This is a genomic window from Streptomyces sp. NPDC001714, assembly GCF_042892755.1.
In the GTDB taxonomy this organism is placed as follows: Bacteria; Actinomycetota; Actinomycetes; order Streptomycetales; family Streptomycetaceae; genus Streptomyces.
Map to the genome: position 1 here is coordinate 1 of NZ_JBIAUL010000043.1, position 48,351 is coordinate 48,351.

General features: G+C 69.6%; 43 protein-coding genes and 7 pseudogenes. 22 read left to right on the top strand and 28 right to left on the bottom strand.

All coding sequences use genetic code 11. The annotated features are described in order from the left end of the window. Positions 1-662: 662 nt before the first annotated feature. The 4 genes and pseudogenes from ACFY0P_RS50355 to ACFY0P_RS50370 form a co-directional block, all read right to left on the bottom strand. Positions 663-1,475, bottom strand: a complete 813-nt coding sequence (locus tag ACFY0P_RS50355; RefSeq protein WP_388929228.1) for a class I SAM-dependent methyltransferase — start codon at positions 1,473-1,475, stop codon at positions 663-665. 130 nt (positions 1,476-1,605) lie between these two features. Next, positions 1,606-1,884: pseudogene (locus tag ACFY0P_RS50360) on the bottom strand (FAD-dependent oxidoreductase); the annotation flags it as partial. A 131-nt stretch (positions 1,885-2,015) separates the two neighbouring features. Beyond that, positions 2,016-2,375, bottom strand: a pseudogene (locus ACFY0P_RS50365) (transposase); the annotation flags it as partial. A gap of 21 nt (positions 2,376-2,396) precedes the next feature. Beyond that, positions 2,397-3,014 carry a CGNR zinc finger domain-containing protein gene (locus tag ACFY0P_RS50370; RefSeq protein ID WP_388929229.1) on the bottom strand — a complete coding sequence of 206 codons (618 nt, stop codon included), beginning with the start codon at positions 3,012-3,014 and terminating at the stop codon, positions 2,397-2,399. Positions 3,015-3,100: 86 nt separating this feature from the next. On the opposite strand from ACFY0P_RS50370, the gene ACFY0P_RS50375 reads away from it, so the two are divergent. Next, positions 3,101-3,892, top strand: coding sequence for an MBL fold metallo-hydrolase (locus tag ACFY0P_RS50375; protein ID WP_388929230.1), 792 nt, complete (start codon positions 3,101-3,103; stop codon positions 3,890-3,892). A gap of 196 nt (positions 3,893-4,088) precedes the next feature. Further along, on the top strand, positions 4,089-4,256 hold the full coding sequence (locus ACFY0P_RS50380; protein ID WP_388929269.1) for an ester cyclase: 168 nt from the start codon (positions 4,089-4,091) through the stop codon (positions 4,254-4,256). Between the two features lie 363 nt (positions 4,257-4,619). Here ACFY0P_RS50380 and ACFY0P_RS50385 read toward each other — a convergent pair whose 3' ends face one another. After that, a complete protein-coding gene (locus ACFY0P_RS50385; protein ID WP_388929231.1) occupies positions 4,620-4,811 on the bottom strand; it encodes a hypothetical protein in 192 nt (63 codons plus the stop codon). A 356-nt stretch (positions 4,812-5,167) separates the two neighbouring features. On the opposite strand from ACFY0P_RS50385, the gene ACFY0P_RS50390 reads away from it, so the two are divergent. Both ACFY0P_RS50390 and ACFY0P_RS50395 read left to right on the top strand, forming a co-directional pair. Continuing rightward, on the top strand, positions 5,168-5,926 hold the full coding sequence (locus ACFY0P_RS50390; RefSeq protein ID WP_388929232.1) for a hypothetical protein: 759 nt from the start codon (positions 5,168-5,170) through the stop codon (positions 5,924-5,926). A gap of 1 nt (position 5,927) precedes the next feature. Further along, complete coding sequence (locus ACFY0P_RS50395; protein WP_388929233.1) at positions 5,928-6,170, top strand: helix-turn-helix domain-containing protein; 243 nt, start codon at positions 5,928-5,930, stop codon at positions 6,168-6,170. Here the strand turns inward: ACFY0P_RS50395 and ACFY0P_RS50400 are convergent. Further along, positions 6,148-6,981: pseudogene (locus tag ACFY0P_RS50400) on the bottom strand (hypothetical protein). The gene ACFY0P_RS50395 and the pseudogene ACFY0P_RS50400 sit on opposite strands and share 23 nt — an antisense overlap. Before the next feature lie 401 nt (positions 6,982-7,382). Beyond that, positions 7,383-8,432 (bottom strand): LuxR C-terminal-related transcriptional regulator, encoded by a 1,050-nt coding sequence (locus ACFY0P_RS50405; protein ID WP_388929234.1) that lies wholly within the window; start codon positions 8,430-8,432, stop codon positions 7,383-7,385. A gap of 275 nt (positions 8,433-8,707) precedes the next feature. Between ACFY0P_RS50405 and ACFY0P_RS50410 the strand changes: the two genes are divergently transcribed. Beyond that, on the top strand, positions 8,708-12,673 hold the full coding sequence (locus ACFY0P_RS50410; RefSeq protein WP_388929235.1) for a S8 family serine peptidase: 3,966 nt from the start codon (positions 8,708-8,710) through the stop codon (positions 12,671-12,673). Between the two features lie 653 nt (positions 12,674-13,326). Next, positions 13,327-16,944 (top strand): S8 family serine peptidase, encoded by a 3,618-nt coding sequence (locus ACFY0P_RS50415; protein ID WP_388929236.1) that lies wholly within the window; start codon positions 13,327-13,329, stop codon positions 16,942-16,944. A gap of 226 nt (positions 16,945-17,170) precedes the next feature. Here the strand turns inward: ACFY0P_RS50415 and ACFY0P_RS50420 are convergent, their stop codons facing one another. From ACFY0P_RS50420 to ACFY0P_RS50440, 5 genes are all read right to left on the bottom strand, one after another. After that, positions 17,171-17,668 (bottom strand): universal stress protein, encoded by a 498-nt coding sequence (locus ACFY0P_RS50420; protein ID WP_388929237.1) that lies wholly within the window; start codon positions 17,666-17,668, stop codon positions 17,171-17,173. Then, positions 17,665-18,603, bottom strand: a complete 939-nt coding sequence (locus ACFY0P_RS50425; RefSeq protein ID WP_388929238.1) for a hypothetical protein — start codon at positions 18,601-18,603, stop codon at positions 17,665-17,667. The genes ACFY0P_RS50420 and ACFY0P_RS50425 overlap by 4 nt, the downstream gene beginning before the upstream one ends. A gap of 96 nt (positions 18,604-18,699) precedes the next feature. Continuing rightward, complete coding sequence (locus tag ACFY0P_RS50430; protein ID WP_388929239.1) at positions 18,700-19,035, bottom strand: carboxymuconolactone decarboxylase family protein; 336 nt, start codon at positions 19,033-19,035, stop codon at positions 18,700-18,702. Continuing rightward, positions 19,032-19,589, bottom strand: coding sequence for a hypothetical protein (locus ACFY0P_RS50435; RefSeq protein ID WP_388929240.1), 558 nt, complete (start codon positions 19,587-19,589; stop codon positions 19,032-19,034). Before ACFY0P_RS50435 ends, ACFY0P_RS50430 begins: the two co-directional genes overlap by 4 nt. 323 nt (positions 19,590-19,912) lie before the next feature. Continuing rightward, positions 19,913-21,025 carry an MFS transporter gene (locus tag ACFY0P_RS50440; protein ID WP_388929241.1) on the bottom strand — a complete coding sequence of 371 codons (1,113 nt, stop codon included), beginning with the start codon at positions 21,023-21,025 and terminating at the stop codon, positions 19,913-19,915. A gap of 172 nt (positions 21,026-21,197) precedes the next feature. Between ACFY0P_RS50440 and ACFY0P_RS50445 the strand changes: the two genes are divergently transcribed. After that, entirely contained in the window at positions 21,198-22,082 is an 885-nt protein-coding gene (locus ACFY0P_RS50445) for a LysR family transcriptional regulator (protein WP_388929242.1), read from the top strand. Positions 22,083-22,153: 71 nt separating this feature from the next. Here the strand turns inward: ACFY0P_RS50445 and ACFY0P_RS50450 are convergent. Next, a pseudogene (locus ACFY0P_RS50450) lies at positions 22,154-22,309 on the bottom strand (IS5/IS1182 family transposase); the annotation flags it as partial. On the opposite strand from ACFY0P_RS50450, the pseudogene ACFY0P_RS50455 reads away from it, so the two are divergent. Together ACFY0P_RS50455 and ACFY0P_RS50460 are read left to right on the top strand one after the other, a co-directional pair. Continuing rightward, positions 22,308-22,442, top strand: a pseudogene (locus ACFY0P_RS50455) (IS5/IS1182 family transposase); the annotation flags it as partial. The pseudogenes ACFY0P_RS50450 and ACFY0P_RS50455 overlap by 2 nt on opposite strands. Further along, the gene (locus ACFY0P_RS50460; RefSeq protein WP_388929243.1) at positions 22,439-22,984 is read left to right on the top strand and encodes a hypothetical protein; all 546 of its coding nucleotides are present in this window, start codon (positions 22,439-22,441) and stop codon (positions 22,982-22,984) included. The pseudogene ACFY0P_RS50455 and the gene ACFY0P_RS50460, both read left to right, overlap by 4 nt. Here the strand turns inward: ACFY0P_RS50460 and ACFY0P_RS50465 are convergent. Continuing rightward, on the bottom strand, positions 22,944-23,366 hold the full coding sequence (locus tag ACFY0P_RS50465; protein WP_388929244.1) for a hypothetical protein: 423 nt from the start codon (positions 23,364-23,366) through the stop codon (positions 22,944-22,946). The genes ACFY0P_RS50460 and ACFY0P_RS50465 overlap by 41 nt on opposite strands. 164 nt (positions 23,367-23,530) lie before the next feature. Between ACFY0P_RS50465 and ACFY0P_RS50470 the strand changes: the two genes are divergently transcribed. Beyond that, positions 23,531-23,734 (top strand): transposase, encoded by a 204-nt coding sequence (locus ACFY0P_RS50470; RefSeq protein WP_388929245.1) that lies wholly within the window; start codon positions 23,531-23,533, stop codon positions 23,732-23,734. 6 nt (positions 23,735-23,740) lie between these two features. Beyond that, positions 23,741-24,385, top strand: a complete 645-nt coding sequence (locus tag ACFY0P_RS50475; protein WP_388929246.1) for a transposase — start codon at positions 23,741-23,743, stop codon at positions 24,383-24,385. Between the two features lie 16 nt (positions 24,386-24,401). Here ACFY0P_RS50475 and ACFY0P_RS50480 read toward each other — a convergent pair whose 3' ends face one another. Continuing rightward, positions 24,402-24,878 (bottom strand): hypothetical protein, encoded by a 477-nt coding sequence (locus tag ACFY0P_RS50480; protein WP_388929247.1) that lies wholly within the window; start codon positions 24,876-24,878, stop codon positions 24,402-24,404. 107 nt (positions 24,879-24,985) lie between these two features. Continuing rightward, positions 24,986-25,165, bottom strand: a complete 180-nt coding sequence (locus ACFY0P_RS50485; protein ID WP_388929248.1) for a TetR/AcrR family transcriptional regulator C-terminal domain-containing protein — start codon at positions 25,163-25,165, stop codon at positions 24,986-24,988. A gap of 23 nt (positions 25,166-25,188) precedes the next feature. Here ACFY0P_RS50485 and ACFY0P_RS50490 point away from each other — a divergent pair, with 23 nt between their 5' ends. Beyond that, entirely contained in the window at positions 25,189-25,392 is a 204-nt protein-coding gene (locus ACFY0P_RS50490; protein WP_388929249.1) for a hypothetical protein, read from the top strand. Positions 25,393-25,597: 205 nt separating this feature from the next. Here ACFY0P_RS50490 and ACFY0P_RS50495 read toward each other — a convergent pair whose 3' ends face one another. The 7 genes from ACFY0P_RS50495 to ACFY0P_RS50525 all read right to left on the bottom strand — a co-directional run bounded on the left by ACFY0P_RS50495 (position 25,598) and on the right by ACFY0P_RS50525 (position 32,138). Further along, a complete protein-coding gene (locus ACFY0P_RS50495) occupies positions 25,598-26,275 on the bottom strand; it encodes a 4-carboxy-4-hydroxy-2-oxoadipate aldolase/oxaloacetate decarboxylase (protein ID WP_388929250.1) in 678 nt (225 codons plus the stop codon). After that, positions 26,272-27,483 (bottom strand): aspartate transaminase, encoded by a 1,212-nt coding sequence (locus ACFY0P_RS50500; protein ID WP_388929251.1) that lies wholly within the window; start codon positions 27,481-27,483, stop codon positions 26,272-26,274. Before ACFY0P_RS50500 ends, ACFY0P_RS50495 begins: the two co-directional genes overlap by 4 nt. A 4-nt stretch (positions 27,484-27,487) precedes the next feature. Next, positions 27,488-28,228 (bottom strand): SDR family oxidoreductase, encoded by a 741-nt coding sequence (locus tag ACFY0P_RS50505; RefSeq protein WP_388929252.1) that lies wholly within the window; start codon positions 28,226-28,228, stop codon positions 27,488-27,490. A gap of 35 nt (positions 28,229-28,263) precedes the next feature. Continuing rightward, positions 28,264-29,577: an MFS transporter gene (locus tag ACFY0P_RS50510; protein ID WP_388929253.1), complete on the bottom strand. Its 1,314-nt coding sequence runs from the start codon at positions 29,575-29,577 to the stop codon at positions 28,264-28,266. A gap of 77 nt (positions 29,578-29,654) precedes the next feature. Next, complete coding sequence (locus ACFY0P_RS50515) at positions 29,655-30,647, bottom strand: biotin-dependent carboxyltransferase family protein (RefSeq protein ID WP_388929254.1); 993 nt, start codon at positions 30,645-30,647, stop codon at positions 29,655-29,657. Beyond that, positions 30,640-31,353: an allophanate hydrolase subunit 1 gene (locus tag ACFY0P_RS50520; protein ID WP_388929255.1), complete on the bottom strand. Its 714-nt coding sequence runs from the start codon at positions 31,351-31,353 to the stop codon at positions 30,640-30,642. Before ACFY0P_RS50520 ends, ACFY0P_RS50515 begins: the two co-directional genes overlap by 8 nt. Continuing rightward, positions 31,350-32,138, bottom strand: coding sequence for a LamB/YcsF family protein (locus tag ACFY0P_RS50525; RefSeq protein ID WP_388929256.1), 789 nt, complete (start codon positions 32,136-32,138; stop codon positions 31,350-31,352). The genes ACFY0P_RS50520 and ACFY0P_RS50525 overlap by 4 nt, the downstream gene beginning before the upstream one ends. A 257-nt stretch (positions 32,139-32,395) precedes the next feature. On the opposite strand from ACFY0P_RS50525, the gene nac reads away from it, so the two are divergent. The 4 genes from nac to ACFY0P_RS50545 are packed head-to-tail and all read left to right on the top strand — an operon-like array spanning position 32,396 to position 36,217. Beyond that, positions 32,396-33,334 carry a nitrogen assimilation transcriptional regulator NAC gene (gene nac / locus ACFY0P_RS50530; protein ID WP_388929257.1) on the top strand — a complete coding sequence of 313 codons (939 nt, stop codon included), beginning with the start codon at positions 32,396-32,398 and terminating at the stop codon, positions 33,332-33,334. 55 nt (positions 33,335-33,389) lie between these two features. Further along, on the top strand, positions 33,390-34,394 hold the full coding sequence (locus ACFY0P_RS50535; RefSeq protein WP_388929258.1) for a 2-hydroxyacid dehydrogenase: 1,005 nt from the start codon (positions 33,390-33,392) through the stop codon (positions 34,392-34,394). Beyond that, positions 34,391-35,161, top strand: coding sequence for an SDR family oxidoreductase (locus tag ACFY0P_RS50540; protein ID WP_388929259.1), 771 nt, complete (start codon positions 34,391-34,393; stop codon positions 35,159-35,161). Before ACFY0P_RS50535 ends, ACFY0P_RS50540 begins: the two co-directional genes overlap by 4 nt. A 27-nt stretch (positions 35,162-35,188) precedes the next feature. Continuing rightward, positions 35,189-36,217 (top strand): L-idonate 5-dehydrogenase, encoded by a 1,029-nt coding sequence (locus ACFY0P_RS50545; protein ID WP_388929260.1) that lies wholly within the window; start codon positions 35,189-35,191, stop codon positions 36,215-36,217. Positions 36,218-36,549: 332 nt separating this feature from the next. Here the strand turns inward: ACFY0P_RS50545 and ACFY0P_RS50550 are convergent, their stop codons facing one another. The 4 genes from ACFY0P_RS50550 to ACFY0P_RS50565 form a co-directional block, all read right to left on the bottom strand. After that, positions 36,550-36,762, bottom strand: coding sequence for a helix-turn-helix domain-containing protein (locus ACFY0P_RS50550; RefSeq protein ID WP_388929270.1), 213 nt, complete (start codon positions 36,760-36,762; stop codon positions 36,550-36,552). A 76-nt stretch (positions 36,763-36,838) separates the two neighbouring features. Beyond that, on the bottom strand, positions 36,839-38,251 hold the full coding sequence (locus ACFY0P_RS50555; RefSeq protein ID WP_388929261.1) for a DEAD/DEAH box helicase: 1,413 nt from the start codon (positions 38,249-38,251) through the stop codon (positions 36,839-36,841). 253 nt (positions 38,252-38,504) lie between these two features. Further along, on the bottom strand, positions 38,505-39,197 hold the full coding sequence (locus tag ACFY0P_RS50560) for a response regulator (RefSeq protein ID WP_388929262.1): 693 nt from the start codon (positions 39,195-39,197) through the stop codon (positions 38,505-38,507). Next, positions 39,194-40,843, bottom strand: a complete 1,650-nt coding sequence (locus ACFY0P_RS50565) for an ATP-binding protein (protein WP_388929263.1) — start codon at positions 40,841-40,843, stop codon at positions 39,194-39,196. Before ACFY0P_RS50565 ends, ACFY0P_RS50560 begins: the two co-directional genes overlap by 4 nt. Before the next feature lie 98 nt (positions 40,844-40,941). On the opposite strand from ACFY0P_RS50565, the gene ACFY0P_RS50570 reads away from it, so the two are divergent. The 3 genes and pseudogenes from ACFY0P_RS50570 (at position 40,942) to ACFY0P_RS50580 (ending at position 44,425) form a co-directional block, all read left to right on the top strand. Beyond that, positions 40,942-41,928, top strand: coding sequence for a Bug family tripartite tricarboxylate transporter substrate binding protein (locus ACFY0P_RS50570; RefSeq protein WP_388929264.1), 987 nt, complete (start codon positions 40,942-40,944; stop codon positions 41,926-41,928). 99 nt (positions 41,929-42,027) lie between these two features. After that, positions 42,028-43,473: a GntP family permease gene (locus ACFY0P_RS50575; protein ID WP_388929265.1), complete on the top strand. Its 1,446-nt coding sequence runs from the start codon at positions 42,028-42,030 to the stop codon at positions 43,471-43,473. 160 nt (positions 43,474-43,633) lie between these two features. Further along, a pseudogene (locus ACFY0P_RS50580) lies at positions 43,634-44,425 on the top strand (transposase family protein). 98 nt (positions 44,426-44,523) lie between these two features. On the opposite strand, the gene ACFY0P_RS50585 reads toward ACFY0P_RS50580, so the two are convergent. Continuing rightward, positions 44,524-45,486: a cupin domain-containing protein gene (locus ACFY0P_RS50585; RefSeq protein WP_388929266.1), complete on the bottom strand. Its 963-nt coding sequence runs from the start codon at positions 45,484-45,486 to the stop codon at positions 44,524-44,526. A 69-nt stretch (positions 45,487-45,555) separates the two neighbouring features. Between ACFY0P_RS50585 and ACFY0P_RS50590 the strand changes: the two genes are divergently transcribed. From ACFY0P_RS50590 to ACFY0P_RS50600, 3 genes and pseudogenes are all read left to right on the top strand, one after another. Continuing rightward, the gene (locus ACFY0P_RS50590; RefSeq protein ID WP_388929267.1) at positions 45,556-46,140 is read left to right on the top strand and encodes a type 1 glutamine amidotransferase domain-containing protein; all 585 of its coding nucleotides are present in this window, start codon (positions 45,556-45,558) and stop codon (positions 46,138-46,140) included. After that, positions 46,133-47,098 (top strand): SDR family NAD(P)-dependent oxidoreductase, encoded by a 966-nt coding sequence (locus ACFY0P_RS50595; protein ID WP_388929268.1) that lies wholly within the window; start codon positions 46,133-46,135, stop codon positions 47,096-47,098. The genes ACFY0P_RS50590 and ACFY0P_RS50595 overlap by 8 nt, the downstream gene beginning before the upstream one ends. A gap of 26 nt (positions 47,099-47,124) precedes the next feature. Further along, positions 47,125-48,107: pseudogene (locus ACFY0P_RS50600) on the top strand (IS481 family transposase). Positions 48,108-48,351 lie beyond the last annotated feature (244 nt).

Consider the following 48,351-nt stretch of genomic DNA (forward strand, 5'->3'; position numbering starts at 1 on the left):
CTGGAACAGTTCCCACAACTCGTCCGGCACCATGCGCTCAACCATCACCACACAGTGCAGACTACCCAGCACGCCAAATGAGACGGCGTCTTAGGCCTAGGAGGATCCAACTGGCTCCAGCTCATGACCGCCGCCGAGACGAACATCGAGGCCGTCGAGATCCTCGCCGAAGCCGGCCGGACCAAGCGGATCCGCAACACTGCCAGGACCGGCCTCAACCACCGCAGCGAGAGCTGAACTCAGCTCACCCACAACTCTTGACTATTGCTCCAACGACGGTGACGCCACCGCGTAGGGCCGTGTGCGAGGAGGTCGATGCTTCGTGGAGGTAGCGGTAGCCCGTGGCCTGGGAGATGCCGGCGTCTCGGGCCAGGCAGTGTACGCAGCCGCGCTCGCGGAACCAGCGCAGGACGAGAACAGCCTGGCGGAAGGGGCCGAACGCGCGGCTGCCGCGCGGGGTGCCGATGCGCCGTCGGTGGACGGCCAGCAGACGGGACAGGTACTCCACGACGTGGCGCGGGAGTCGAGCCTGGCAGCGTAGGTGACCAAGGTGAGGCCTCTGGCCCAGCAGACGATCTTGGGAGAGAGGCCTGGCCTACCAGAGGTTTCACGTCTGTCTGGGCACAGGGCCCGCATACCCGATCCGCGCTGGATCGAGTGGTTCAAGCCTTCTGGGCGCGGATCGAATAGGTGAGGGGGATCCGCGGAGCGCCTTCAGGATGCCGGTAGATCTCGCCGTCGTGGCTCTCAAGCGACTGGCGTTGGAGGTAGAAGGTGTGGTCGTGCTCGTGGAGGAACTGGATCCGTAGTCCAGCTCCGGCGATCGCCGAGACAACGGTCGACAGACTGTGCCGCCACTCGACGGTGTCGTTGTGCTCGGTCACTGCCGCCTCGTCGGCGTAGGTGCCGGGGCCTCCTGAGGCTTCCGGACCTTCATCGAAGTAGTCGTGTGTGACCGTGCTTCCGGTCTCATCGTCGAGGACGTAGCTGAAGGGATGGAACTCCGCGAGGTACAGGCACCCAGCGGGAGCGAGTAGTTCAGCGACCACCGACGCCCAGCGGCTGATGTCGGGAAGCCAGTTCAGCGCCCCGAAGCTGGCATAGACAATGTCGAAGGTCTCCCCCTCGACCGCCGAGACCGCGTCGTAGACGTCCGCGGTCAGAAAGCGTGCCTTGATACCGAGTTCAGTCGCGAGCCGTGAGGCCGCTTTGATCGCGGGGGGAGAGAAGTCCAGCCCGGTGACCTGCGCTCCTCGTGCCGCCCAGGACAGCGTGTCCCGGCCGAAGTGGCACTGCAGATGGATCAGGCTCTTGCCCCTGACATCCCCCACCTCGGCCGTCTCGAAGTCCTTCAGCGAATCGGGCCGGGCGCGGAACCCCTCCCCGTCGTAGAAGGCAGAGCCCAGATGAATGGGCACCCGCTCGTCCCAGTACGCCTTGTTCAACTCCCGCCAGCGCCCTGCCAGGTCACCCATGAACCCGGACAATACACAAAGGCGGACTGGCGCACTACGCTGCCGGACTCGCCACCCCTTTGGTCGTCATCCGCAGCTCGAACGGTAGTAGAAGGCTCATGAGGATCTTGAACCCAGGGAGTCAGAACGTTCAGTTCCCGGCGAACTTGTTCATCAGGTTCTGAGGTGTGTCGTCGCCCAGGACCTCGTGGAGATCGGGTTGCTCAGCGGCGGATGCGGCGCTTCGGGGGAACATGGCCTGCTCGTACTCAGTGAGCGCGGTCTTCATGTCGTCGGAGTGTGCGGCGATGGCTCGGCCGAGTTCGGCGGCGTCGTACATGGCCAGGTTGGCGCCTTCGCCATTCGGGCCCGTGAGGTGAGCGGCGTCGCCGAGCAAGGTCACCCCCGGTGTCCGGTCCCACCGGTGGTCGTGGGCAGGGTGTGTGGAGGGCAACGCGGCCCCCGCTCCGGGCTCTGGCTGCCGTCGCCTGCGTAGGTCCAGGCGGTCCGGGCTGCCGGGTCGAGCTGCATGACGCGCTCGCGAGACACGCGTTCGCAATGTCAGGCGGCCGGCGTCAGCGTAGTTGACCTCGGCTGGTGCTGGTGTTCGCAGGCGACGGGGCTGAGCTGCCCGTTCGCGGAGTGTCGGCGTCGGGTGTTGTAGCGGGTCAGCCACCGAAAGACGGTGCGCCGGTAGGTGGCGGCGTCACCGTAGTGCCGGGCGCGGCGCAGGGTCTCGCGTTTGAGGGCGGCGTGGAAGCTCCCGCAGGCGGCGTTGTCGGCGCTCGTCCCGACGGCCCCCATGGAGCGTGTGACGCCCAGATCGCGACACAGCTGCGCGTACTCCTTTGATCCGTACTGCAGCCCGTGACCACTGTGGACCACCGCGCCGGTGAGGCCGCCGCGGGTGGCTGCGGCCACGCAACCCTTCGCCGAGAGGGGTCAATCCGCTCCGCTGCTGCGGCGCGCGTAGGCGCGGGCGGCGCGGGCCCGGTCTCCGCAGCGGGTGGAGCACCAGAGGCGCCGGCCGTGTGTGCGCAGGAGGAACCGGTCGCAGGGGGCGGAGCCGCACGCGGCGAGGAGGCCGGCGTCCGGGCCGGTGAGCAGGTCCGCGGCGTCGGCGGCCAGGGTCGCGAGCGCGTGGTTGACGGCCTGGTCGGTGGGGTGGGCGTGGATGCGGCGCAGCCCCTGGGCGCCGTCCCAGGCGAGCAGGGGTGCGGTCGGTACAGCGGTCAGGGCTTCGTTCACCGCGTGCAGGGATTCCTCGGGCGGGGTGGTGGCGTCGACGCGCGCAGTGAACAGGGCTCGGATGTGTCCGCGCAGGGTGCGCATCCGCTGGGCGCACACCTCGTACAGCTGGACGTCCGGGGTGGTCAGGTCGTGTGCGGTGAGCCAGTGCATGGCGGACTCGGGTGCGGCGAGCAGGTCGTAGCCCTGGCCCGCGGGCAGGGTCGCCGTGGTGTCGGCGAAGTCCAGGGACCGGTACCGCTCGGCGCCCGGGGCCGGAGGCAGGGCCGTCTTTGCGATGTCGGCGGGCGGGGTCTCGTTCACGCCTCTCATGGTAGCGCTTGCAGTTTTCCGTGAGGCCTGCCTACCGTGGGATCACGGAAAGGAGCAAATTTTTCGCGAGCAAACGAGGAGACGGCATGTCCCAGCACGACGCCCAGCAGTTCCCGGTCCGCACCTTCGGCGGCCCCACCGCCCTGTTCGAGTACGGCGGCCTGCACTTTCTGACCGACCCGACCTTCGACGGCCCCCGCGACTACGCCACCCCCGGCGCCCCGACCCTGACCAAGACCGCCGGCTCCGCCATCACGCCCGACGAGGTCGGCCCCGTCGACGTGGTCCTGCTCTCGCACGACGAGCACGCCGACAACCTCGACATCTCCGGCCGCGCCCTGCTCGCCGACGTCCCCCTCACCCTCACCACCCCCGGCGGCGGCGAGCGCCTCGGGGCGAAGGCCACGGGCCTGGCCGACTGGGAGTCGGTCGACCTGCAGCGTCCGGGCGGCGGCACCATCACCGTCACCGGCGTGCCCGCCATCCACGGCCCCGGGCGGCGTGAGGAGGTCGAGCCGTTCGCCGGCCAGGTCGTCGGCTTCGTGCTGACGGGTGAGGGGCTGCCGTCGGTCTACGTCAGCGGCGACAACGCCTCGCTCGACGCGGTCAGGGAGATCGCCGAGCGCTTCGCCCCGGTGGACACCGCCCTCCTGTTCGCCGGCGCGCCCTGCTTCCCCGTGCTCTTCGACGGTCGGCCGGTCGTCCTGGACAGCGCCCAGGCCGCCGAGGCCGCCCAGATCCTCGGTGCCCGCCGCGTCGTCCCCGTCCACCACGACAGCTGGGCGCACTACACCGAGGGCCGCAAGGAGCTGGAGGCCGCCTTCGCCGCCGCCGACTTGACCGACCGCCTCGACCAGGACTGGCTCAAGAACGCCTGAGCGCAGACCTTCGTCCGCACACCACAACCTCACGCCGGTCGGGGCTCGCGGCACCCTACGCTCCAACCGGCGTGCGACCATCTGCGCGGCGCTTCACGGCACCGCCCGTTACGACAGAAATGGCCGACCATATGTCCACCGAGACCCGCACGCAGCTCGTGCGCCGCTTCTACCAGGCCCTTGAGGAGGGGGGTTCATCGAGGCGGAGAAGAAGCACGTCGACGCCTTCCCCGGCGTCCGGGTGACGATGATCGACACCGTCGCCGAAGGCGACAGGGTCGGCGCCTGCGCCGTGGTCGAGGGCGCCCAGGGCGGCGACTTCCGCGGAATCCCCCCGCGCGGAGCACACGCGCGTTCTCCATGAACCTGTCCACGATCAAGGACGGGAAGATCATCGAGAAGCAGGCCCACTGCAACCGGGCCGACATCATGGACCAGCTCACGGCCGACCCCAGCGCATAACGCTGTCGCGTGCTGCGGCGCACGCGGCGGCGGCGCGGTCCATGGCGCCGTGGGGCCACCACCAAGCTCACGGGCCGCCTCAACAGCCCGCGAGCGGCACGGCATCGTCACCCGCACGACCTACGCGGAGAGCCCCCCGCGCGTCGAGTACGCGCTGACCCCACAGCGACTCCCAGATCGGGCAGAGCCTCGACATGCGCCCAGCCACCGTGCGGTCTTGGCCGCCGGACCGAACCGGTGGCCCGCTCCGGCGGCCCGCCCGGGCCTACGCCGCACCCGAGTTCTTCCAGCAACTCCGTGATGGTGGTGCCGCGCTCGTCAGCGAGGACACGCCCTCGAAGGGCACGCCGTCGACATCGCCGTACTGCGGATGCTTCTGCTGCTGAAACAGCGGGTCCCCCGCCTTCACGGCCTGCCAGGCGATCGCCGCCGCGTGGGCCGCCGGCCAGTCTCGCAAAAGGCGCCGTCTCGGGAAGGAACCGCCAGTGCGGAAGCCACTTCGAGGGCTCCCTCGCCTCTGGCTCCGCGTTGGAGGCCGCTGAGCGGTCGGCAGTTGTCGGCGTTGGTCATCGTTGAGCGCCCTTCCACGGCCCGAGGACGGCCCGGGAGGGCGCTCGTGCGTCAGTACCGCGTGAGGAGTTCGATCTTCCCTCGGCCCGCTCGGGCTCGCCCCGTGACCGCCGTACGGCACCAGGCGCGGCCCTCCAGGCCCTTGTGCAACCATATCGAATATCGATAGTATCGATTTTCGATGGCGTGCGGGCCTGAATGCACGCACACGCTCGCGAATGTGAGGATGCTTTGGAGTCGCTTGTGACCGGCCCCGCCGAACCGATCGCCCGCGCTAGGCGACTCCCTGACAAACTCGCCGTCCTGATGCTCTTCCTGGCGATCGCAGCACCGCTGTACGGCATCGTCTACGACATCAATGGAGCCACCCAGGCCGGTGCTGACGTCGGCGTGAGCGTACATGTCCGAGCAGTGGACCGCCTCAAGATCCCCCTGCCCGACCATGACATCACCGCCGCACAGGCGGAAGGCCTGGCAGGACGCGAAACGCAGCACGCTCTACGCCAGTACGATGGCGACCCCACCGGCCACACCCTGCACCTCGATGTACCGGGCGCCCGGGGCGCCACCTGGCTGGACGCCGACCTGCCCACAGTCACTCTGAGATCCTGGGGCTCCACCGTGCCCGAGCAGATCCTGGCGCGCGGCGGCACCGCGGTGATCACCGTGTGCGTCGGCGTCGGTGCGTTCCTGCTCCACCGGATCCTGCTGTCGATCGCGGCCGGGCGACCCTTCGAATCCCGCAACCCCAGACGGATCGCCGGCCTGGCCGGAGCGATCTGGGTGGCCGGAGTGGTCCCGGGGGTCCTGACCTGGGCAGCCGCGAGCCTCGTCCTGCACCGCACGGGTCTGGCCGGGCCGGACAGCCCGGTCGTGGCCCCAACTGTGGACCTCATCGGCTCGGTGATCGGGAACCTCCTGCTGCCACTCCTGGTGCTGGCGTTCGCGGAAGCCTTCCACCGCGGCGGTGAGCTGGCCCGGGACGTCGAGGGGCTCGTCTGACATGGCATCCGATGCTGCAGAAGAACCGCACAAGGTGGTCTGCCACCTCGACGCGCTGCTCGCCGAACGCGAGATGACCCTGACCGACCTCGCCGCTCGCGTGGGCGTGACGGTCGTGAACCTCTCGATCCTCAAGAACAACCGGGCCAGGGCCATCCGCTTCTCCACTCTCACCCGGATCTGCGAAGCCCTCGACTGCCGGCCCGGCGACCTGTTCACCGTCACCCCCGCGCCGAACCGGTGACACTCGGGCCGCGCACGGCCAGGCAGCAGGGCGGGCATACGGAAGCCGCGCACACCCCACTGCTCTCGCCAAAGATCTCGTGAAGCGGCGGGCCCTGCATGGCCCTTGTTGAATTTTGCCCTGCATTGAAGCAGAGCGCGGGACGGCGAGTCGTGTTGGAATACGCCTCTGGTGAGGTGACATGGTGCACAGGGATCAGTTCTGCGACCCGCTGCACGGTTTGCTGTTCTCGCTGCCTATCTACTGGTGATGGCACCTCCGGAACGCGGGCCCTTTCGCGAAGCGGTACGACCAGCCGGGCTCCGTCGGCGAGTTGCTCCCGCCAGGCCGGGGTGATGTCCGCGGTGTTGTGTCTGATCACAATGCCGTCGAAGCCGCCGGCCGGGACACGGGCGGGCGCGCCGAGGCAGCCGTCGCCCAGGACGGAGATGACCTGGCCGCCGCCGGCTTCCGCGCACAGCCGCGTGGTGCGGTGGACGACGTACGGGTCGAGATCGACGGTGATCACGCGGCCGTGCGGTCCGAGGACGTGCGCGAGGAGTTCCGCGTTTCACCAGCCGGAGCCGACTTCGAGCACGGTCATGCCCGGCTCCAGCTGAAGCTGTTCGATCATGTCGGCCTGTAGCCAGGCGGCTGACACTGAGCTTACTGCCGACGTGTCGGCTTCCCGGACGGTCACCGCGGATACGTCGTCGTGGTAGGCCGTCTCCAAGGAGGCCTGGGGCATGAACCGGTGCCGGGGTACCTGGCGCAGCGTGGCCTGGACCCGCGGGGAAGGCGCCCAGCCTTTGTCGATCACGGTGTCGGCCATCCGTGCCCACAGCCGTACGGCCTCCGGCGGTTCACCGGGCACCCGGGGGGGCGGTGTCGGCGCACGGGGAGGAGTGGACGGGCGGCAGGCCGGTCAGCGCTCCTGGCCACACTGCGGCCAGTGCGTGCGCGGAGGGCGCGAAGATCTTCCCGAGGGTGGGCAGGGTGTGCAGGTCATGCCACTCCCAGCGTACGAAGTGGTGCGGCTCGGGCAGGCTGAGTTCGCCGCTCCGGCTGGCGGGACGACCCCACGGTCGTACAACCCGCGCCGCCTCGGCGAACGACCTGGCCGCTTCGTTCCCGATCGTCGAACCGGATCGCTGAGCGCAGAACCGGCGGGACGTTCACGGAGACGTCCACCTCCCCGGCTGCCCGAACGGGCGGCTCCACAAGGGTCTAAGGTCACCGGCGAGAAGTCAGCCAGCCGCGCTCCTGGGCGAGGAGCGCGATCTGGAAGTGGTTGCGCGCACCCAACGCCGTTCCGATGTCGCTGATGTCCTTCTGTACGGTGCGCCGGCTCACCCCCAGCGTGCGGGCGATCGAATCCTGCTTCATGCCGAGCGAGAGCAGTCGCAGGACCTCGCGTGCCCGCGGGTTCGGCGTGTCGGAGGCGGGCGCCGGCGGCACTGGGCGTCCCTCCTGTCTCCAGGGCACCCCGTGCGCCCACAGGCTCTCGAACAGCGCTGCCAGCACGTGCAGCAACGTCGGGGAGTGCACCAGCAGTGAGCCGGCCGCCGCGTCGTCCCGCCGCAGGGGCATGATCGCGGTGGTGCCGTCGAAGATCACCAGCTTCATCGGCAGGCCGCTGGACAGTCGCACCTCGCCACCGATCTCCACGCCGCGCCGCACGGTCTCCAGCGATATCTCGTCGGTGAGGGTGTCGCTGTCGTACACCGACCGGAAGCGGACCCCCGTGCGGATCGCCGCCGCCTGTATTGCCAGCCTGTCCGACACCCCGTCGACCGCCGCCACGTACGGCGGCATCACCAGGTGCAGCACCTCCTGCCGCGCCGCTCTCAGCTGATGGGCGTAGCGAGCGGTGACCCGTTCCTCGGTGTCGAGGATCTCGAACTGGTCAGACGCGAAACGGTGGTTGGTCACCGAGATGTGCATCTCGTGCAACAGCTCGGCGTGGGTCTCCAGACTCGCCAGCTCCTCGCGGCGGCGGGCCAGGAGGCTGCCGAGGGCCGGGCGTGGCGGGCTGGCGCTCCAGCGGTCCGCGTGTCCACTGACGCGGACGGCGAGCAGTTCGGCCTCCAGCAGCCGAAGGGCCTGGGCGGCATCGGACGTCGACGCGCCCAGGGCCGCCGCCACCTCGGCGGGAGCCGCCTCCGGATGCGCGACCAGGTACTCCAGGACCCGCCCGGCCAGCGGCGGCAACCCCAGGCCACTCCAGGGGACCTGCGGGATCTGCGGCTCCGCGGCCATCGGGCGGCCCCTGCTGTCGTTCACCGGTGGAAGTGGAGTGATCCTAACCCCGTACCGCGCGCTCCAGGCCGGCGAGGGAGCGTTCCCATGCCGTCATGACCGGGTCCGTAAACCTGCCCCAACCACACCATTTCTGGGCCAACTACCGTCCGGCACACAGCGGCCGCGTCGCGCCAAAGTGCAACTGCGCTCAACCGCACCGGCATTTCCTTGTCCCCGTCGGCACACCCGTCCCAAGGTGATCAGCAACTCTCTGCACCCGCGCCGCCCCGAAGTCCCCGCGCGCAAGGAGCATGTTGATGCACCGACACGTAAGACAGGCAGCCGCCGCGCTGGCCCTGCTGGTCCCTTTGGTGGCGGCCGGCCCAGCCGTGGCCGCGCCCGCCGGCGACCCCGCACCGGCCGCGCCCGCGCAGCACAGCCTGACGCTCGCGGACGGCTCGAAGGTGGTCTGGGCCGACGACGGCACCGGCACCCTCACCGACCCGCAGGGCCGCACCCGCGCCTTCCCGGTGCCGCGCTCGGCCGGCCGCACCGGACTCGGGGCCACGATCACCCCCTCCACCACCGCGCTCACCGCCCGTGCCGAGGCCGCCCGCGGTGCCTCCTACACCCTCGGCACGAAGCAGGGCGCCGCCGCGCAGCAGGCACCCCTACAGCCGATGAACACCGGCCCCGTGAAGCTGCCCGCCGCGGCGAAGGCGGCGCTGCGGCAGGACGCCCGCAGGGCTCCCCAGCCCGGCCCGGCCACCGGCCTGCCCGGCAACGACGGCCTCAGTACGTCCTTCCAGTCCTACCTCAACGCCCAAGGCGTGGATGCCGCCGGCGCCTTCGCTGACGCGGCCGCCTACCTGCACGCCCTGCCCGGCGCCGGACAGATCGTCACCAACGTCTCCATCGGCGACCTCACCGACCAGTCGATGGCCGACGGCGGTGACGACTACGTACGGGTGTACGGTCCCACCACCGTCGTCAAGAACGGCCGGCGCTACCTCGACGAGCCGTCGATGCCGCTCATCCCCACCTACACGGCTGACAACGACGGCAAGCTGGACCCCCTCGGCTCGACCGAGGGGCAGGATCCGAACCTCGGCGAGGTGCTCCTCGACTTCTCGATGATGGCCCCGCTCCCGCACGACCGGCAGCGCCCCGGCGCCACCGGCAGCGGCGCCACCGACCTGCTCGGCATAGCCCCCGGCGCCCAGTACCGTCTCGTCGTGCCGCAGGAGGCCAGCTACGAGGGCATCACCGCCGCGCTGAAGGCCGCCGCGAACCAGAAGCCCCGGCCGGACGTCATCACCGCCAGCCTCGGCTTCGGCACCGACGAGCAGATCGGCTTCCCCGGCCGCTACCTGGAGGACGACCCGACGATCCGGGCCACCCTGGCCTCCATCGTGAAGTCCGGCATCGCCGTGGTCGTCTCCTCCAACGACGGCACCCGGCTCGCCCTGCCCGTCTCCGTGGGCCCCGACGGCGGCAGCACCCCCACCGACACCACCACCAAGGCGAGCGCCCAGACCGACATCGACGACGTGGAGCCCACCACCACGCCCTCGAAGGTGGTCGACAGCGGCGTCATCGCAGCCGGTGCCACCACCACCGACGACACACTGAGCTCCGCCGACACCCGGCAGGGCGTCTACCCGACGACCCGCTACAACGGTTCGGCCGCCTACTCGTCCGGTTTCGGCACCCGCATCGACCTCGCCGCTCCCGGTGACAACCTGCCGTCCCTCATGCACGTCTGCACTTCCAGCCCCTGCAAGGCGCAGGATGTGGAGGTCGTCCTGAACGGCGGCACCTCTGCCTCAGCCCCTGAGATCGCCGCCGCCGTGGCCGACGTGCTCCAGGCCGCCAAGGCCACCCACCAGAGCCTGACCCCGCGCCAGGTCCGCGACCTGCTCGTCTCCACGGGCAACTCCATCGCACAGCCCCCGCAGGCCGATCAGCCGCTCACCGTGGGAACCCAGCTCGACGTGACCCGCGCCGTGGAAAGGGTCCTCGCCAAGACCTACCGCATCGCGCCCCGGCCCGTGCGGCTCTCGGTGGCCCAGCGGCAGCTGCTGCCCACGCAGTACGGCACCGCCTTCACCGAGTCCACCGACCCCACGGCGATCGACCTGGCAGGGCCCGCGGACGGCAACGGGACGCCGACCGGCCAGAACGCCGTCTCGCCGATCACCCTCGGCCTGGACATGACCGGCGACCTCAGTGGCCTGACCTACCGGGTCAGGGTCGGCGACAAGGGCGTGTTCACCGCAAGGACGCCAAGCCTGCGCCTCACACCCGCCCAGGTGCTGGGCGCCGCCGGGCTGCCGCTCGCCTCCGACACCCCCCGCAGCGTGCCCGTCACCTTCCAGGCGCTGCGGGGCGGCAAGGTGGCCGGCGAACTCTCGCAGCGTCTGACCTTCCTCGCCGGCGACGGCACCTACGCCCAGGCGCTCGCCCCGGCGGCCCCCGGAACTGCCCCGCTCGGCCGGTCCGTCACCGTCTCCTATGACCTCACCGGCCTCCGCGGCGCGGACAGCCCGCGCCTGGTGCTCTCCTCCGTCGGCCACTACTCCCCCAGCGCTGCGGTGGACGACTTCAACGTCCAGTGGTCCGCGCCGCTCACCCGGACCAGGGGCACCGTGACGATCCCCGCCTCCGCCTTCGCTGCGGGCGGCGCCGGACTCTACGGCGTCGGCATCCGGCAGGCCGATCTCTACGGAGTGCTCCCAATCTACGGCGACTTCCGCGCCCTGCGCATCGGGCCCGCCGCCGACGAACGGCCCGACGCCCCGCTGCTGACCACGGACGGCCACACCCGTGCGCACGCCGCCGACACCGCCCGTAGCGCGCCGAGAGTGACCGTGAACTGGGACGCGACCGGTGTACACGGCGCGGACGGCGCCGAGTTCGAGGTGATGTCGCCCGGCCCCACGCTCTACGGCTCGCTGAACACGGTCACCAACCAGAACGGCAGCCACCGCGACGACGACGGCTTCAACCACCCGTCCACGCTCACCGTCAGGCTGCCCGCGGTGAAGGGCCACACCGTACTGGACCTGTCGGCGCTCAAACTGCCGACCGGGCTGCAGTACCCGGTGCGGGTGCTCGCCACCCGGCACGGCTCGCCGATCGGCCAGGCGTCCCCGACGTCCTTCCTGCAGTACCGCGACGGCGACCAGGTCCCCGGCACCGTGGAGAGCTTCACCGTCTCCGGCGGCAAGGCGCTGGTCTCCACCGACACCTTCACCCTGACGGGCGGCGACGAGGTGTACCACCTGGACCGTTCAGCCACCACCGGCTACGACCTCACCACCGGCACCGCCGGTGACTCCTTCGCCGAGTCCACCGACGGGCAGACGATGCAGGAGGTGCTCGGTACCGACCCGGCCAGCGGCCACGCCCTGATCATCCACACCCCGTTCGCCGGTTCGAACGCCAGGATCGACGTGGAGAACCCCGCGACCGGCGCCCCGGTGAAGGTCACCGCTCTCTCCGACCTGATCAGCGGCACCGCCTACCTTGAGGGCGGCACCGTCGACACGGCCCGCCATCGCGGCCTGGTCACCACCTACGAGCCGGACAGCGGCCTCAGCCGGGTCTGGCCGGTCGACATGAGTACCGGACAGGTCGGTAAGTCGCTGGCGCTCAACCCGAACAACCTGTACCGCTCCTACAACAACGTTTCGGTGGACGCCTCCACCGGCGAGGTGTTCGTCGCCACCGCCGGAACGATGGGCCCGTGCCTGGGCGGCCGCGTCTCCTACGGCGCGGTCGGCGCGGACTTCAGCACCGGCACCGTCACCCCCGTCGCCTCGCTGCCGCAGTGCGTCTCGGCGTTGCTGCCCGACGGCAAGGGCGACAAGGTCTACGCAGGCGTCGGCGCCGCCCAGCCCAATCCCGAGGGTGGTGATTTCCCCACCAGCACCTGGCTGACCGCCGACCAGAAGACACTCACCCCGTCCACCACGGTCGACACCGGCACCCACGGCCCGGTCTGGCCGACCCTGGACACCACCCACCAAATCGCCGTGGAGGCGAGCCTCTACGAGAGCGGAGTCGAGACAGACAACAACGCCATGAGCGAGATCACCGTGCTGAACCCGGCGACCGGCGAGGTGCTGGCACGCCACGCGGTGGCCAACCTCGTGAACTCCACCATCGCCGGCTCCAACTTCGAGTTCACCGGCCGCCAGGGACTCTTCCTGGATCCGCACACCCGCACGGGGTGGGTCCTGAACGGCTGGGGCACGGGGCTGGAGCAGTTCTCCTACTGATGTCCAAGCCCGGGCGAGTCCCGAAACCCCCGGCGGGCCCTCGCCCTTCGAGCGGACGACGCCGCTTCCAGGACACGCCGGGGCAGGAGTACGGCCCCGCCCCGGCCCGAGACGCACACCGGTGCCCGCGCCCGCGTAGTCCCGCCGTACCGGCGGCCACGTGTCTGACGTCATGGCGGACACGTGGCAGCCGCCGGACGCAGGCAGGTCATGACTCCCCCTCCGTTCCTGGACGGGGACCGGTTTCTCGGGCGCGTCCGTGACGATGCCCGATTCGGCGGCTGCCGCGTCGTCCCCAACTGCTCTGGTCCAGCTGCCGTAGGCAGCCTCGGCCCTGCGAGTGTCCGCACACATGGCAGGCAGGCAGTTCAGATTTCAATTTCTACTTTCCTTGTGCCGATGATCAGATTCGGTCCCTCAGTGATCCAGGAGTGAGTGTGCATTCTCTGTTCGCGCGAAGATCGGGTGGTTTGGCAGCGGCAGTCCTCGCCGCCGCGCTGACCGCCCCCGGGACGGCCCACGGAGCGACTCCTCGTCCGGCCCCGCAAGCCGTGGGCGACAGGTCCCCCGGAGCGCGGGGCCTGCCGGTCACGGTGACACTGATCACCGGCGACAGGGTGACGGCGATTCAGGAGCCTGACGGATCGGTGTCGGTGGACGACATCAAAGGTGTAACCAAAGCGGACGCCTCGGCGCGCGTCGTGGTCGAGGGCCGGGACACCTTCGTGTATCCCGACAGCGCCATGCCCTACATCGCGGCGGGACGGCTCGACAAGCAGCTCTTCGACATCACCCAGTTGACGGCCCAGGGTTACGACGACGCCCATATGAGCTCCCTCCCGTTGATCGTCACGCACTCTCCGGCCGGGAGCGGTGCCCCCGGCGGGCGGCTGCGGTCCGACGGTCCGCTGCCGGGAGCGAGAACGACCCTGGCTCTCCCGTCCGTCCACGCAGAGGCCGTCGAGGCTCGGCGGTCGACGACACCCGTCTTCTGGGACGCCCTGACCGGCGACGGCGGACGGGCCGCCCTGCGGACGGCGGGGAGGACCGACGCGGCTTCCGGCGGAACGACGGGACCCTCCTTCGCGGCGGGTGTCGACAAGGTGTGGCTCGACGGCAGGGCGCGGGCGGACCTTGCGGACACCACGACGCAGATAGGCGCTCCCGCGGCGTGGAAAGCGGGGGCGACCGGCGCGGGCGTCCGGGTGGCGGTGCTCGACTCGGGTGTGGACGCCACACATCCGGATCTGGCCGACCGCATTGTGGGGGCTCGTAGTTTCGTCGAGGGAGAGGACGTCGCCGACCGCAACGGACATGGGACGCACACCGCGTCCACGGTGGCCGGAACGGGAGCCGCCTCCGGCGGAAAGGAGCGCGGAGTCGCCCCCGGCGCAGACCTGATAGTCGGCAAGGTCCTGGACGACAGCGGATCGGGCCCCATATCCGGCATCATCGCCGGCATGGAGTGGGCGGCACGGACCGAGCACGCCAAGGTCATCAACATGAGCCTGGGCACGCCGGCGTGGCACACCCAGGACGACCCGCTGAGTCAAGCGGTCAACCAGCTCAGTGCGGAGACCGGCGCCCTCTTCGTCATCGCCGCGGGCAACTCCGGGAACAACCCGTACAGCGTCAGCGCACCGGGAACGGCGGACGCCGCCCTCACCGTCGGCGCGGTGGACTCCACCGACCACCTCGCGGACTTCTCCAGCGCGGGACCGCGGATGAACGACGACGCTCTCAAGCCCGACCTCACCGCTCCGGGGGTGGACGTGCTGGCCGCCCGCTCGCAGCTGATGAGCTCGGGCGAGGGCTACTACCGTACGGACAGCGGCACTTCGATGGCCGCTCCGCATGTCGCCGGGGCAGCGGTGCTGCTGGCCCAGAAGCATCCGACCTGGACCGGCCGGCAGATCAAAGACGCCCTGATGAGCACCAGCGCCCGAACCCCCGGCTACAGCCCCTACCAGGCCGGCACCGGCCGACTCGACGTGGGCGCCGCGTACCTTCAGGACCAGATCGTCGCGAGCGGGTCTGTCGACGCAGGGCTCGTCCCCTGGTCGAAGGACCGGAAGCCGAAGCCGGTGAAGCGGCAGATCACCTACACCAACACGACCGGGCACCCGGTCACCCTGCGCCTCCAGGTGGACCGCGGAGACGCGCCCGCAGGGGTGTTCACCCTCGCGGCCGACCGGGTCACCGTGCCGGCGCGCGGAACCTCGACGGTGACCCTCGTGGCAGATCCCCGGGGGCTGCGGCCGGGACAGTACGCCGCCCAGATCACCGCCGGCTTCGCGACCGGCGCCGTGCACACCGCCGCGGGTCTGTCCGTCGAGTCCGAGAAGTACGGTCTGACGGTTCACCTCAAGGACCGGGCGGGCAAGCCCGTCAGCGGCGAGGTCGAGATCACGGGAGCCGACGGGAAGACCACGATCATGTGGGTCCCGAACGGCACTCTCACCAGCCGCTGGGCCCCCGGCACCTACACCGTCGTCTCCACCTTGGACGTGACGGGCCGCAACGGACCGCACTCCCTGGGATACGCCGTACTCGCCGCTCCCGAGCTGAAGCTGACGTCCGACACGAACATCGACCTGGACGCGTCACGCATCCGCCGGATCAAGGTGGCCACGCCCAAGCCGACTTCGGTCACCACCGCCAGGATCGACCTCTACCGTTCCTTCACCTCCAGCCTGCCGACGCCCGTCGACGACCGGGCGCTGCACGAGATCCTCATGCCCTCACCCGCGTACGACAGCCTCTGGGCGCTTCCCAGCAAGGGCGAGGTGACCCAGGGCTGCTTCGTCTTCACCACCCGGATCCGCGCCAAGCAGACGCCGCTGACCATCACCTACGACGGGCACCGCCTGGATGACGCATTGCTGGTTCAGCCGGGATCCGCGTCGTTCCACGACGGCTCCACCCACGTGGACGCGGTCTTCGCCGGCAACGGCGCGCCCGTCGACTACACCGGCCTGCACGCCCGCGGCAAAGCCGTCGTCGTCCGCCGCAGTGACGAGGTGACGCCGGCAGACCAGGCGGCCGCGGCGCATGCGGCGTCGGCGGCCATGCTCCTCGTCGTCAACGAGGGCGACGGCCGTGGGTACGACTGGTACGGCGATCCGGACCAGAGGACAACCGGCCCCCTCCCGGTCGCCTCGGTCGCCCAGGACGACGGAGAACGCTTGATCCGCACCCTCACAGCCACCGGAAAGAGGGGGGCCGGTCTGGCAGTCGAAGCCCATCCCGCACCGGCGTACCTGTACGACCTGGCCGACTACCATCGGGGAGGAGTGCCGCAGGACCCCTCGCCGGACACGGACCCCGGCAGCCTGGCCCGCATCGACAACACCTTCTCCGCGCCCGCCGGCAAGCAGATCCTCGAGAGCCGGGAAGACAGCCCGTCGTACGAATACTGGCCTGCCGCCTACCCCTACTCCGTGTACGGGGGAACGCGCGTTCCTCCGTTCCCGCGGGAACCGGTGGCCGCCCGGCACCGCACCGACTGGGTCTCCGCCGGAAACGGCGTCAAATGGCAGCAGTACGCGTCCATCGACGGATGGTCGACCTTCACCGACATCACGAGCTACCGACCGCGCAGCGTCCACGGCGAGCACTGGTTCGGCCCCATCACCCGGCCACGGATGCTCAGCTTCGAGGTCCCGCACCGTGTCGGAGACGCCATGGGCGGCACACTCGCCGGATTCGGCGACGGGGGCTCCGCCCACAGCGGTGACACGGGCCTGATGTCCCGGAGCTTCGCGCTCTACCAGGGCGACAGGCTCCTGATGCAGAACGGCCCGCGGCCCGACTTCGGAGTCGGCGACCTCGCACCCCAAAAGCTGCCGTACCGGCTCGTCGCCGACACGCAGGGAAACCCCGACCTGACCCCCTACTCCTCGACCACGCACACGGAGTGGACGTTCGTCTCCGGCAGCGCCGACAACCAAGCCATCCCTCTGGCCCAACTCGACTACGGAACGGACCTGGACGGCAGGGGGCGTGCGGCACGCACCTCGGACTTCTCGGTCGACCCCGTCGTGGTCGGAAGCGACGCCGTGAAGGACGCCGTCACAGCGGTCGGACTGGAGGTGTCCTATGACGACGGCGCCTCCTGGCATCGGCAAGTCCTGAAGGACGACCAGGGCTCATGGCGGACCCGGCTCCACGCCCCGGCCCGGGCGACCTACGTGTCCATCCGTGTCACGGCCGAGCAGCGAAGCGGCGGCGGTGTCCGGCAGACCATCAACCGGGCCTTCGGCCTCAGGTGACCTTCGCGAGCGGCCGGAGTCCACGCCGACGACGGCATCCGGGCACCGGCCGCTCCAGAGGTCCACACGAAACGCACGGATGCCCGTGCCGGCGGGCCGGTGTCCAGGCTCCGCTCACGCGCAAGGAACTGGCCCACGCTCTTTGCCGCACCCCATCCGGTGGCAGGGTGCCGGTAGGGGTGGGACTCAGGCGCCTTCCTGCCCTCGTGTGCTTCGTCGCCTGCGGTCATCGTGCCGTCTCCGTCACTGGTACTGTGCGGTCCGCGCCGGGCGCGGCAACCGGCGGGAGGCCGTCACCGTGGATGATCAAAGTGGGACAGGGGGCGTGCTCGGCGCAGGCAGCACTGACTGATCCCAGCAGGAGACCGGTGAAGCCGCCGTGCCCCCTGCTGCCGAGGACAAGCATTCGGGCACCGACACTCACATCGAGCAGGGCGGCGGTGGCGGCGCCCGCAGCAACAGTCTTCTTGAGGTCCTTGGGCGGGGTGGTGCCGAACACCTCGTCGCAGCACTCGGACAACATGGCGCCTGCCTCGGCGGCGGGATCCCAGTCATCGGCTATGCCGGTCCAGGAAGGGGGGTTCTGCCAGGCGGTCGCCACCTCCAGTACCCCTCCCATCATCGAGGTCATGTAACTGCCCCAGGCCAGAGCCTGTTTGGAGGACGGGGAGCCGTCGACGCCCACGACGATCCGCGGGGGCGTGTCAGGTGTCGACTGGTTCATCGGCGTTCGTCCTTCGTGTGGGCCGGAAGGCGGCGGCGCGAGGAAGAAAGAGACTGGGGCGCGCTACCGGCGCGGCAGGCGTCCGCGCATACGTCCACAGCGGGGCCGCTCGGAGTAGCAGAGGGAACCTCTTGGCTGGCCGGGATCCGGCCGGACCAGCGCCCGAGAGTGCCGGCGAAGGCGAGTGAGGCGAGGAGCATGACTGCCGCGCCGTACTCGTAGGCGGCTCTTTCCACGCCACCGCCGTACACAACGAGTAGTCCAGTAATGATCGTCGGCAGGCCGAAGCCGAGGTAGGAGATCAGATACATGACGGACAGCAGGCCCGACCGCTGCTGTGGTTCGGCAAGTGGCACGACCGTGCGGATGCCGCCCTGGAAACCGGCTCCGAACCCGACACCGGCGATCGCCGTGCCGACGAAGAACAGACCGGCGGCGCCGAGCGTGACGGACACCAGGGTGGCCCCCACTCCGACGATGAGAGCCAGCGCCCCCACCCGCATGGTGGTGCGCGGAGGGGCGTTGCGCAGCACGAGGACGGTCAGGGCACCGCAGGCCGTCAGCGTGGACAGGGCAAGTCCGCCCAGCAGCGCACCCTGTCCGGGGATGACGCGATGGACCAGCGCAGGGCCCAGAGAGCCGTAGAACCCGGCCAGCGCCCAGACGGCTACTACCACCGCGGCGGCCCTCACGAGCGGAGCGTGCGCCTGCGCGGGCACGGTCCAGCTCACCCGCACCACGGCGTACACACCGAAGATCACCGTGGTGGTGATCGGCGAGAAGTGCCACTGCCGCTGGTAGGTGGCATACAGCGGGGTGGGAGCGCTCGCCCCGGCGAGGAAGAAGACCACGACCGAGGCTTGGAGGCAGAACGCCTGCCAGGGAGCAAGCTGCCGGGTCCGCGGGCGAGCCGTCCGGCCCTCGTCTGTCGTCATCGGGACTCCTGTTGCGCGGGACGCGCGGATGCGGGCCTCGACGTACGTGGAAGGACGGGGAACGGGCGGTGGCCCGCGGACTCGGGGTGTGCGATCTCAGTCCAGCAGCGTGTGGGCCGCGATGGCCGAGGCGCTGATGGCTGCCGGGAAGCCGGCGTAGAACGCGATGTGGGTGATGATCGCCGCCAGTTCGGCCTGTGTCACGCCGTTGTCGACGGCCCGCCGCAGTTGCGCGGGCAGCTCTTCGGGGCGGTAGAGCGCCGCGACCGCGGCGACGGTGGCGATGCTGCGGTCCCGGGGACTGAGCGCGGGATCCGCCCACACCTGGCTGTACAGCGGGTCCTCCACCAGCTCGGTGAGGGCCGGGGTGAAGGCACGGGCCATGTCCCGGGGCGAGGCAGGAGTGGAGGGGATGTTGGGCTGCGTGGTCACTGTGCGCTCCGTGCCAGGGCGTGGCGGGCGATGCTCGCGGCGAACAGCGGTGTCTCCCGCCGGTTGTGATCACCGGAGGCGGCCTGCCGTGCGGCAGCGGCCTGTTCGAAGGTGATGCCGTTGTTCTCGTTGAACTCCAGGAACTCCTGGGTGGGGTGGCTGGTGACCTGGTTGGTGTAGGTGACGGTGCCGTCGCCGTTGTCCTGGACCGACAGATCCCAGATCACCTGGACCGTCGTCCAGCCGTGCGGGGTGAGGACATCGGAGAGGGACACCATGTGGCAGTGGTGCTTCTCGGCGACCTCGGCGACGTAGTGCTGGATCACCAGGCCCGTGCCGATCATCTCCACGTTGATCGACATCGGCCGGCCGTCGTCGGTCGTGGTGTAACCGGCCGCCTTGTGGTCCGGCGGAGCGCAGCGCTGGTACTCCGCGTCCGGGAGGTTCAGCAGCCAGTCGGCGATGTCGATCGCCTCCCACGGCGCGTCCAGCGGAGCGTGCTCCGTCGAGGTGGAAAGGACCAGATCGGCCAGGACCTTCTTCGCATCACTCATGGTGTATTTCCTTCTGTGAGGGCCACGGCTGTAGCCGGGCCGCCTTGTGCAGGTCATGGCCGACCGGAGACTGCCGGTGTGACCGTCCTTGGTGATCCGTCGACTGACCTGCGGCCATCGACCGGGGGGGAGAGAGGTGTGGGGGCTCGCCGTCTTTGAGCCGTCACCGTAGAACCGGTGGACAAGGGGTTCATGCTCGTCAGTGCACGGCCGATGTACCCCCAGTGCACGGCGCGTCAAGCACTCGAAGGAGCAGGTCATCAGAGTGCGGGCGAGATCGATGGACCGGTGGGCGTCTCGGTCACGAGGCCCTCAACCCGGCGCTACGTTCTGACCGCGAACCCGGCTCCCAGTGCGGCCAGGGCTGCGGCGACCAGCGCGGTGAGCGTCCAGCCGCCGCGCGCGAACAGCAGTGCCCCTGCCGCGGAACCGAGCGACCCGGCCGCGAAGTACGCCGTCATGTAGAGGGTGTTGAGGCGGGCGCGTGCCTCGGGATGCTGTGTGAGGGCGTGGGTTTGGTTGGCGACGTTGCTCACACGGGCACCGGAGTCCAGCAGTAGTGCCCCGACGATGAGGGCACCGGCCGACAGACCCCACAGACCGGCGATGAGGAGGCCGAGAGCCATCGTCCCCGCAGCCGCCACCGCGAGACGTCGCCGCATACGGCCGTCGAGGAACCGGCCGATGGCCAATACCGTGGCGGTGCCGACGACGCCCACCAGGCCCAGCAGTCCGGCACTGGTGGTCGACCAGCGGTGCGCCGGGCCGGTCACATACAACGTCACCGCCGTCCAGAAGACGTTGAAGCCGGCGAAACCGGCAGCCGCCGTCAGCGCCGCCCAGCGCAGGCCGCGCTGACCTCGCAGGAGCGGAAGAAGCGAAGCCAAAAGGGCCCGGTAGCGCAGCCCGTGGCGCACGGGCGGTTCGGGCAACCCTCGCAGCGCAAGGTGCACGACCAGCGTCATCAGCGCCGACAGCACATACACCGACCGCCAGCCGAGGAGACCGTCGACCGCCCCGGCGATGACCCGGGCACCCACGATGCCGCCGAAGAGGCCGGCCGTGATGCGGGCCGTGGTGCGCCCCACGGCCTCCCGCGGCGCCAGCGACGCTGCGGCCGGCATCAGAGTCTGTGCCAGCACGCTCGTTGCTCCCAGCAGCACCGATGCCGCCGCGAACAGCGGGTAATCGGTGGCGGAGGCCGCGAGCGCCAGCGCGATCAACCTGCCCGCGTTCAACCAGCCCATCAGCCGGTGCAGCCCGGTCCTTTCCAGAGCGGGCACCACCAGCAGCAGCCCGGCCGCGTAGCCGACCATAGTGATCATCGGCAGCAGTCCGGCGAGTGCATCGGAAACAGCGAAGGAGGCGGCCAGTGGCCGCAGGAGCGGCTGCAGGTAGTAGACGTTGGCGACGCTCACGCCGGCCGCGATCGACATCCATGTCACCTGCCCGTTGCTGAGTCCGGGCCGGCCAGGGGAGTCCGCAAGCTTCGTCTTCATCCCGTCGAGGCGCTTCGGCGCCTGTGTCACGTCTGCCATGCCTCTACAGTGGAGATAAACGAGCAAGAGGTCAAAGACTAGTTCTTGATGCAATTGATAAATGAGGTTAATGATGGAGTTGAGGACCTTGCGGGTCTTCGTGGCCGTGGCCGAGGAGCAGAGCTTCACCCGCGCCGCCGAGCGGCTGTCGGTGGCACAGCCCGCTGTCAGCCACCAGATCCGATCCCTGGAGAAGGAACTCGGCGAAGCGCTCTTCGAACGCAGCACACGCAGCGTCCGCCTGACCGAGGCCGGCCGGGTGCTGCTTCCCCTGGCCGGCCAGACCCTCGCCGACGCCGACAGGGTGACCGCCGAATTCGCCTCCCGCGCCGCCCTGGTCACCGGCACGCTCGTCCTGGGCACCGTGGACGGGGCCGAGCACACCACCCTGCCCGCACTCCTTGGCACCTTCCACCGCCAGCACCCGGGCGTCGCCGTACAACTCGTCGAAGGGCGCAGCGCCGGACTCATCTCGCGCGTGGAAGACGGCGAACTGGACGCCGCCGTGGTGGCCCTGCCGCAGCAGCCCCTGGCCGAAGACCTGCGCAGCGTGGTCATGCTCGAGGACGAGATCGTGGCTGTCGTACCGGCAGACTCTCCGCTGGCAGGCCGGCAGAACATGCCCATCGAGCTGCTGTCCGGCAAGACCCTGATCAGTTACGACCCCGACAGCGGACTACGGCCACGACTGCAGGTCGCCTTCGATGCCGCCGGCATCGCCTTCGCCACCCAGTACGCAACCAACGACGGGGGCCTGCACGCCGCCCTGGTGGAAGCCGGAGTCGGCATCTCCCTCACCGTGAGCACCGACCGGGCGCTCATCGGAAACCCTCGGATCCGTGCCGTCCCGATCAGTCCCTCCCTCACCTACCGCAAAGCACTGATCTGGCGCGGCATCCCCCTGCCCACCCGGCCACTCCAAGCCCTCCTCGCCCTTCGCCCCACAGCACCCTGACAACGTGCCCCACCGACGCGGAGGCTCTTCTTTCTGAGCGTTTGGTCCGGTGATTCGTGTTTGGTCCCGGGTCAGGTTCCGCGCCAGTTCAGGGTGGCTTCGCCGGTGAGTCTGCGGGCCATGAGGTCGATCACGGCGAGGTGGATCATGGCTTCGGGGCGATGCGGGTGTGTCTCGTAGTCGCGGGCGAGGCGGCGGTGGTGCATGAGCCAACCGATGCTGCGCTTGGTTCGAGATTACGAGCACCGCCCGTCCTCCTCCACCTCGCGTGTCTACTGGGCGATGACCCACGTGATGGCCCGACGCCTGACCGGCGCGAACACTGCCACCTGGCGCGATGCGCAGGCGGTGACGGTGTGAACATCCGGCCCCTGCTCGAAGCGCTCGACCTCCAGGAGGACGCCGCCCGGGCTCTGGCCGACGGCCTCCGCACGCAGATCGACGAACTGCAGGGCCGGCTGTGGGAGGCCGAGACCCATCTCGAGCACCTGGCGATCACCCGGAAGACCGTCATTGCCCTCGCGGACCGACTCCCGGCCCACACTGCTTCGCCGGACCTTCCCGATCACCCGGACTACCCCCGCATCCTTGCCGTCTTCAACAAGGCCACCGGCCCGCTGCGCGCCCGCGACGTCTGCCAGGCCCTCGACCACGAACTGCTGCCGAAGAACATCGAAGGCACCCGCGCCAAGCTGAAACGCCTGGTCAAGCTCGACGTCCTCGCTGAGATCGACTGGCAACTTCACCAGGAAGCAGTAGGCGACCGAACACCGCGACCAGCAGTCCTGACTCGGCCTCACCCGAAAAGGACGTACTCCACGACCCGGCTCCTGACAGGTCAGCCAAGGCTGGTGCCGAGCGTTACTCTGCACCGCTCGACGGCGATCGAAAGCCAGCCATGATCTGGTGCGCGTACTGATCGTCCGGGCCGAAGTCTTGGACCACTCGATGGGCCTCTTGGGGCCGACTCGTCTCGCACAGCAACCGCACGAGGACGTACAGAGCATCGCGATCACCGTCTTCGGCGCGGTTGCGCAGCGCCGCTTCCATCTCTCGCTCGCGAAGCGATCTGTTGAGTCTCCGACGTGCGTGAACATCAGTGAGAGCGCGCTCTGCGAGTTCCGAGAGTCGTTCCGCGCGGGCAAGCAAATCCATATGCCACAGATGGTTGTCGTGCCTGGAGGGATCGGTGGAGTAGCACTCGGCGCGTGCGCTTACCAATGCGATGGCCGCATCCCAATCCGTGCGCTGTTGCGCTGCCCGTGCCTGCTCGAACCACTCCACAGGACGAGTATTGCGTAGCGCTTCCTCGTCGCGGGAGTGGTCACCGACGAACGTCCGCGAGGATCAAGCACCCACCCATGGCTACCAAATACTCTCAAAACGCCCACTTGGACCGCGTTTGAGATCTGCCGTGCCGTGGGGCTGGCGGGGTCGTTGTGCTTGGTGTGAGTGGTCCTGGGGGTGGCTATCGGTCGGATCTGACGGACAAGCAGTGGGTGCTGGTGGATCCGTTGCCGTCGCCGGCGCGGGTGGGTCCCAAGGGTGGGCGTCGGGAGAAGCACCCGCAGCGGCGGATCGTGGACGCGATTTTCTACGTGGTGCGGACCGGGTGTTCCTGGCGGCAGTTGCCGAAGGACTTCCCGTCCTAGCCAACGGTGTACTGGTACTTCAGCTGGTGGCATGACGACGGCACCGTCGAGCGTGTCCACGATGCCCTGCGTGCTCGGGTCCGGCAGGCCGACGGGCGTAATACCGAGCCGAGCGCGGGGCTGATCGACTCCCAGTCCATCCGCACAGCGGACACCGTCCCGACCGCCACCAGGGGCTTGGACGCGGGCAAGAAGGTCAAGGGCCGCAAGCGATTCATCATCACAGACACTCTCGGCCTGCTCATGGCGGTCCACGTTGTCTCCGCGAACATCCAGGACCGCGACGGCGCCCGACGCCCGCTGCTGTGGACCCGCCTCGACCATCCGAGCGTGCGGAAGATCTGGGCCGACCAGGGCTTCGCCGGCCGCCTGGTCGACTGGACAGCCCAGGTCCTCAGCCGCGAACTAGAGATCGTGCGTAAAGACCCCGCTCAGCGCGGCTTCCAGGTCCAGCCCAAGCAGTGGGCGATGGAGCGCACGCTGTCGTGGATCACCGCCCACCGACGCCTGGCCCGAGACTACGAAGCCAGCACGGCCCACTCCGAAACCATGATCCGCTGGGCAATGATCGGCATCATGGTCCGCCGACTCACCCGAGGCCGCTCGGCAACCCGACCAGGTCCTCGACCGCTCTCACGCGCCGCCGGCTGACACAGCGCACGTCCCCTCACGTGTCGTACAAGCCGTCCCACGGCGCGCTGAACCCGAGCCGGTTCGGGTAGAACTCGGCCCAGTCGTCCTGCTCCTCTCCCTCGGGATATTCCCCGTGGCACTCGCTGACAAGGCCGAACAGTGCGCCGTCGACCTCCACGGCGAACGGGGCGATCGCGATGTCTGTGAAGTACCGCCCGGGCAACGCGTCCAGCCACTCGTGCAGGAGCCGCTGCGCGGCTTCCACCATCGGCGCCTTCGCCGGCCCGTCGGCGACCGTTCCGGCTGCGCGGATCCGGGAGTCCAGGTGCCGACCTGCGGCGTCGAACTCGTGCAACACGGAGTACCACCGCCGCACTACCCGGCCATCGACGTCCCGGCCTGCGAAAACACCGCTGACGTGGGCAAAAAACTGGCCTCCGTCCCACTGGCCGATAGTGGACGTTCGGTAGTTCGGCTCATGCCGAATGGGAACCAGGTCAGGCACAGTCATGGCCGCACCCTACGTGCCGACCACGACAGAACGGGGTCCCCCGCGAACGCCGTTGGTGCCGACGGCCTCGATTGCTTAGGCATCAGCTCCTTTGGCGGCGGCGGGACTCAGGCGCTGGTGGACGCCCCTGGTCCAGTCGCGGCGTACCGGGCGGAAATGGTGCGGACGGCCTCGTCGACTACCTGAGCGACGCGTTCGGCGCTCACCTCCCAGCCCGGCACCAGGAGTGTTGGCCAGAAGACGTAGTTGGAGATCATGCCCAGGAACTGGGTGGCTGCAAGGTCCACGTCCTCGACCCGCACCGTTCCGAGTGCTGGAGCGCGATGTCGCCGACCATGACTCGCTCATGTCGGTGCTGAGGCAACGAGGAGCCGATCCGCTGGACCGGTCCGACCGGCGCGCACTCGACCGGGCCGAACTCGACCGCGGTGCCGCGAGGCCGCGCGCCGAGTTCGTCACGGTCCAGGACATGCTCTCCGCGCTGACACGTCGACGAGCATCCGCGATGCCCTGAGCGAGGAGAGCCACGGCAACCGGAATGCGGACTGTCAGACGGCGCGGTCTCTCGGATCCAGAAGGCGTACCTCAAGCATCACCGAATCGCTCTCGTCACGGACTGGCCGCGAGGCGTTCTGTGATTTCGAGCGCGGTCGCCGAGGCCGTTGCGCTGTACCGGTGTCCGAAGTGGGCAGCGGAACGGGGCGGTTGATGGTTCTCGCTCACTCCTCATCGATCACCAGGCCCTTCGCGGCGAGGAGCGGTGTCAGGTTGCAGATGTCGATGACGGTCCGGCCCGCCCGGTAGGCGGAGATGTAGCCCTCCTCGGCGTCGACCCGCTCCTGGGACGCCGCCGCCACGTCCGCGGCGTCCTCGCGGCGCACGACGACGACACCGTCGGCATCCGCGCGGATCACGTCGCCGGGGCGGACGAGCTGGCCGCCGACGGTGACGGGCTCGCACATCGGGCCGACGGTCTCCTTCACCGTGCCCTTGATGCAGACGCTGTGGGAGAAGACCGGGAAGCCGAGGGCCCGCAGGTCCTCGGTGTCCCGGACGCCGGTGTCGGTGACCAGGCCCGCGATCCCCTTGGCCTGGCAGGCGTTGGCGAGGACGTCGCCGAAGGAGCCGGCCTCGGCGTAGGCGCCGGCGGAGACGACGATGACGTCGCCGGAGCGGGCGTAGGCGATGGCGGTCTGGAGCATGAGGTTGTCGCGGGGTGCGCACTGGACCGTGAAGGCGGGGCCGCACACGGACATACGGTGGTCCACGGGCTTGATGGTCGAGTCGAGGGCGCCGAGCCGTCCCTGTGCCTCGTGAATGGTGGCCGAGGAGTAGGCGCCGAGGCGTTCGACGAGTTCCGGGGCGGGGCGGTCGAACTTGGTGCTGACGCGGATCATGACGGCCTCTCGGACAGGGTGGCGCAGGCGGCGGCGATGCGTGCGCAGGCTTCGGTGAGGATCTCCAGGGAGGTGGCGAAGGAGATGCGGAAGTAGCCGGGGGCACCGTAGGCGGATCCGTGGATCACCGCGACCTGCTGGTCCTCCAGGAGATGGCGGGCGAAGTCCTCATCAGTCTCGATCCGGGTGCCCGCCGGGGTGAACCTGCCCAGGTACGGCCGGCAGTCGACCAGGACGTAGAAGGCTCCGCTCGGTGTGGCGCAGCTCAACCCTGGTGTCTCGCCGATGAGTTTGACGACAGTGTCGCGCCGCGTCCGGTAGACGTCGACCGACTCCAGGACGAAGTCCTGCGGACCACCCAACGCGGCGGCTGCCGCTGCCTGGCTGATGGAGGACGGGCAGGAGGACAGCTGCGACTGAAGGGTGTTGATCGCGGCCACCAGATCGGCGGGGCCCGCGCCGTAGCCGATGCGCCAGCCGGTCATGGCGTACGTCTTGGAGACTCCGTTGGTGAGGAACACCCGGTCGACGAGGCGGGGTTCGGCGGCAGCGAGCGAGGAGTGCTCGCCGTCGTCGTACCAGATCTCGTCGTAGATCTCGTCGGTGAGGACACGGACTTGTGGGTGCTCCAGCAACACCTCTGCGAGGGAGCGGAGTTCGCCGGTGGTGTAGGCGGCTCCCGTGGGGTTTCCCGGGCTGTTGAGGACGATCCACCGGGTGCGTTCGGTGAGCGCGGCGCGCAGGCGGTCCGGGGTCAGCTTGAAGCCGTCCGCCTCGGGGCAGTCGACGATGACGGGCGTGCCGTCGTTGGCGCGGACCATGTCGGGGTACGACACCCAGTACGGGGCCGGGATCACGACCTCGTCGCCCTCGTCCAGCGTGGCCGTCAGGGCGAGGAAGATGACCTGCTTGGCTCCGCCGCCGACGGTGATCTGCGCGTCGGTGTAGTTAAGGCCGTGACGGCGCCGGAGCCGGTCGATGATCGCGGCGCGCAGGGCCGGAGTGCCGTTGACCGGGGTGTACTTGGTCTCCCCGGACTCGATCGCGCGGATCGCGGCGGCCTTGACGTGCTCGGGGGTGTCGAAGTCGGGTTCGCCGACGGTCAGGTCGTGGATGGCCAGACCCCGGCTCTTCAGTTCGCGCACGCGCTGCGCCGCCGCCACGCTGGGCGAGGGGTTGATCCGGCGGACCCTCTTGGCCGTGGTCATGCGCTCAGCCCCGGCGCTCGAAGTTGAGGCCACCCGGCACCTGAAAGGTCGGCAGGATCTCGATGTGGCCGATGTTGACGTGCCGGGGTGAGTCGACGGCGAACTCGATGGCATCGGCGATGTCTTCGGGCTTCAGGGACTCGTACCCGTCGTAGAACTGCCGCTGTGCCTCCTCCATGTCGCCGAGGAGCCGGCCGAAGATCTCCGTCTCCACGCGGCCGGGGCAGATCTCGGTGACGCGGAGCCGCTTGCCGTAGCCGTCGACTCGCAGCTGGCGGGAGAGGGTGTGCACGGCCGCCTTGGTGGCGTGGTAGATCGTGTTGCCGCCGAAGTTGTACACGCCGGCGATGGAGCTGATGTTCACGATGTGGCCGAGGTCGCGCTCCACCATGCCGGGCATGAGCAGGCGTACGAGGTGCAGGACGGCCTGGATGTTGACGGCGATCTGCTCGTCGACGGCGAACTCGTCGGCGGTCAGGATGTTGCCGGTGCGCGAGACGCCCGCGTTGTTGACCAGGACGTCGACTTCCAGGCCGTCCAGTACAGCGGTCAGCGCCTGGGTGTCGGTGATGTCGACGGCGTGCGGGACGCAGCCGGTGGCGTCGGCGAGGGCCTCCAGTCGTTCGGCGTTGCGGGCCACGGCGTGGACCTCCAGGCCGCGCTTGGCGAGTCGCTCGACCACGACGGCTCCGATGCCGGTCGACGCTCCGGTCACGAGTGCCGTGCGGTAGTCGGAGATGGGCATGCGGGTGCTCCTTGCTTGCTCGGTTGAGGGGTTGATCAGACGTCGCGCAGGGGCAGGTGGGCCCGGTCCGTGATCCGTGAGACGGCGACGAGGGTGCCGAGCGCGGTGAAGACGGCGTAGTAGGCCGGCATGTGGACGTCGCCGGTGCGGTCGATGAGGTAGGTCATCAACAGCGGGGCGGTGCCCCCGAAGAGGGCGGCCGAGACGTTGTAGCCCAGGCCGTAGGCGGAGTAGCGCACCCGGGTCGGGAAGAGTTCGACGAGCAGGATGTGGATGACGCCGGTGTGTCCGGCGAACACGGCGGCCATGAGACACGCGCCGAGGACGGCGAACGCGACGTTGCCGGTGCCGATGAGGAGGTAACAGGGGAGGCCGGCGACGGCCATGGCGATCGCGGCCCCGGCGATGACCTTCTTGCGGCCGAGACGGTCGGAGAGCCGCCCCATGTACGGGATGGCCAGGCAGATCACGACGAGGCTGGAGGCTGTGACGAGGAGGCCCTGGACCTTGCTGAAGTCGAGCTCGCTGCTCATGAAGGTGGGCATGTAGCTGAACAGGACGTAGTAGCCGGAGCCGTTCATCAAAGGGATGAACAGGGCGAGCAGCATCGCGCGGCGGTGCTCGGCGGAGGAGAAGGCTTCCTTGAGCGGGTTCCCGGACAGGCCGCCTTCTTGCTGGAGGCGGGTGAAGTTGGGCGTGTCGCTGATCCGCTTGCGGATGTAGATGCCGGTGATGCCGAGCGGTATGGCGAGCAGGAAGGGGATGCGCCAGCCCCAGGACTCCATGCGTTCGGTGCCGAGTCCGCTGGTCATGGCGGCGGCGATCAGAGTGCCGGTGAGCAGGGAGAGGAAGGAGGCGATCTGGGCGTAGCTGGTGTAGAGGCCGCGTTTGCCCTCGGGGGCGTGTTCGGCGAGGAAGCTCATCGCGCCGGACGCCTCACCGCCGACCGAGAAGCCCTGGGCGACGCGGAGCAGGATCAGCAGAACGGGGGCGGCGATGCCGATGCTCGCGTGCGTCGGCAGGACACCGATGGCCGCGGTGGCGATGCTGATCAGCATGATGACGAAGACCAGCATCCGCTGGCGGCCTATGCGGTCGCCGAGGTGGCCGCAGATGATGCCGCCGAGTGGGCGGAAGAAGAACGACACGGCGTAGCCGAGGAAGACGAGTTGGACGGCGTTCTCGGAGCCGGGGAAGAAGACGGCGGCCAGGGTGCCGGCCATGAAGCCGAAGATGCCGTTGTCGTAGAGCTCGGCGAAGATACCGACGCAGCCGGCGAGCGTGATCTTCCGTGCTGTTCTCGGGTCGACGGTGTTGGGAACAGGTTGAGCGGCGGCCACGGTGCTCATGGCGTCTCCTGACGTGTGCAGGGCGGGGATGAGGGGGCTCGGCTCGGTGCGGGCGGGCCAGTGGGGGCAGCCGGGTGTCAGCTGCCGACGGGGAGTGGGATACGGAGGGTGTCGAAGGCGGTGCGAACCCGGACCGCGAGTGCGTCGATCGCCGTGCGCCGTGCTCGGTGTGCGGAAACCGCCTGGGCGAGGGTGCGGTGACGGAAGCGGACGCTCTGACCGGGACGGACTTGGCCGAGGGCGGAGAGTCCGGTGGCGGTGACCACGGCGAGGACGGGATAGCCGGCCGTGACACCGCGGCCGCGGTGCAATACGAGGAGTTCGTCCCCGGTGGGCACTTCTACGGCACCGACGGGCACGCCGCGGGACAGGACCTCGCCGCCGGCGGTCCTGCGGGGCAGCGGGGTGTCGGTGCACAGCCGCAGGCCGATGTGGTTGCTCTGCGGGCTCACGGTGAACGGGGTGCCGTACAGGCGGGAGACGCTGTCGCCGAACTCGGCCCGGTCGGGGCCGTCGGTGACGTCGATGGTGGGGTCGGCGGTGAACCGGGCGACCGGGGCCCGCAGCAGGAAGAGCGGGATGCGCGAGTAGGGGTGGTCCAGGGGCGGGCAGGCCGTGCGCAGGGTGAGTTCGTCACCGGCGCGCAGGGCGGGGCCGAAGCCCAGGATCGTGTCCGGGGCGCAGCTGCCCTGGAGGTAGTCGGCCTCGAACGAACCGAGCACGGCGAGGTAGACGCGCAGCCCGACGTGGATGTCGGTGACGCGGAGGGTCTCACCGGCCCGGAGGGACAGCGGCTCCCACTGGGAGCGGGCCGTGCCGTCGACGGTCAGCCTTGCGGGCGCCCCGGTGACGGCGACGAGGATGTCGGTGGTTGGGGAGCACGCGAAGTCGAGTGCGGTGATCTCCAGCAGCGGGACGCGTTCGTCGTTGCCGCACAGGACGTTGGCGACGCGCGCCGAGTACTGATCGAGGGCCCCGTTGACGGGCAGGCCGTGGTGGGAACGGCCGACGCGGCCGAGGTCCTGCACGGTGGCCAGGCCCGCGGTCTTGATGGTGAGGGTGTCAGCCATGGCAGGCCGCCAGGGGCAGGTCCACGAGGTCGTCCCAGTTGTCCGGGGGGATGGGGACGAACCGGAAGATGTCACCGGGGCGGTAAGGGGTCAGCGGGTCGTCGTGCAGGTCGAGGACGCGGACCGGGGTCCGTCCGAGGAGGGGCCAGCCGCCGGGCGAGGGCATCGGGCAGATCACCGCCTGTCGGCCGGCGACGGCGACCGAGCCGGGGTCGACCCGGGTGCGGGGCGAGGCCAGGCGCGGCACAGGTGCCGGGAAGGGCGGTCCGTCCATCATGGGTGATCCCGCGGGCGCGCCGAGGCAGCGCACGGTGAGATCGGATCCGGAGTGGAGCTTGATCACCTCGCGGTCCGTCAGGCCGAGTTGTGCGGCGACCTGGGGCAGATCGGGTCCGAACGCGCCGCCGTAGACGACGGGGACAAGGAAGCGCCGGGGCGCCACAGCCGGCGCGGGGTCCGTGCCGAGGCGTCCGGCCTGGTGCCACAGGACGCGTCGGACGGTGTCGTGGTCGATGGCGTAGCAGTCGAACTCCACGAGCAGCGCGTCGTACGTCGGCACAAGGCCATGCACACCGTTCAGCCGTACGGCGTCGAGGGCGTCGGCCAGACCGTGGACGAGCCGCCAGGCCCGCTCGGCATCGAGGCCCACCGCTCTCACGACGAGGGCGGAGTCACCGCAGTCCGTGAGGGTGAGGTGCCCGTTCATCCGCGGGCCCCCGTGCCACTCAGTACGTCGTCGAGGCGGGCGATCTCCACGCCCGCAGCGAGGAGTTGCTCGCGGACCCGGCGGGCGAGCGCGAGCGCGCCGGGGGTGTCCCCGTGCAGGAGGACGGTGTCGCAGGCGATCGGCACGTCCGTTCCGTCCACACTGCGGATCACGCCTTCGGTGACCATCCGCACGGTCCGCAGGGCGATCTCGTCCGCGTCGTGGATCACGGCTCCGGGTTCGGAGCGCGGTAGGAGGGTGCCGTCCCCGCGGTAGGCACGGTCGGCGATCCCCACGATGCCCACGCGCAGTCCGCGCTTCCGTGCGGCGTCGGCCAGTTCGCCGTCCTGCGCGAGGACGATCAACGACTCGTCCAGCGAGGCGACGGCGTCCACGACGGCCTCGGCGTAGTCGGCGCGTACGGCGACCAGGTTGCCGAGGCGGCCGTGCGGGGCGACGTGCCGCACCCGGGCGCCGTGTGCGACGGCGAACGCCTGGAGCGCGCCAACCTGGTACAGCACGTCCGTTCGTACCTCGTGGGGCGTTAGATCCATCGCGCGGCGGCCGAAGCCGACGAGGTCGGGAAAGCTGGGATGGGCGCCGACGGCCACCTGCCTCTCGACGCACTGCCGGACGGTGGCGTCCATGATGCGCGGATCGCCGGCGTGGAATCCGCAGGCGACATTGGCGGAGGTCAGCAATTCCAGGAGCGCTTCGTCGTCGCCCATGGTGTAGGCACCGAATCCCTCGCCGAGATCGGCCACGAGATCGACCATGCGGGTCATGACGCCCTCCAGGAAAAGGGAAACGGAAAACACCACCGCCGTCTTCGCAGTGGCGTCTGCGCAGGAAAAGGAATTCCGGGGGCCTGAGCTTCTCCGGCTGTACCGGACAGGCCCCGGCAAGGTGTTTCCCACAACGTAGTGCGCCGCTCGCCCGGCCACCAATACACGTTTACTTTGGCGTTATCGCAGACCGCTATGGCACCGCTCACACCCGCGGCTCCCTACGATGAGGCTCCGCTCGACCGGAGGGCCCGCGCATGGACACCAGACGTCTCTACTCCTTCATCAAGATCGTCGACGCGGGAAGCATCACGCGTGCGGCCGACATCCTGCACATCGCGCAGCCCGCGCTGAGCCAGCAACTGTCGGCGCTGGAGGCGCAGTTCGGGCAGCAGCTGCTCATCCGCAGCAAGCGCGGGGTCGCTCCGACGGAGGCAGGCAGGGCGCTGTACCGGCATGCCCAGCTGATCCTCAGGCAGGTGGACCTGGCGCACGCCGCCGTGGAGATCTCGGGCCGGGCGCCCGCGGGCAGTGTGTCGGTGGGGCTTGCGCCGTACAGCATGGGCGCGGCGCTCGCGCTGCCCCTGCTCAAGAGCGTGCGCGAGCGGTACCCGGACATCCTGCTGCACATCAACGAGAACTTCGGCGGTGTGATCAGTGAGGCGATCATGACGGGGCGGATGGACATGGCGTTCATCTACGGCGCCGGCCCCCTGCGGGGCGTGCAGTTCGAGCCGGTCCGCGCGGAGGACCTGTTCCTGATCGGTGCGCCCGGCGGCGCGGTGCCGCAAGGGGACACAAAGGTCAGCCTGGCGGAACTCGCGGAGGTGCCGCTGCTGCTCCCGAGCCGGATCCACACGATCCGACAGGTGGTCGACTCCGCCTTCCAGCAGGCGTCGCTCAGGCCGCGGGTCGTCGGTGAGGTCGAGTCCGCCCTGACCCTCGTGAACGCCGTGGACGCGGACCTCGGGGCGACCGTCCTGCCCTGGTCGGCGGCCCGGGCGATCCTCGAACTGCGGTCGCTCGTGGTGCGGCGGATCGTGGATCCGGTGATCCAGTTGCAGCTTTCCATGGTGACCTCGGACAATCAGCCGCTCTCCGAACCCGCACTGGCCGTGCACGACCTCTTCCTGGAACTGGTCACCGCTTTCGATGCCCCGGCGAAAACCGAGCCCGGTGATAAGGAGAAGCAATAGGGTCACACCGAACCGGTATTTGCTGCCGTCGCGTGGCATGGTTAGCGTCCTCCCCATGGCCCTCTCCCTGAATAAGCGTGCGCTCGTCACCCGTGCGAATCTGCCCGGCCACGGCCCGGCCCGGCTGTCCGAGGCGGCCGACGTCGTCGCCTGGACGGGGAGCGACAAGCCCTCCTCTGCGGAACTCGCCGGACCGGCATCGGGCGTCGACGCGATCCTGGCCCTGGGCAACGACCCCGTCGACGCGGCACTGATGGACGCCGCCGGTCCCTCGCTGGAGGTCGTCGCACTGGCGAGCATGGGCTTCGACAACGTCGACCGGAACGCCGCCGCCGAGCGCGGCGTCGTGGTCACCCACACTCCGGGGGTGCTCTCGGAGACCACCGCCGACCTCACGTTCGCCCTGATCCTGGCCGCCCGCCGCCGGCTCCCCGCCGCGGGTGCGAGCCTCGCCGCGGGCTCCTGGGACGTGTTCCGGATGGACGACCACCTCGGCCTCGACATCCATGGAGCCACCCTCGGGCTGATCGGCTACGGCCAGATCGGCCGCGCGGTGGGCCGCCGCGCCCTGGGGTTCGGCATGCGCGTGCTGCACCACGACCCGTACGCCACCGGGGACGACGAGTCGTCGACCACGGTGGGCCTGGCGACGCTGCTGGCCGAGTCGGACGTCGTCTCGCTGCATGTGCCGCTCACCGAGGAGACCCGACACCTCGTATCGGTACGGGAGCTGGCCGCCATGAAGCCCACGGCCACCCTCGTCAGCACCTCGCGCGGCGGGGTCGTGGACGAGCAGGCCCTGCTGGACGCCGTACGGTCGGGCCGGCTGCACTCGGCCGGGCTCGATGTCTACGAACGCGAGCCGATGGGGCGGGAGTTGTCCCCCCTGGTGGCGGAGCCGCACATCGTGACGCTCCCCCACATCGGCTCGGCCACCGAGTCCACCCGGGCCGCCATGGTCGACCTCGCCGTCGACAACGTCCTGGACGTCCTGGCCGGCCGTCCGGCACGCACCCCGCTGCCCGGCACCCCGGCCTCGCCCGCGAAGGTCCACGCATGAGCCACCGCCTGTTCGACATCTCCGGAAGGACCGCCCTGGTCACCGGCTCCAGCCGCGGCATCGGCAAAGCCCTGGCCGAGGGTCTGCTGGAAGCCGGCTGCACGGTCGTCCTCAACGGCCGCGACACCACGGCCCTCGAATCGGCCCGCAAGGAACTCGCCGTCGGCTTCGGCGAGTTGGTCCGCGCGGCCGCCTTCGACGTCACCGACCCGGCGGAGGTCGCCAGGGGCGTCGCACGGATCGAGGACGGAGTCGGGCCGATCGACATCCTCGTGAACAACACCGGCGTCCAACACCGCGCCTCGCTCCTCGACTTCACGGACGAGGACTGGCACCGGCTGCTCGCCACCAACCTCACCAGCGCGTTCCTCGTCGGCCGCGAGGTCGCCCGGCGGATGGCTCCCCGGGGCCACGGCAAGATCGTCAACATCTGCTCGCTGCAGAGCGAGGCGGTCCGGCCGGGCATCGCCCCCTACTCGGCCACCAAGGGCGGCCTGAAGATGCTCACCAAGGGCATGTGCGCCGATCTCGGCCCGCTCGGCATCCAGGTCAACGGGATCGGCCCCGGCTACTTCGACACCGAACTGACCTCGGCGCTCGTCGCCGACGACGAGTTCAGCGCCTGGGTCCGCAAACGGACCCCGGCCGGCCGCTGGGGCGACGTCCGCGACCTTGTCGGCGCCCTGATCTTCCTCGCCTCCCCTGCCTCGGACTTCGTGGCCGGGCAGGTGCTGTACGTCGACGGCGGCATGCTCTCCGTCCTGTGACCCCGTCCTACGACCTCTAGGAGTCCCATGCAGGCGTGTGTCATCCATGGAGCCGGTGATCTGCGGATCGAGGAGCGGCCGTACGACGGTCCTGGTCCCGGCGAGATCGCGGTCACCGTCGCCCTCGGTGGCATCTGCGGATCCGACCTGCACTACTACCGCCGCGGGCGGGTCGGTGACTTCACCCTCCGCGAACCGATGGTCCCCGGCCACGAGATCGTCGGCCACGTCGCCGCCCTCGGGGCCGGCGCCACGGGACCTGCCGTGGGCACCCCGGTGGCCGTCCACCCGGCCACCCCGTGCGATCGGTGCGCCGAATGCTCCGCCGGCCGCCGCAACATCTGCGTCGACACCCGCTACCTCGGCAGTGCCGCCCGTACCCCGCACGTCCAGGGCGGCTTCGCCCGGCTCATCACCACGCCTGCTGCACAGATTCGCGTGTTGCCGCCCGAACTCAGCTTGGACCGTGCCGTGTTGGCCGAGCCGCTGTCGGTGGCCCTGCACGCCGTGCACCGGGCCGGTGACGTGGCAGGCAAGCGGGTGCTGGTCACCGGGGCCGGGCCGATCGGCTGCCTGGTGGCCGCCGTCCTACGTCACCGGGGCGCCGCCGGCGTGGTCGTGAGCGACCTCCTCGACACCCCGCTGCGCATCGCCGCGGCCTCGGGCGCCACGGCCACAGTCCGCGCCGACGCACCCGACGACGTGCACTGGGCGGACCCGTTCGACATCGCCGTCGAGGCGTCCGGGTCACCCGCGGGCCTGCGGACCTGCGTCGAGCGGGTGCGCCGCGGCAGCAGAGTCGTCCTCCTCGGTCTGCTGCCGCCCGGTGAGGTCCCCCTGCTCGGCAATGTCGCCGTGACCCGCGAACTGGAACTGTGCGGCGCGTTCCGCTTCGACACCGAGTTCGACGAGGCGCTCGCTCTGCTCGCCCGAGGGCTGCCCCTCGACGCGATCGTGACCCACACGTTTCCGCTCTCCGAGAGCCGGGCCGCCTTCGACATCGCCCACGACCGAACCGTGGCCTCCAAGGTCCTGCTGGACCTGGGCGGAGCGTGAGCAGGCAGGTACGCGCTGGCCTGTCTGGATTCCCTGCTCGCGGACAGGCCGCTGCCGGAACGTATGCCGCGGTACCTTTTCGACGCCCGGCATGGACGGGCCGTCCGGCAGGCTAGGTGGGCGCCTCCCGGGGGCATCGCCCGCGACATCGCCGTGTGCGCAGCGGATGCGGTGCGCCTGGCGGAGAGCCCGAGCCCGATCGCTCGGCAGCCGGAGCCGGTCAGCAGGCTTTCTGGCGCACAGCCGGGTACAGCCAAGTTTCCGAGGGCGACTCCTGTGACCGCGCCCCAGCCGCAGGTCAGCGAGAAGGGAAGCAGCGGCGCGCAGACGCATCAGCCGGCCGAGCGCTGGGTGTTTCCACCGCCCTCCTCCCGCTTCCGCCGCCAGCGCCTCACAGACCGCGACGTCACCCGAAACTCCCTCGCCACGACCTCGGTCTTCTCACCGCAAGCGAACCGCTCGGCCGCCTCAAGGCGCAGCCGCTCCCGCTTCTCCTGCTCTTTGGGCGTCAGCCCCCCCCTGCGCGTACCGCATGACGACGTCATACCGCAGCGTTCAAGAACCTCACGGGCCACCGGACTCCGCGGGTGCAACCTGAGTAAGCGTTCCGGGAAGCCGGGCTCAGCCGCCGCGCCGCACCCGGGCGGCCTCGCGGGCCTCCGCGAGCTTGCGGGCCTCACTGCTCTTGCGGGACGGCCTGCCGCCGGAACCGCTCCTCGCGTCCTTGGTGCTGCCCAGGCCACGGAACGGGGCGTTGTGGTTCTTGGGGCGCGGTGCGGCCGGCCCTCCGTCGAGGGGCTTGCCGGAAGGGGCCCTGGCGCCGGTGATCCGGCTCAGTTCCGCCTCCCCTGACCGCACCTTCGTCACCTTGGGGGCGACGTCGGCGTCTGCCATGACCTGGCTCGTCTCGCGGCGCTGTCCCGACAGAACAAGTGTCACCACGGTGCCGGAGCGGCCGGCCCGGGCCGTGCGGCCGGCGCGGTGCAGATAGTCCTTCGGGTCAGTGGCCGGGTCTACATTGACCACAAGGTCGAGGTCGTCGACATGCAGGCCGCGTGCGGCGACGTTCGTCGCCACCAGGGCACTGACCTGCCCGTTCTTGAACTGGGCCAGGGTCCGGGTGCGCTGCGGCTGGGACTTCCCGCTGTGCAGGGCGGCTGCGGCCACGCCGTTGGCCCGCAGATGCCGGGTGAGCTGGTCGACGCCGTGCTTGGTGTCCAGGAACAGCAGGACGCGGCCGTCCCGGGCGGCGATCTCCGTCGTCACGGCGTACCGGTCCGGGCCGTGCACGACGAGGACGTGGTGCTCGATCGCGGAGACCGCGCCGGACGAGGGGTCCACGGAGTGCACGGCCGGGTCGCGCAGGTAGCGCCGCACCAGCTGGTCGACGTCGCGGTCCAGGGTGGCGGAGAAAAGCATGCGCTGCCCGTCGGGCCGTACCTGGTCCAGGGCTTCGGTGACCTGCGGCAGGAACCCCATGTCACACATCTGGTCGGCCTCGTCCAGGACCGTGATGCGCACCTGTCCCAGCCGGCAGCCCTTGCGGTCGATGAGGTCGTGCAGCCGGCCGGGCGTGGCGACGACGATCTCGGCGCCGTCCCGCAGCGCGGCGGCCTGCCGTCCGATGGACACCCCGCCGACCACGGTGGCGAGCCGCAGTCGCAGCGCCGCGGCGTAGGGGGTGAGCACCTCGCCGACCTGCTGCGCCAGCTCCCTGGTGGGCACCAGCACGAGCGCCAGCGGCTCCTTGGGCTGCGCGCGCCGCCCGGCCGTCCCGGCGAGCATTCCCAGGCCGAAGGCGAGCGTCTTGCCGGATCCGGTGCGGCCCCGGCCCAGGACGTCCCGTCCCGCGAGCGCGTTCGGCAGTGCCGCCGCCTGGATGGGGAAGGGCACTGTCACACCGTGCTCGTCGAGCACCCGCAACAGCTCGGCCGGCAGCCCCAGCTCCGCAAAGGACGCCGCCGGAGGCAGAGCCGCGGTGGCACCCGACACCTCGTTCTGCTGCTGGGCATCGACACGTGCTGATTCGCTCACAGAAAGCCTTCCTCCAAAGGGACCGTACCGAGGAAGGCGCGGCGGGGACGCGGCCACCGGCCAGGGACCCCGCACCGGGCACCGACACAGCGACGCTGCAAACGCTCTACGCTAGCACGGAGTGCAGCGCCCGCCCGAGCCTCCCGTGGCCGCGCCGGTCAGCCCCGCAACGACAGCTGGACCCGCCTGTGCCGACCGTCCCGACGCGCTGCGCCGATGCCCGCGTGAACGTACGCTCGGCAGCACCCGTCTCTCAGTCTCGCCAGCCATAGCGCCGCTCGGGCCGGCCGGCGGCGCCGTAACGCAGGGAGACATCCGCCGTGCCGGTGGTGTGGAAGTGTTCCAGGTAACGGCGGGCGCTGACCCGGGAGATACCGGTGGCGGCCGCGCATTCGGCGGCCGACAGGGTGCCGTCCGCATCGCGGAGCGTGCGTTGGACGAGGTCGGCGGTCTCCACGCTCAGGCCCTTCGGGAGTCGGGCGACAGCATCGGGGACAGACCCTGCGGACAGAGCCCGGTCGATGTCGGCCTGGCCGCGCACCACCGTGGTGAGAAGCCGGCCGCGCCGTGCGGCGTACCGGTCCAGGCGGGGCTTGAGGTCCTCGTAGTCGAAGGGTTTGAGCAGGTAGTCCACGACACCGTGGCGGACCGCGCCGCGCACGGTGTCGGCCTCGCGCGCGGCACTGATGACCATGATGTCGCATTCGTGTCCCGCGGTGCGCAGTCGCGGGATGACGTCCAGGCCGAAGACATCGGGCAGATAGAGGTCGAGGAGAACGAGATCCGGGCGCAGTTCGTCAACTGCGGTGATGGCCTGCTCACCAGTGCCCGCGGTGCCGACGACCCTGAACGCAGGCACCCTCTCGACGAAGGTGCGGTGGACCCGAGCCACCATGAAGTCGTCGTCGACGACGAGAACGTCGATCGTGCCGGAGGTGTCCGTCAATGTGCTGCTCCTTCCTCGATCGCTTCCGTTGAGTGGCTCACGGACATGCGCGCGGTGAACCGGGCGCCTTCGGCGGTGTTGGTCACCCTGATCTCCCCGCCACGTCGTTCACAGACGAGCTGGGTGAGTGCAAGGCCGATGCCACGCTCGCCCTCCGCGGCGGCCTTGGTGGTGAAACCGTGGTGGAAGACCTCCTGGGCGAGTTCGGGAGCTACGCCCGGGCCCGAGTCGCACACCACGATCTCCACGCTGGACGCGTCCTGCCGGAGTTCGACCTCGATCCAGGGTTCCCGGTCGTCGAGGTCGCTTCCGGCTGCGGCGTCGATGGCGTTGTCGACCAGGTTGCCGACCACAGTGGCCACGTCGGCGGCGTCCTCCGAGGCGAGCCGGCCGAGGGAGGTGACGTCCGAGATCTTCAGGGTGATCCTGCGTTCGGCCGCGAGGGAGTCCTTCGCCATGAGGAGGGCGGCGATGGCGGGATCGTGGATGCGGCGGCCGATGGTCATGTCCAGGGACTGGCGGCGCCGGGTGAGCGCACGGACGTAGCGTACGACCTCGTCCTGCTCGCCGATCTGGATGAGTCCGGAGATGGTGTGCAGCTGGTTGGCGAACTCGTGTGTCTGGGCCCGTAGCAGCTCGGACGTGCTGCGGAAGGAGCCGATCTCGCGTTCCAGCCGAGCCAGTTCGGTGCGGTCCCGCAGCGTGGTGACCGAGCCGAGCAGGCGGTCGTTCTTCGTGACGGTCATCCTGTTCATCACCAGCACGCGACCGTGCCGTATGACCACTTCGTCGGGTCCGTGCTCCGCTTCGGGCCGGGTGCCGGTGAGTACGTCGTGCAGACGGCCGTCGATGCCGAGGTCATCCAGCGTCCGGCCCACGCACTCCTCGGGTAGGTCGAGCAGCTGTCTGCCCACCTCGTTCACCAGGGTGAGGCGCTGCTGGGGATCCAAGGCGACCACCCCCTCGGCGATCCCGTACAGCATCGCCTCGCGATGTTCGGCGAGCCCGGTGATCTCTCGCGGCTCCAGACCGAGCGTCTGCCGTTTGACCCGTCGGGCCAACAGCCAGGAGCCGGCCAGACCGAGCCCGCTGGCGATGCCCAGGTAGGCGAGGAGATAGGAAGACGCACCACTGAGCCGCTGCCACACCGTCGGGGACGCCTCCCCGATCATGACGATGCCCAGGGTCCGCCCCAGGTCACCGCTCGCCGCGCCGAGCACCGGCACCTGCGCCACCAGTTCGCGGCTGCCGTCCCAGGTGAGCGAGCCGGACCAGCCTCGTCCGCGGGCCACCCCCGGTCCGAGCCGCAGCCGGTCACCGATGACCGTCGGGTTGGTCGAACTGACGATGCGACCGGAGGAGTCGGCGATCGTCACGGAGGTGACCCCGGACTGCACCAGCGTGGAATGCGTCAGCGGGGCCAGCGTCTCCTCCGGCGCCGGACGCGGGAGCTGGTTGCGCACCAGTGGATTGGCAGCCAACTGCTCGGCCAGCGCACTCACGCGGCGGCCCTCGACCCGGCTGAAGGTGGCCTCCGACTGAGCGAGCGAGAGCGCCGCGACCGCCAGCAGCACGACCACGACGATGGCGAGCTGCAGCGCCAGCATCTCGCCCGCGAGGGTATGACGCCGAAAACTGGTGACCACAACGAACTCAATCTCTACTGCTGACACAAACTGGGCGGCTCGCACCACGGGCCGCACAATCATGACGTCCATCGCGACGGCTGCGGAAGAGAGGTGCCATGAGAGGTCGCTCGCACGCCCTTCGCGGCGCCCTCCTCGCGCTGTCACTGTTTCTCGTCACCGGGTGCCAGGTGCTGCCCGACGGGGAACCGGCCGACACCGGGCTGCGGATCATGGTTCCGAACACCCCCGGTGGCGGATACGACACCACGGCCCGGACAGTGGCCCGCGTGCTGCAGGAGACCGGCGTGGACTCCGGCGTGCAGGTCTTCAACCTGCCGGGAGCAGGCGGCACGGTCGGCCTGCAGCGCATCGTCAACGAGCGGGGCAACGGCAGGCTCGTCCTGCAGATGGGTCTCGGAGTGATCGGTGCGTCACACGTGGCGCACACGAAGGCGTCCATCATCGAGACCACTGCGCTGGCCCGGCTGGTCGAGGAGGCCGGCGCGGTGGTCGTGCGCCGTGACTCGCCCTACCGGTCGATCGGCGATCTGATCGCCGCCTGGAGAAGGAACCCCCCGCGCTTGAAGGTAGGGGGCGGATCCTCACCCGGCGGACCGGACCACCTGCTGGCCATGGAGTTGGCCAAGGCCGTCGGTATCGGCCCGCACCGGGTCGGCTACGTCGCCTACGGCGGCGGTGGCGGCGACCTGCTGCCCGCTCTCCTCGACGGCAAGGTCGACTTCGCCACCACCGGCTTCGGCGAGTTCCTCGACCAGATCGACGCAAGTCAGCTCAGGGTCCTGGCGGTGACCAGCCCACGACCGATCGACGCACTGCCCGGAGTACCGACCCTCAAGGCGTCCGGCATCGACCTGGTCTTCAGCAACTGGCGGGGAGTCGTGGCGCCGCCCGGCATCAAAGGCGCCGACCGGAAGCGGTGGATCGAAGCGCTGACAGCGATGCACCGGTCCCGGCAGTGGAAAGCGGAACTCCGCCGCCATGGCTGGACCGACGCGTTCACCACCGGCGACGCCTTCGCCGCCTACCTGTCCGAACAGGACACATCAGTGGCCCGTCTCGTCAGGGATCTCGGACTGGACTGACCGGGCTACCGCCCGCCCCTCCTGACACCAGCCGCACCACCCTTCTGCGCTGCGGCTCACTTCGCCATGCCCATCACCTGTCCATCGAAAGGCACCCGCATGACCACGCACACCTGGTGGTTGCTGCTCATCCTCACCATCGCGATCACGGCCCTGATCTACCTCATCAACTCCCGCTTGCGCATCCATCCGTTCGTCGCGCTCATCGTCGTCGCTGTCGGCACCGGCCTCGCCGCCGGCGAGCCCGCCGCCAAACTGGTGGCCTCCCTTGAGGACGGTGCCGGCGGCACCCTCGGGGACGTGGGCATCACACTGGCCCTGGGCGCCATGCTCGGGCGCCTGCTGTCCGACTCGGGCGCCACCGACGCCCTCGCCCACGCCCTGATCGACCGCTCCAGCACCCGCAGGCTGCCCTGGCTGGTCACGGCCGCGGCGTTCGTGATCGGCATCCCGATGTTCTTCGAGGTGGGCCTGATCGTGCTACTGCCGCTGATCTTCAGCGTGGCGCGCAGGCTGGAGGCCCAGGGCGGCACGAAGGGCTCCCCGTACGTCCTGCTCGGCGTACCGGCCATCGCCGCGCTGTCCACCCTGCACGGCATGCTGCCGCCGCACCCGGGACCGCTCACCGCCATGACCGGTCTCCACGCCGACCTGGGCCTCACCATGGTCGTCGGCTTCGTCTGCGCCGTCCCCACCGTGATCCTGGCCGGCCCCGTCTACGCCCGCTGGATCGCGCCGCGCCTTGCCGAGGTTCGCCCGGACGAGGCTCTTGTCGCGCAGTTCACGGGTGCGTCGCAGTCTGTCCGAGAGAAGTCGCCTGTCAGCGTGACGGTCGGCGCTTCGAATGCGTCATCGGCGGATACGGACGTCACGTCCCGTTCCGGGATACCGACCGGGTTGGCCATCACCGCGGTGCTCGTCCCTGTCGCCCTCATGCTGCTGCGTACCCTCGCCGAAACGGTGCTCGACGAGACGAGCACCCTGAGTTCCGCGCTGACCTTCTTGGGCGAGCCCGTCGTGGCGATGCTCGCCGGGCTGCTCTTCGCTCTCGGCGTGACCACTCTGGGCACGGGCCGCTCCGGCGAGGAGGTCCGCGCATCCCTGACGGACAGCCTGAAGTCCATCGCCGCCATCCTGCTCATCATCGGTGGCGGTGGTGCGTTCAAGCAGGTTCTCCAGGACTCCGGCATCGGCGACGCGATCGCCTCCGCCGCCAAGGGGGCGCATCTGAACGTCATTGTGCTGGGCTGGCTGATCGCACTCCTGCTGTCGCTGACCACCGGTTCCGCCACCGTCGGCATCGTCTCCGCCACCGGCATCATCGCCCCCATGGTCAGCGGAGGCGGCCTGGAGGCATCACTGCTCGTGGTGGCCATCGGGGCAGGCTCCCTCGGGCTGAACTACGTGAACCACGCAGGCTTCTGGCTGGTCAAGGAATCCTTCGGCATGGATCTCACTCAGGCCACGAAGACACAGACCGTGGTGCAGACCCTGGTGAGCGTGCTCGGCCTCGGCATGGCGCTCCTCCTGTCCGTGTTCGCCTGACAGCCACCGAGCGGTGTGCATCGTGAAGGTGCACACCGCTCATTGAGCTTCTTCGAGCTGGTCCCTGATCAGGCGACAGGCCGCGAAGCGCAACGAGCGAGGCCCCCGAGCTGTTGATCGAGATGTCTGACGTCTCAACCACGCTGCTCCGGGGGCCTCGTTGGTCGTCCGTCCTGCCGCATTCGACCTGCCCCATGCCCTCGTGGAGGGTGACCATGCTGGCCGTCACCCGTGAGGGCGACCGGCACTGCAAACTCCGCCTGTCCCAGCACGCGATGGTGGCACTGGTGTACCTGCGCGAACACACCACGCTCGCCAAGACCGCTGCCGGGTTCGGGATCAGCGAGTCCACCGCCCACGCCTACACCAGCCAGGTCATCGACCTGCTCGCCGAACGCGTGCCGGGCTTGCCGAAAGTCCTGCGCGAGGCCGACGCGGACTTCGTCCTGCTGGACGGCACGCTCGCCGAGTGCGACCGGGTCGGCGACGGACGGGCCGACTACTCCCACAAGCACCGCAGGCGTGGAGTGAACGTGCAGGTGGTCACCGATCCGGACGGCCGGCTGCTGTGGCTGTCACCCGCGCTGCCGGGCCGGGCTCACGACCTGACCGTCCCCCAGAGGGGGTGCCCCCAGCCCGTACCCACCGGATCATCCGCATCTGCGAGCGCCAGGGCGTCCCCATCCTGGCCGATCTCGCTTATCAGGGCGGCGGCCCCTGGGTGACCACCGGCATCGAACGCAGGCCCCTTCAAGAACTCACCCTCACCGAGAAGACCGTCAACCGGGCCCTGGCGGCGGCACGGGCACCGGTCGAACGCGGCGCCGCACGCCTGAAGTCCTGGCGGATCTTCCGCAGATCCCGCTGCAACCCCAACCGCATGACGCCGATCGTCAAAGCCATCCTCACGCGGCGGGCGTTGGCTTCAGGCGGTCGGCAGGCCCTCGCCTAGGTGTATTGACCACGAGCGTTGTTGACACGCCGTGTGTTTCTTGCTCGACGTCCTCTTCGCTTTAGTGGGTCGTGAAGGTGCCGTGCGTTTCGGTGAGTTCAGGAGCCTGAGCGTGCCTGTCGGCGGTATGTGCCTGGTGCCTGGCCTGTCGCCCGTTTGAAAGCGAGGCTGAATGCAGCCTCTGATCCGTAGCCCACGGACCGGGCGATGGTCGCGATGTTTTGGTCGGTATGGGCCAGGCGGTCGGCGCCGACCTCGACGCGCCACTGCGTGAGGTACTCCAGTGGTCCTTGTCCGACGGCTTTCTTGAACCGGGCGGCGAGCGTGGAGCGGGACACATGGGCGCTGTCCGCGAGCTGCTGCACGGTCCATGGGTGGGCCGGATCCGCGTGCATGGCCCGCAGCGCCGCCGCGGTGACCGGTTCAGTCAGGCCGTGGAGCCAGCTCCTGCCTTGCCCTCCGGTTGCTACCAGGTGGCGCAGTAGGTCGACCAGCATGATCATGGCGAGGTGCTGGGCGATGAGTCGCCCACCGAAACCGTTGTCGCTCATTTCACGGTCGACGCGGTCGAGTGTCCGCTGCACGGCTGGGGCGCCGGCCGCGTTGCGCGGCAGGTGGATGAGCGGGGGCAGCCAGTCCAGCAGAAGCTGACGGGCCCGTCCGTCGAAGACGAAACTGCCGCCGATCAGGCGGGCGGACACGGGCTCCGTCCGGGGGCCGACGACCGCCGAGCGCCGGTTGCCGCCGCGGAAGTACGGATGGGCCGGCTGCGGCAGGACCGCGGCCGAGGTGGACAGGACGAACTCGACCGGCCGCGTCAGCAGGAAGACGTCTCCCGCGCGCAGCGCGAGCGGGTCTTCGCCAGCGACGGTGAGGACGCAGTTCCCCTCGGTCACGGCATTGAACTTGGCGCCGGCCGGCGCCGGGAAGACCAGTGACCAGTCGCCGTGTCCGACCAGTGTGGAGGCCAGCTGGGCCCGTACGCCCGTCAGCGCGAGGACTTCCTCGACGGGATCCAGCGCACTTGGACGATCTATGAACTCTTCTGGACTGCTGACCATATTGCGTCTCCTTTCTGCGATCTAGGTTAGACCGTGAAAGAAGCCATCCCGAAGATCCGGAGCCTGGTCATGTCCGACACACTGCCCGCCGTGGACAACCGCGTCGCCGTCGCGACCGAGGAACCCAGCAGGGGCCGCATCGCAGTCCTGACCGCCGACAAGGTCGAGGAAGTCGAGTTCTTCTACCCGTACTACCGGTTCGTCGAGGCCGGCTACCGGGTCGATGTGATCACTCCCTCGGGCGGGCCGCTCACCGGCTTCCGAGGATTCGGCATCCAGCACACCCAGCCCCTGGCCGACACCGACGCGGCCGACTACCTCCTGCTCTACGTGCCCGGCGGCCTCGCCCCCACGCAGCTGAGGACGGACCCCGCCGCGCTCGACTTCATCCGCGCCTTCGCCACCGCCCACAAGCCGATCGGCCTGGTCTGCCATGGCCCGCAGGTCCTGGTCTCAGCCGGCCTGGTCGACGGACTGCGCCTCACGTCATGGCCCGAGGTCGGCCCGGAGATCGAGGCGGCAGGCGGCACCTGGATCGACGAGCCGGTCATCCAGGACCGCAACATCTTCACCGCCCGCAAGCCCGGCGACCTGCCCGCGGAACTGCACCGCATCATGACCTTTCTCGGCCACCAGGAGGACCACGATGCCTGAGCGCGTCAACACCCCCTTCAGCGCCCGCACAACCGCCGACGAAGTGCTCGAAGGAGTCGATCTGAGCGGCAGGCGGGCCCTCGTCACCGGCGGAGCCTCCGGCATCGGCACCGAAACCGTACGAGCGCTGGCACGAGCCGGCGCGGACGTCACCGTCGCGGTGCGCCGCCCGGACAGCGTCCAGGAACTCGCCACCGCCGCGGAGAAGGAAGGATGGCGCGGCACGGTCCGCGCCGCCCGACTCGACCTGAGCGACCTGCAGTCGGTGCGCTCGCTCACCGCCGCCTGGCACGGACCGCTGCACATCCTCGTCGCGAATGCCGGAATCATGGCCGTGCCCCATCTGGAGCGGACCCGTGAAGGATGGGAACTGCAGCTGGCCACCAACTACCTGGGCCACTTCGCCCTCGCGGCCGGGCTTCACCCCGCCCTCCGTGCGGCACGAGCCGCCCGCGTCGTGGTGGTCAGCTCCGGGGCACACCGTAACCACCCGGTCGATCTCGACGACCCGCAGTTCGAGCACACACCCTATGACCCCTGGGCCGCCTACGGCCGCTCCAAGAGCGCCGACGTACTCCTCGCCGTCGGCATCGCCCATCGCTGGGCCGACGACGGCATCACGGCCAACGCCCTCATGCCTGGCTGGATCACGACCAACCTCCAACGCCACATCGACCTCGCCACCCTGCAGGCGATGGGGGCCGCCGACCAGGACGGCAACCGCATCGAGCAGCCGCACTACAAGACGCCCGCCCAGGGCGCCGCCACCAGCGTGCTCCTCGCCGCGTCCCCACTGCTCCAGGGCATCACCGGCCGCTACTTCGAGGACAACCAGGAAGCACCCGTCATCACAGACGGGACCAGCCCCGGAGTCGCCGCGCACGCCCTGCACCCGGAGACCGCCGAACAGTTGTGGAGCTACGCCGCCAGCGCCCTGCCACCCCTTGACCGCGCCTGATCGCCCGTTCCACGACAGAGGATTCCTTGACCCACCGCAACGCCCGACTCACCATTCACGGCCGACGGCTCCTGGTCGAAAGGGTCAGAGCCGGAAGGCCCGTCACTCACGTCGCCCACGAAATGGGCATCTCCCGCACCACCGCACACAAGTGGGTCCGGCGCTGGCGCGCCGAAGGTGATGCGGGGCTGTGCGACCGCTCCAGCCGACCCCTGACGACACCGAATCGCACGCCCGCCGATATGGAGGAGCGCATCTGCGAGCTGCGGCGCGAGCGCAAGCTCGGCCCGGCTCGCATCGGGCCGATCTTGTCCATGCCGGCTTCGACGGTCCATCGCGTCCTGACCCGCCACCGGCTGAATCGGTTGCGCTGGATGGACCGCCCCACCGGCCAGATCATTCGCCGCTACGAGCGCGAGCGACCCGGCGAACTGGTCCACGTCGACATCAAGAGGCTCGGCAACATCCCCGACGGCGGCGGACATCGGATCATGCCCCGCCAGCAGGCGACCAGCAATCGGCAGGTCACGACCAACGCACGCAAGAGCGGCAGTCCCGTGATCGGCTACGGCTTCGTCCACACAGCCATCGATGATCACTCCCGCCTCGCCTACAGCGAGGTCCTGACCAACGAGCTCAAGGAAACTGCGGCCTCCTTCTGGAAGCGCGCGAACGCCTTCTTCTCCGCGCACGGCATCACCGTTGAGCGCGTCCTCACCGACAACGGTTCCTGCTACAGATCACACCTGTTTGCCCAGACACTCCGCGCAGCCGGTATCACCCACAAACGCACACGCCCCTACCGCCCCAGACGAACGGCAAGGTCGAGCGCTTAAATCGCACGCTGCTTGACGAGTGGGCATACGTGCGCCCGTACGCCAGCAACGCCGAACGCACGGCAGCCCTGGCGGACTTCCTGCACGCATACAACTACCACCGATGTCACACAGCACTCGATGGTCGACCACCCATCAGCCGTGTCAACAACCCTGCAGGGCAATACACCTAGGCCACGGGGGTTGCCCGGCGTCCCAACGCCTTCTCGTTCGCCGCACGCCCGGTCTGCTCTCCAGGGAAACGTGCATCCCCCGTCCTGGATGGCGTCAGCCAGCGTAATGCCGCCCGAAGCCGGCCAGGGCCTGAGGCCGCCCAAGGGCCTGAGGAGCCACGAAGTTTCCGGACAGGCTTCTGACCGTCTATTTCACGCGGCGATTCGCAACTTCTCGAACTCGGCGTGGACTTCGCGCGGAGGG

Bases quoted from the DNA above. Each gene is read 5' to 3' on its own strand.
- ACFY0P_RS50410 (WP_388929235.1), top strand. From the start codon at position 8,708: ATGCACCGACACGTAAGACAGGCAGCCGCCGCGCTGGCCCTGCTGGTC.
- ACFY0P_RS50425 (WP_388929238.1), bottom strand. From the start codon at position 18,603: ATGACGACAGACGAGGGCCGGACGGCTCGCCCGCGGACCCGGCAGCTT.
- ACFY0P_RS50585 (WP_388929266.1), bottom strand. From the start codon at position 45,486: ATGGTCAGCAGTCCAGAAGAGTTCATAGATCGTCCAAGTGCGCTGGAT.
- ACFY0P_RS50535 (WP_388929258.1), top strand. From the start codon at position 33,390: ATGGCCCTCTCCCTGAATAAGCGTGCGCTCGTCACCCGTGCGAATCTG.
- ACFY0P_RS50540 (WP_388929259.1), top strand. From the start codon at position 34,391: ATGAGCCACCGCCTGTTCGACATCTCCGGAAGGACCGCCCTGGTCACC.
- ACFY0P_RS50355 (WP_388929228.1), bottom strand. From the start codon at position 1,475: ATGGGTGACCTGGCAGGGCGCTGGCGGGAGTTGAACAAGGCGTACTGG.
- ACFY0P_RS50510 (WP_388929253.1), bottom strand. From the start codon at position 29,577: ATGAGCACCGTGGCCGCCGCTCAACCTGTTCCCAACACCGTCGACCCG.
- ACFY0P_RS50525 (WP_388929256.1), bottom strand. From the start codon at position 32,138: ATGACCCGCATGGTCGATCTCGTGGCCGATCTCGGCGAGGGATTCGGT.
- ACFY0P_RS50520 (WP_388929255.1), bottom strand. From the start codon at position 31,353: ATGAACGGGCACCTCACCCTCACGGACTGCGGTGACTCCGCCCTCGTC.
- ACFY0P_RS50595 (WP_388929268.1), top strand. From the start codon at position 46,133: ATGCCTGAGCGCGTCAACACCCCCTTCAGCGCCCGCACAACCGCCGAC.
- nac (WP_388929257.1), top strand. From the start codon at position 32,396: ATGGACACCAGACGTCTCTACTCCTTCATCAAGATCGTCGACGCGGGA.
- ACFY0P_RS50500 (WP_388929251.1), bottom strand. From the start codon at position 27,483: ATGACCACGGCCAAGAGGGTCCGCCGGATCAACCCCTCGCCCAGCGTG.
- ACFY0P_RS50590 (WP_388929267.1), top strand. From the start codon at position 45,556: ATGTCCGACACACTGCCCGCCGTGGACAACCGCGTCGCCGTCGCGACC.
- ACFY0P_RS50505 (WP_388929252.1), bottom strand. From the start codon at position 28,228: ATGCCCATCTCCGACTACCGCACGGCACTCGTGACCGGAGCGTCGACC.
- ACFY0P_RS50570 (WP_388929264.1), top strand. From the start codon at position 40,942: ATGAGAGGTCGCTCGCACGCCCTTCGCGGCGCCCTCCTCGCGCTGTCA.
- ACFY0P_RS50515 (WP_388929254.1), bottom strand. From the start codon at position 30,647: ATGGCTGACACCCTCACCATCAAGACCGCGGGCCTGGCCACCGTGCAG.
- ACFY0P_RS50395 (WP_388929233.1), top strand. From the start codon at position 5,928: ATGGCATCCGATGCTGCAGAAGAACCGCACAAGGTGGTCTGCCACCTC.
- ACFY0P_RS50440 (WP_388929241.1), bottom strand. From the start codon at position 21,025: ATGTCGATCGCGGCCGGCGTGAGCGTCGCCAACGTCTACTACCTGCAG.
- ACFY0P_RS50370 (WP_388929229.1), bottom strand. From the start codon at position 3,014: ATGAGAGGCGTGAACGAGACCCCGCCCGCCGACATCGCAAAGACGGCC.
- ACFY0P_RS50550 (WP_388929270.1), bottom strand. From the start codon at position 36,762: ATGACGTCGTCATGCGGTACGCGCAGGGGGGGGCTGACGCCCAAAGAG.
- ACFY0P_RS50575 (WP_388929265.1), top strand. From the start codon at position 42,028: ATGACCACGCACACCTGGTGGTTGCTGCTCATCCTCACCATCGCGATC.
- ACFY0P_RS50545 (WP_388929260.1), top strand. From the start codon at position 35,189: ATGCAGGCGTGTGTCATCCATGGAGCCGGTGATCTGCGGATCGAGGAG.
- ACFY0P_RS50495 (WP_388929250.1), bottom strand. From the start codon at position 26,275: ATGATCCGCGTCAGCACCAAGTTCGACCGCCCCGCCCCGGAACTCGTC.
- ACFY0P_RS50445 (WP_388929242.1), top strand. From the start codon at position 21,198: ATGATGGAGTTGAGGACCTTGCGGGTCTTCGTGGCCGTGGCCGAGGAG.
- ACFY0P_RS50420 (WP_388929237.1), bottom strand. From the start codon at position 17,668: ATGAACCAGTCGACACCTGACACGCCCCCGCGGATCGTCGTGGGCGTC.
- ACFY0P_RS50375 (WP_388929230.1), top strand. From the start codon at position 3,101: ATGTCCCAGCACGACGCCCAGCAGTTCCCGGTCCGCACCTTCGGCGGC.
- ACFY0P_RS50435 (WP_388929240.1), bottom strand. From the start codon at position 19,589: ATGAGTGATGCGAAGAAGGTCCTGGCCGATCTGGTCCTTTCCACCTCG.
- ACFY0P_RS50480 (WP_388929247.1), bottom strand. From the start codon at position 24,878: ATGACTGTGCCTGACCTGGTTCCCATTCGGCATGAGCCGAACTACCGA.